Genomic DNA, 57,671 nt, shown 5'->3' on the forward strand with positions numbered 1-57,671 from the left:
CTTGATCTTAAATGCCTTCGTATATTTGACCATAAAAAACACCCCATAAAAGTTGGATTTTTATGTCCAACTTTTATGGGGCAGTTCATTGGCATCGGTTCTTTTTCATCGTATTTATACTGTCATCGAAGCAGGCACCGTAATCTTTCCTCCTGCCGGAACTTCTACAGTCGTTCCATGAACGTTTAAGCTGAATGCTTCGCCTTCCGTCTGAGTGATTTCGACGGCGTTTGGCTGAACATGGACATGGATATGATGACCGCGCCACTGCATCCGGAACGCATAGCTCGTCCAGCCTTTTGGCAACATCGGCTTAAAGGACAACGTATCGTTCGCTACCCGTAATCCGGCGAACCCGTGGACGATCGACATCCAAGATCCAACCATCGACGTGATGTGTAATCCGTCTTCTGTATCATTGTTGTAGTTATCAAGGTCAAGTCGTGCCGAACGTTGGTACAGTTCGACCGCTTTTTCCTCATAGCCGACTTCCGCTGCAATGATCGAGTAGATACACGGAGATAATGATGATTCGTGAACCGTACGTGGTTCATAGAAATCGAAGTTCGCTTTCTTCTCTTCTAGACTGAAGCGATCCGTCAAGAAGTAGAGACCTTGCAGGACATCTGCCTGTTTGATGAATACAGAGCGAAGGATCCGGTCCCAAGACCAATTCTGGTTCAGCGGAAGATGTTTTGGATCGAGTTCAGCGACCAGGATTTGTTCCTTATCCATGAAGCCATCCTGTTGCATGAAGATACCAGGAGCTGCTTCATCTTTTGGATAATACATCTTCGCGTCGATATCTGCCCACTTCGCCAGTTCCTCATCCGTCAACGCTAATTGATGCATGAGTTCTTGCAAACGTTCTGGTTCTTCTTGTGCCAAATGACGGTGAACGGTCTGCGTATATTCGAGACACCATGCTGCGATCAAATTCGTATACCAGTTGTTGTTGACGTTGTTCTCGTATTCATTTGGTCCCGTCACCCCAAGAATCATATAGACATCCTTATGCGCCACATAATTGACACGGCTTGCCCAATAACGAGCAATCTCGACTAACACTTCAAATCCGTATTGTCCGAGATACGATGTGTCACCCGTGTAGTTCGTGTAATTATAAATCGCATGCGCAATTGCACCGTTCCGGTGAATTTCTTCATGTGTGATTTCCCACTCGTTGTGGCACTCTTCTCCGTTCATCGTCACCATCGGATAAAGCGCACCCTTCATCCCAACATTCTTATCCGCATTTTCTTTTGCTTGCGGTAATTGATTGTGGCGATACTTGAGTAAATTCCAAGCCACTTCCGGTTTCGACGTCGCAAGGTAGAAGTTCAAGCAGTACGCTTCTGTATCCCAATACGTCGCACCACCATACTTCTCGCCCGTGAAGCCTTTTGGTCCGATGTTGAGGCGTGAGTCTTCACCTGTGTAGGTCTGGAACATATGGAAGATGTTGAAACGAATCCCTTGCTGTGCCTCGACATCACCTTCAATCTTCACATCCGCTTCTTCCCAGTGGTGCAACCAAGCTGCTTCATGTGTCGCAAGCAATGGTTCAAAGCCTGATTCGAATGCGACGTGAACCCGTTTCATCGCTTGCTCCAGTAACGCATCGATTTCATGATCGCGATTCGTTACGAGCGCAACGAATTTCTCGACAGTGACACCCTCACCTACTGCGGCTTGTTTCGTGAAACGATTCGCGACGTACTGCGTATTGCCATCGACGACCTCACACCGTGCGCCTTCGACGTCCGTGATCATAGCTGCCGTCACATGCCAATCGAGCTTTTTCGTTTTTGATGTGACATAACCAAACCGTTCTTCAATTCCGTGTTCAACGGGAAGCCAGAACTTCTCATCATAGTTTGAGTCTTCATTCTCAACATCCGCATCGAGATATGATTCAATGATGACCTCTGCTTCGAAATTGACAGGTGTTACCGTATATTGCAAGGCAGCAATTTCTTTATCGACGATCGAGAAGAAACGCTTGGATTCGACTTTTATCTCTTCTTCTCCATGCTTCAACAACATCGCCCGCGTCAACACACCATGTTGCATATCAAGTTCACGTTTGAAGTCGATGACTTCCCACGTATTCAAATCAACAGTTTTTCCGTTGACAGATACTTTCAAACCCATGATGTTGACAGCATTGAGTACTTTCGCGAAGTACTCCGGATAACCGTTTTTCCACCAGCCGACACGTGTCTTATCCGGATAATAAACACCTGCGACATACATGCCTTGATGCGTGTCCCCTGTGTACTCTTCTTCAAACGTTCCGCGCATTCCCATATGACCGTTTCCGATCGATGTCATCGATTCTGCCAATCGATTATCTTCTGGATGAAAACCAAGCTCTGTAATTTTCCACTCATTGACCTCAAAAAGTCGTTTCATCGTCAAGTCGCTCCTTTTTTATGCTACGCATGTCAGTCAATCTGATCATGTAAGCGTTTCATCTATACCCTACATTCTTTATTGTACACATAAAAAGCATCAATGCAATCGTTTGCACGAAAATAAATTTCTTTTTCTGCAACCGCTTCCTTTTACTAGAAATCGACATCCATTTGAATCAAAAAAAGTCTATTTTCAAACCAATCGGTTTAAAAATAGACTTCTGTTTCACGCTTCAGATTTTCCGCCACAAGACTGACGGATGACGAGATAATGTGGAACGATGACGCGCTTCCCATAAGGGGTCGCATCTTCATTGATTTGTTCAATCAAACAATTCGTCGCTTCAAAACCAAGTCCAAAGATATTGATTTCAACAGAAGTCAACGGCGGGCTTGAGAATTCTGCGATGAACAAGTTATTGAAACTGACGACGGCCATTTGATCCGGCACACCGATCCCCATCTCATTCAGGGTACTCATGACACCAAGTGCCATCATGTCGTCACTGACGACGACAGCCGTCGGCGGATGTTCAAGCGACATCAGTCGTTTGACTGCCTCAGCGCCTCCTGTCGTCATGAATGGTGCACTGACGATGTAGGATTCTTGAATCGGGATGCCCTCTTCCATGAGAGCCGTCTTGTAACCCCCGACACGTTCTTGCGTCACAGCTAAGTCCTGTGCGCCTCCGACGAATGCGATACACTCATGCCCAAGTTGATGCAAGTACTTCGTCACTTCGCGACCGGCTAGATAATTATCCGTATCGACATACGTGACATGTGATGAATCACTGAATGGTTTTCCGACGACGACGAACGGAAACTTCGAATCTTGCAGAAATTGAACGACTTTGTCATCCGTACGGGAATACAGTACGACGACACCATCGACACGACGGCCCTGAACCATCGACACGACACCTTCATATACTTCTTCTTCCGAGACACCTGTCGTCATATATAACGAATATCCATTTTGATGCGCTTTTGTACTGATTCCTCGAATGACCTCCGAAAAGAACGGGTTTTGTAGCGTTTTTGTTGCAGCACTTGGCATGACGAGACCGATCGCTTGTGTCGTTCGATTCGCGAGACTGCGCGCATGAACGTTCGGATAATACCCGAGCTCATCCATCGCCTGCCGCACCCGTTCCTTCGTCTTTTGACTGATGCGTGAACTATTCGCAATGACGCGTGATACCGTCGAGGGTGCGACATTCGCTTCCCGTGCTACATCCTTGATTGTTACCTGCATCCCCTTCACCTCACATTTCCCCTAGTTAAGTATTTTATTTTGTTTGACGTTGCATGCGTTTACGGTGAACGAGAAGAAGTATGAGCGCTAAAATCGGAGCAATCGCACCAATTGCGATGATCGACCACCAGTTGACTTGTGACTTTTCGATGACATAGCTGTTCGCACTATTTGCATCAAGCGTGATCTCATAGGCGTCACCATCTTGACGCACCAAGTCTGAGAATAAAAGTCCTCTTAGACGCTGATCATCACCGACTTCTTTCGCAGACACGCGTAAGCTCGTCTTTTTTTCTCCAAGATTAATCGCGTAAATGACTTTTTGTTGTTTCGTCTCCCGTGAGTAGACTGCCATATGATCGGTTTTTGCGATCAAGCGTTGCTTCCCTGTTGCAAACGCTGGGTAGTCCTGACGCATCTCGTTCAACGTTTTTACGTACTGTTGCATCTTCTTATTTTGATCAAATGTCATCATCATCCGGTTTCCAGGATCCTCACCACCTGGCATCGCCACCTCTGTTCCTTGGTAGACGATCGGCATCCCTGGTGCAGCATAGAGTGCGAACAGCGCTAATCGAAGCTGCCGCTCCTCTTCATCTGCTCCACCAATCTTTGCTTCCGTGATGAAGCGCTTGACATCATGATTATCAATGAAGGTTGCAAGTCCCTTGGCATTCGGATTAAACGTAGTATCTCGATTATAAACTGAATCGAGCTCTTCCGCGGAACCATTTTTGCGAGCAAACTGATCCTTGACTCCATAATAAAACGGGAAGTTCGTCACAGAATCAAAACCTAATTTCGAATAGGACGCGATTTTTCGCGGATCTCCATCGAACACTTCAGCCAACAAGAATAAGTCTGGATGCTTTTCTTTTACTGCTGGGATAAACGTTTTCCAAAATGACGCTGGCACATGGCGAACCGTATCGAGCCGGTATCCGTCTATACCCGTTTCATCGACCCAGTAGTTCGCGACATCAACTAAATAATCCACGACTTTCGGATTTTCTGTATTGAAGTCCGGTAAATCGAACAGCCAGTTATTCTCGACTTCCGACGGGTTATTCCAGTTCATGATCGGTTGATTTTTATGAAACCACTCCGGTTTTTCTTTCACCATTGGATGATTTGGTCCTAAATGATTGACGACAAGATCAAGGACGACCTTGATATCCCGTTTATGCGCTTCTTTGACGAGACGTTTAAACTCTTCCTTTGTTCCGAAGTGCGGATCAATCTCGTAATAATCATCCGTCCAGTATCCATGATAACCATTCGGACGGTTCTTAAAGATCGGCGTCAACCAAATCGAAGTGAATCCCTTTTCCTTGATGTAATCGAGACGTTTCGTCACACCTGCTAAATCGCCACCTTGGAACGCTTTTGGATTTTCGGGATCCGCCTCTCGATCATTACTCGGATCGCCATTCTCGAACCGGTCCACCATGATGAAATACATTCGTTCTTTTTCCCAACCTGCTGCTTCACCCGTCATCGGTTGAAGCCCGATAGACAAGAGAAGCGGCAAGAGGAGAAGCATTATGCCTCGTCTCATGCCGCTGATTTCCCCCTTATGATTATCCTTTCGTTCCACCTGCTGTCAATCCAGACACGAAGAAGCGCTGGAATGCGAAGAAGAGAAGAACGATTGGAACTGCTGATAATACGGCACCTGCCGCAAATAACGTGAAGTTATTGTCGAACTGCTCCGACACCATGTTGTACAACCCGACCGCAAGTGTCTGTTTCTCAGGAGAACGCAGGACGAGCGATGCTAAAATGAAGTCGTTGAATGGTGCCATGAAGTTGAACAATGCGATGACGGCGACCATCGGTTTTGCTAGCGGTAAGATGATTTGCCAGAAGATTCGTAAGTGACCGGCACCATCCATCCGTGCCGCCTCATCGAGTTCTTTTGGAATCGTATCGAAATATCCTTTTGCAAGATACGTATTCATTGGAATCGCGCCACCCGAGTAGAGTAGGATGAGCGCCAGATGCGTATCAAACAATTCTAACATATTAAGCAAGACATAAATCGCAATGATTGCAACGAATTGCGGTACCATCTGCAACACGAGGAACAAGATGAGTGAATTTTTCCGACCGACGAAGCGATAGCGTGAAAAAATGTATCCTGTTAAAGTGATTAGCGCGACGGAGACGACCATCGTGATGACGGCAATCTTGATTGTGTTTAAATACCACATGCCATAATCCGTTTTTGACGGATCAAACAAATCAAAGTAGTGAATCAAAGTCGGATTACTTGGGAAGATATCCGATGTAATACTTTTCCCTGGGTTAAGTGAAGTACCAACGACCCAAAGGAGTGGATAGACGATAATGATGGAGGCGACCGTCAAAATGAGATATGACAACGCCATGTTGATTCGGTTTTGTTTTCTCATATTAGATCATATCCTCATCTTTGAATGATTTTGAACGCTTGAACTGAATAACGGCAATCGTCATGATGAAGAACGACAACACAAGCGTGATCGCTGCTGCGAATCCATACTGCGGGTTCGCGCCAAGCGACAATTTGTAAATCCACGAAATCAAGATATCCGTTCCACCAGCCGATTGACCCGGTACTGCCGGTCCACCGTTGTTGAAGAGATAGATGATATTGAAGTTATTGAAGTTGAACGTATACTGCGTGATCAAGATCGGTGCTGTTGCGAAAAGAATCATCGGTAACGTGATTAAGCGGAATTTCTCTCCTGCTGTCGCTCCATCAATTGTTGCTGCCTCATAGAGATCCTCTGGTATCGACTGCAAGATCCCTGTCGTCAGCGTCATGATGTACGGAAAACCTAACCACCACTGAATCCCGATCAATGCAAGCTTCGTATACGTTGGATCCGTCATCCAGTCGAGACCGTTATCGAGACCAATCGCTGGTAACAATGTCGTATTGAAGACACCGAATGTCTCATTGAACATCGAGCGGAAGATCAAAATCGTGATGAACGCTGGTACTGCCCATGACAGGATCAAGATGGAACGGAAGAACCGTTTTCCTTTGAGTCCCTTTTGGTTCAGTAAGACTGCCAGTCCGATACCGATCGCGATGACACCTGTCGTCGAAGCGACGGTCCAGACAAGCGTCCAACCAAGAACGCTGACGAATGTGTCGCGGAAAATATCAACCGTGAAGATATTCAAGAAGTTTTGAATCCCGATCCAGTCAACCAGCTTTGCTGGCGGCGAGTTGTTGAACTTATAGTTTGTAAAAGCAATCAAGAAAGTAAAAATCAACGGTAAGACGACCGTGAACACTAAAAGTACTAATGAAGGAATCAACATCGCATACGGGAATCCATTATCACGGAAATTCCGAAGTTGCATCTTCAAGGAAGGTACTTCGAGGTTCATGTCGCGCAACTTACCGATTCGATACGCATCGATAAAGTTCCAGACGTAAATGGTGATACCAAAGACAAGTAAAATCAAGGCAATGATGCCCTCGACCATTAGAAAGATCGAGTGATCCCCTCTTACGCCTGGTACCTCACCGAGTGTAATCAAGCCCCAAATCGCTCCGCGATCGCCAGGACCATTTCCGGCTCCTTTGAAGAACAGTTCAAAGTTGACGAGAAAATATGATAGTACGACGACAAAAAATGTCGCGCCTTTAAGGAATTGTTTATTGTATAGTTGTCCTACTCCTGGAATGATCGACATCAGCGCCGCAATCGTGCGGTGGTTCGTCTTTTTTTCAGGCGTTGGATTCGTCGGGTGTGGTGTTGCAATCGCAGCCATCGTCCGTTCTCCTTTCCAAAGGTCATGTCTGACCTCAGGCTTCTCTTCCAACCATAAAGATGAGGGGGAATTCAAGATCCCCCTCTCTTTATCTCTTTTTCATGGATTCACGCGTTCCATTTACGCTTATTGATTGTTAGCTTCGATTTGTTGCTTGATTTGTTTGACAGCATCATCAGCTGATTTTTGTGCATCTTGCTTGTTTGTTGCAACAAGCTGGAGTGCTGCTGCCATTGGTTCCCAAACTTGACCCATCTCAGCGATGTTCGGCATTGGCACACCGTTTTGTGATTGTGCGAAGACTGCTGCTGCGACTTCATTATCCTTGATTGCTGCATCTTCTTGAAGCGCAGTGACTGGTGGGATCTCATTGTATTTTTCGAACATTGCTTTCGCGTTCTCTTCACCAGTGAGTGATGCCAAGAACTTCTCAGCCCATTCTGCATTTTCCGAGTATGCTGAAATCGCGTATGTTTTTACACCAACGAATGTTTTAATCGGCTCACCGTTTGGAAGTTTCGGAAGTGCTGAAGCTCCGAGGTTGATGCCTTTTTCTTTATAGCTCGCAACTGCCCATGGACCGTTCATGACAGCAACAGCTTTTTTATCGCCGAAGAGTTGGTCAAGTGCTTGACCACCGCCACCACCGATAAGACCTTTCGGGAAGAGACCTTCTTTGTACCACTTGCCGATGTAATCCATACCTTCGACAGCACCTTTGTTGTTCAAGCCAATATCTGCTGGATCCAATTTGCCACCGTTGTCTTTGAAGACATATCCGCCGTAGCCACCGATTGGACCGTGCGCGAAGTAGAAGTTATCCCAAAGCGCGAGGAATCCGTATTTACCGTCTTTCTTTTGCTCTGTTGAGATCTTGTACAGATCATCCATTGAAGCTGGTGCTTCTTTTAATTCATCTTTATTGAAAAGGAGGATTGGTGTTTCAACTGCTTTCGGATATCCGTAGACTTTACCGTCAAACGTTACTGCTGATTTCGCTGTATCGATGAATGGCTCAAGTGCTTTTTCGCCATCTTTGAGTTCTGCGATCAAGCCTTGGTCAACGACTGTACCGATTTGGTCGTGTGGAAGAAGCATGATGTCCGGTCCTTTACCTGCTGGTCCGTCAAGTGCTACTTTCTTCTGCTGATCTGTCATCTTAACTTCTTTGACTTCAACTTTGACGCCTTCTTTTTCTTCGAACGCTTTAGCTGCCGCTTTAGTCGTTTCAGCTTTTTCAGTGTCTTCCCAGATGACGATCTTGCTTGGTTTTTTACTGCCTGAATCTGAAGATGATGATTCAGAATCTGATCCACCGCCACATGCTGCAAGTGCACCGATTGCCATGACAGATACAGAGAGACCTGCTACGAATTTTTTCATTTCCATGATTAAAATTTCCTCCCCAAGTTAACTTATGAATGATAAGTTTTAATGCACAACGTTTGCATAAAGGCACAACCATTTTCTCATGATAACAACCGAGCAATTGTAAGCGTTTTATGAAAACGTTTGCATCACCTTTACATTTTTATTATACAATCTAAAATCCTTTTGACAAGTCCTTTTATTCAATTATTTTCTTACATTTCAAAACTTTTTATTTTTGATTTCATTATTTGAATCAAATGCTGTAGAGAATAAGTACATAAAAAAGAAAACGTTTTCATTTTTATCGTTTGCACAACATGATGCAAACGATTGCATCATACTCTCGACTTTTATCAGGAATCCTTGATTTCACGGGATTGGAATTGACTTTAAGAAAGCGCTTTACTATTCTTAGGTCGAAGACATAATCAATATGATGCAAGCGATTGCGTTAAGGAGTGACTGCCATGTTTAAAGAAGCTGTGTTTCACCGCGCGATGTCTCCGTTCGTCTATAAATATGATGAGCGAACAATCCACATCCGTTTACAAACGAAAAAAAATGACGTTGATCACGTCGATTTGATTTGGGGCGATCCGTATGATTGGCATACCGAAAACCCAGATGCTGCCGATTGGAACTTCGATCCCTCAAAATCCAACTACTGGAATACATTTGAAACACCGATGAAGCGAAGTGGATCAGATGAACTATATGATTATTGGTTCATCGATGTCGTTCCACCCTTCCGTCGTCTACGATATGGTTTCCGTCTCCATGACAGTGCAACAAGCCAAGTCTTTACAGAGCGTGGATGGTTCGATGAAAAACCGCTCGATGATACAGGCTACTATTTCTGTGTTCCTTTCCTTAATGCAGTCGACGTATTCACTGCACCGGATTGGGTCCAGGATACAGTTTGGTATCAAATCTTCCCAGATCGCTTTGCAAATGGCGATGCGACGAATGATCCAGTTGGTACACTTCCATGGAATAGTACGGCACCGACAACGACGAATCTCTTCGGTGGAGATTTCCAAGGTGTCATCGATCATATTGACTACCTTGTTGAACTCGGCATCACTGGTATTTACTTCTGTCCGATCTTCTTAGCAAAATCGAACCATAAATACGATACGATCGATTACTTAGAAATTGATCCACAGTTTGGCACAAAAGAAAAGTTCAAGGAAATGGTTGATTTGTTACATGCACATGGTATTCGCATCATGCTAGATGCCGTCTTTAATCACGCTGGCTTCCACCATAAAGCCTTTGCTGATATCCGTGAACATGGTAGTCATTCGACATATAAGGAATGGTTCCACTTGCGCGATTTCCCACTCGTGACCGAACCGCTACCGAACTACGATACATTTGCTTTCGTACCTGAGATGCCGAAATTCAATACCGAGAACGATGAAGTAAAGTCATACTTACTCCATGTCGCCCGCTACTGGGTCGAGGAATTCGGTATCGATGGTTGGCGACTCGACGTCGCCAACGAGGTTGATCACGCATTCTGGCGTGATTTCCGTCAAGTCGTCAAATCGGTCAACCCTGACACGTATATCCTTGGTGAAATTTGGCATGATTCACAGGAATGGTTGCTCGGTGACCAGTTTGACGCTGTCATGAACTATCCATTTACGAATGCCGCTTTGAACTTCTTTGCCTTAGATAAAACTAAAGCAACTTCGTATGCGAACGATATGTCGCATGTATTGTTCTCAAACACGATGAATGTCAATGAAGTGACCTTTAATTTAATCGGTTCACACGATACACCACGTGCGTTGACGCGTGCTGGCAATAACAAACAGAAGCTTCGTCTTCTCTTGTTATCGATGTTGACGTTCTCGGGTAGTCCTGTCATCTATTATGGTGATGAAATCGGTCTCGATGGCGATCAAGATCCAGGCTGCCGAAAATGTATGCCATGGGATCCAGAGGAGCAGGATCGGAAGTTATTCGCCTATACGCGACACTTGTTACAGCTTCGAAAGCAGCATAAGACACTCGCGAACAAAGGACATATCTCTTTCGTTCATGCGAATGATGAGACGAATACGATCATCATGCGTCGCATGAGCCCGGAAGGATTGTATTATATCTACTTCAACAATTCAGATGTTCCTGTTTCATTGACCGCTCCACAAGCTGGTCGAGGGCTTGATTTATTGACGAACACGCACCAGCAGACACTTGATGTTTCTCTCCCCGCGTATTCTGGAACGATCGTTCAAGTCTTATAACCACCTAAAAGCCTGTATACTCACCTTCTAAAAAAGAAGTTTTGTGTACAGGCTTTTTCTGTATCCGTTCTCCAAGATAAAAACAAGTTAATGAATGCCATCGAATTAGGGTATAGGGTACAGAAAGGAGGACATCCTCCATGGAAATTTTCTTTTACGCTGGTCTCATCCTCATCGGCTTGTTTACGATCAGTTACTTGAGTGAACGATTCCACGTCCCGAGTATTCTGGCCTTCATCTTGATTGGAATCGTCCTTGGATTTTATTACGATCCTCCCGAAGAACTGAAACTCGGAGGAGAAGCGGGCATCATCGTCCTGTTCTTTTTACTCGGTCTAAAATTTTCAGTGGCGGACTTGCTGATTCAGCTCCGTTCCATTTGGAAAGCAGGAGTCATCGATATTCTACTTTCGTTTGGTGGAACAATCCTGTTGACTTTATCGTTCGGTTTTTCTATCGCCGAATCGTTTTTGATCGGCTGTGTCTTGTATGCGACGAGTTCTTCGATTTCAGCTCGACTGCTCGATCGGGAACCGGATAAACATCAGGATGTGAATCGCTTCGTGCTGTCCCTACTCGTCTTCGAAGATTTGATGGCACCGATCCTACTGACGACGGCACCGTTCGTTTTAGAGACTGAGACGTTCTCGGTAGCAAAAATTAGTATCATCTTTCTCGGATTTGGCTTCTTCTTCATTGCTTTAATCATCATGACGTTGTTCATCCGAAGACGGAAACGTCTCGTCGATTCACTCTACCGTCATCCTGATGCCGGCATCGGAATCATCGGGTTAATCTTGTTATTTTCCGGTATCGGTATTTTATTCGGCTTGTCAGAAGTACTTGGCGCCTTCATCATCGGTATTCTGTTAACCGAACTGGATGAGACGCGTTATCTTAAACGACTAGTCACGCCGTTTCAAGACTTATTATTACCATTGTTCTTTATCACGTTCGGAATGTCATTCGAGTTGACTGACGGATTACCGATTGATCTATTTTTCTTCGCTCTTGTCATTTGGGGAGTCGTCTCTAAATTCTTAGTCGGTTACCTCGGCGGAAGGTCCTTTGGTTTATCGAATTATCATGCGATCGAATCTGGCTTTTGTCTTGGTCCACGTGGTGAATTTTCGATACTTTTCATCACGCTCGCTAGTGGTGCATTCGTGACGTTGACCGGGATATACATTTTTGTTTCTGCTTTTCTTGGAATTTTACTATTCCGTATCTCTACAGGATTGACGAACCGTACACATGCGACCGCACGAAAAATCAAAAAGAAATTGAATTAAAAAGACGTCGGTGCCTCGTGCGTTTCCGACGTCTTTCTTCTATATATGTTCTTCGATTCATCGTCCGACAAAAACAGGGCGTTTTTTTTCGATGAAGGACTCAACCGCGTGACGGTGGTCTTCCGTTTTTCCAGCACGTGACTGATAGATGATTTCTTGAGCTAGCATTTCCTCCAAATTATTTTCATAACTCGCTGCTTGCAGCTGCTTAATGTACCCGATCACTTTCGTCGGACGATTCGCTAGCTGACGAGCAAAAGCTGTGACCTCTTCAGCAAATCGTTCCGCTTCAATGCTTCGCGTCGCAAGGTTGAGCGTAACGGCTTCTTCTGCTGAAATCGTATCACCGAGTAACGCAAGCTCCGTTGCTTTTGCCGCTCCGATCAGTCGAGGTAAGAAATACGGGGCACCCGCATCCGGAACAAGACCGATATTAATGAATCCGAGCGACAATTTCGCTTCAGAGTGGACGAGCCGGAAATCACAAGCAAGCGTCAATGATAAACCGGCACCTGCTGCAACACCATTGATGGCAGCAATCGTCGGTTTTTTCGTTTTAGCGAGTGCCCGAACGACAGGATGATAATACTGCTGTAGATATTCACCATGATCGAGCTCAGGCGAGACGTTTTTCAAATCTTGTCCTGCACAAAAACCGCGTCCTTCACCAGTCAAGACAATGACACGTACTTCCTCATCCTGATTCGCTTCTTCTAGAGCGTCTGCCAGCTCTTCTAATAAATTCGACGTTAATGCATTCAGTTGTTTGGGTCGAGCCAGCGTTAGCGTTGCGATTTGATCCTTGACGACATAATGCATTTCTCGTTTCATCAGATTCCCCTACCTTTTAAAAAATGAATGATTGTTCATTATGATGTATTCGTGATATTTTATGAAAATCCTTTTAAATCTCTTTTTTTTCGATGAAAGACAAAAAACCCTCTTTCATTATGAAAATCGAAGGCGTATAGTTTCAAAAAGATAAAGAAACACTATTCGTTTTATGAAACAAAGGGGATTTATTTATGAAAACAGTCAAGCAACCAAGCTTATTCCACATTACGTGGCCATTATTCATCGAGATTGCATTGCATATGAGCCTCGGGATCATTGCAACGTTGATTTTAAGTTATTACTCAGATAGCGCTGCTGCGGCAGTCGGTGTATCCAATCAAATTTTGAATATCTTCATTATTCTCTTTAACATCACCTCGGTCGGTGCAACGATCATCATTGGTCAGTACCTCGGTGCAAGAAAGACGCAAAACGCTCGTCAAACGGCTCGTTCTGCTTTTGCGATTAACTTGTATACCGGTCTAATCGTTTCTCTGACCGTCGTGTTGTTCGGAAGACAACTCCTTGGATTTTTCTCGTTAGAAGGAGAGACGCTCGTCTATGGCGAAACGTTCATTAAGATCGTTGGTCTGTTCCTTTTCTTAGAAGCCATCTCATTGACACTGGGTGCGATTCTTCGGAGTCATGGATTCACTAAAAATGCTATGTACGTCACGCTACTGATGAATTTCGTTAGTGCTTTTGGTAACGTCATCGCTGTTCTTGGACTCTTCGGCATTCCCGTTCTCGGTGTTGCTGGTGTCGCTTGGTCGATCGTCATCGCCCGGACAATCGCTGTCCTGGTCTTGTTCTTTGTCGTTTACCGCAAACTTTCTTTACGTTTTACAGTAAAAGACTTGATTCATTTCAATCGTGAGGATGTGAAACGAATCATGAACATCGGAATCCCATCTGCTGGTGAAGGGATCTCGTATCAATTCTCACAACTCATCATCACAGGATTCATCGCAACAATTGGTGAAGCAGCGTTGTCTGCTCGTGTTTATGTATCGAATATCACAATGCTTTGTTTCTTATTCACACTTGCGATCGCGCAAGGAACGCAATTACTCGTCGCACGCCAAGTTGGTGCGCAACAATTCGAACAAGCATACGGACGGGCTGTGAAAACATTGAAGATCGCTGTTTTCGCAAGCTTCATCTCAGCTGTTGCACTTGCTTCATTCGGTTCATCGATTCTATCAGCGTTCACATCGAGTCCTGAAATCATTGCAATCGGTATCCCACTACTTTGGGCAAGTGTCATTCTTGAACCAGGTCGCGCAATGAACATCGTACTGATGGGAACTCTTAAATCGGCAGGAGATGTTCGTTTCCCTGTCGCCATCGGTATTCTATCGATGTGGGGAATCGCGGTCGTCCTCAGTTATACACTTGGTCTTGGTTTCGGTCTTGGTTTACTTGGAATCTGGATTGCCTTCTCTGCTGACGAATGGTTCCGTGGCATTTTCGCCATGAAACGTTGGCACGGACGGAAATGGGTCCAATACTCACTCGTCAAAGGAGAAACACATGAGCAAAACGAACGTCGAGAGGCTTCTGAAGCAGTCTAAGATTGACTTTGAATCCCTCACTTATCCTGTTGATCTTGATGATTTATCTGCTGAAGCTGTCGCTAGAAAGATTAATTACCCCCTTTCGACCATTTTTAAAACCCTTGTTTTGAAAATGGTCGAAAATAAATATGTCTTCGTCGTCATTTCGGGGGAAGAAGAACTCTCTCTAAAGGCAGCGGCTAAAGCATTGCATTCGAAAAAAGTCGCGCTTGTTCCGATGAAGGAGTTAGAATTCCTGACTGGCTATATTCGAGGTGGTGTCTCTGCTATCGGTGCTAAGAAGAATTTTCCCGTTCTTTTATCGGATCGTGCTATCCATGAACCATTCATCATCATATCCGCTGGAAAACGTGGACATCAAGTTCGATTGAATCCTCATGATTTTTTATCTTTCACTCAAGGGATTCTCTTTACAAACGGCTGAATTCCATCTCCTAACTATGATATGATGAGTAGTATCGATGAAGTGGCAGGAGGAATCATTTTGTGGAAAGATCGTGTTCGTAATTCAATACCCAACCTATTTACGTTCGGAAATCTGTATTGTGGTTTTTTAGCCATCGTCATGGCAGCAAAAGGTGATTTTCAAAATGCCACCTTACTAATCGTCATCGCGATGATGCTTGATAGTCTGGACGGACGTCTTGCTCGGATGCTTGGTGTAGCAGGCGACTTCGGAAAAGAACTGGACTCATTAGCAGATATCGTGACATTCGGTGTCGCACCTGCAATGATGGCCTACTATACGTATTTCTATGAATTCGGAGAAGTTGGTTTGCTAATCTCTGCTCTGTTCCCGTTGTTCGGCGCATTCCGTCTTGCCCGGTTTAATTTATCGGCAACGAATGTGGCATCTGCTTATTTTTCAGGTGTACCGATTACAGCGGCAGGTGGTATTTTGGCCGTCGTCACGTTGTTTAGCGGACGAATGAATGATTTGATGGTTCCACTCGTCTTCACAGGTCTTGCCTTCTTGATGGTCAGTCGTGTCAAGATTCCAAGTTTCAAAGACATTCCCGTCCCGCGCCATACATTTGTCATCACCTTTACATTGCTGTACGTGACGTATGTCATGATTGCTCGTAGTAATGAATGGTCGACTTTTTGGTTCGTCGCTGTTCCGTTATACATCGCGTTTCTCCTTTTCTCATTTATCAAAAAGAAGAAGCAAAAGCAACATTCAAATGGCTGATGACCTCAAGTGGTCTAGTTTCTCGTACGAGAAACTAGACCACTTTTTTTATTGGACCGCTTCTCCCTCGCTCGTTTTCAAGATATATGGGTATACTTATGACAGAAGCTATCACGGAAATGGAGGAATGTCACGCATGGAACAGTTCCATAAACGTCTTTGGATTTTCTTTTCGATTTGGTTTACCATCGGCTTGATCTTAGTCGGATTTTCTATACTACCCCCTTGGCTCGAATGGGCCAACGCCGTTTTTTTATTCGCTTCCGGCTTATACGCTGCCCTCTACTTTTGGCATGTCTTACCGAAGGGACGCCTTGTCATCCCCTTCATCTTCTTTGGTTCGATCATCATCGAGTCGATTGGCGTTCATACCGGTTGGCCGTTTGGAACATATCGTTATGAATCCGACTTTGGTGTGCAATTATTAGGTGTGCCGATTACGATCGGGGCTGCATGGTTGTCGGTCATGGGTGCGAGTCTCGCTTTCTCCCGTTTGTTCTCGTTTCGCTATAGTACACTGATTCTCGTTCCATTGTTTGCCGTTTGGCTCGATTTAGCGATCGATCCTGTTGCTGCTAATGTGAAGTCTTATTGGCTTTGGCAAGACGGTGGCTGGTATTACGATATTCCGACACAGAACTTCTTCGGGTGGTATGGAACGGCGCTCGTCTTTTCCTTTTTTATCAGTTGCTATCAAGTTAAGGCGACGGATGCCTCACTCGAGCAAAACAACCAATATCTCTTTTTAATGTTGCACACCTTATTCGGCGTAACGGCAGGAGTTTCTAGTCTCTATGGCGTCACTTTGATCAGCTTAAGTGCATTCATCATCTACTTCATTGTGAAACGAGGGGTTATCGTTGAAAGAAGCAAACAAAAGCAAATTAGCTGAGACCGTATTTCATACGTATGTCGATCATGCTTTGATTCAGCGTCATTTTCATCGTGTTTTATACCGCGCAGACGATCTACCCGTCCCAGGGCTCATGCTTGCTACGCATAGTTCTTGGTGGGATGGCATGATTCTCTTTCATTTAGATCAAACCTGTTTCCGTCATGATCCGTATGTCATGATTGACCAGGCAGGACTCGCCCGTTTTCCATTCTTCTCCCGTCTCGGAGCTTTCTCTGTCGACCGGACATCGTTCTCTGATATCAAGACAAGCCTTCAATATGCAAAAGCACAACTCCAAAACGGAAGCAGCGTCTGGATGTTTCCTCAAGGTGAGGAACGGCATCAAGAAGAACGACCGATGCATTTAGCAAGTGGAGCAACGCAATTAATGCGTCATGCGGATACCGTGTCTCTCGTCGCCTTCTACTATTCGTACGGACATGAACAGCAACCGGATGTCTATGTAAGGACGCGTCGCTTTTATCCATTGTCTGACGAACGATCCAGTGTCCAAGTAAAACGTCTGACAGTAGAGCTAACAGCACTATATGACGACATACGAGCAGATGCGATGGCAGAGCGTGTTGATTTGTATCGCTGTATCTCAAAACGAAGGGAACCACTCCCTGCGCGAACGGAACGCTGGTTACGGGCACTTCGGTCATGAGTTGGTTCTTTTTTTTCTTCGCTCTAGCTGTCTGTCTCTACACATGGGTCAATTTAGCTTTTTTACCTCGATTAACGGATGCCGTTCAACCAGATAGTCTAGCAATCTGCATCCCGTTACGTAACGAGGAGCGCAATGTACGAAAATTATTAGACGCACTGGAACCAGCTTTGACATCAGGGATGCACGTCTACTTATATGAAGATCGTTCGACCGATCGGACGCGTGAGTTATTGCTCGATCGGATTGGTCAAGACAATCGTTTTACGGTGATTGATGGTCTTCCCTTACCAGTAGGCTGGGCAGGAAAGGTCCATGCGTGTCATCAACTCGCGAGACGAACGACAGAGGACTATCTATTATTTCTCGATGCTGATGTGACACTGACACCTGATGCAATCTGTCGCTTATACGGAACGTTACGAACAGAACGAGCCGTGTTTCTTTCCGGTTTTCCGTCATTTCCTGTACCGACGTTTCTCGGGAAGTGTTTGATTCCGATACAACATGTTCTTATCGCACAGCATCTTCCGATTCCGTTTCGCAAGGTGAAACATCCGGCTTTTGCCGCTGCGAACGGTATGGTCGTCCTCGTCGAACGACAGGCTTACGAACAAGTCGGTGGACATGACAGTATTCGAACGGCTCTTGTGGACGACCTAGAGCTTTGTCGTACATTTAAACGACATGGATGGACAACGACACTTGTCGAAGTCGCCCCAGTTGTTTCTTGCGACATGTACGCCACGAATGAAGAGGTCTGGCAAGGTTTTCTAAAGAATGTCTTTCGTGGGATGAACGATTCCTACACCGTCGGATCATACTTTCTACTCTTTTACTTGATTCAAGCAAGCATCCTTCCTTATCTCATCATCCATCCTTCTTGGCAGATGGGTGCCGCGTTATTCCTTCTCTATATGGCGCGGTTACGGATCGATGGTGCAGCGCGGATTCGACATGTTTGGTGGCTTCATCCACTGGCGGTACTCCTTTATGTCATCTTGCTAGCCAGTGCGATGATTCGAAGCTTTAGGAAACGGGAAATCACATGGAAGGGTCGAACCTATTCATAAGGAGGAATCAATAGTATGAAACATATAGCTGTCATCGGAGCCGGTCTTGGTGGACTCAGCGCCGCCATTTCATTAGCTGCAAAAGGGTTTCGTGTCACTGTCGTCGAGCGTAATGCACATATTGGCGGCAAGATGATGCCGATCGTCACAGAAGGACATCGCTTCGACTTCGGACCGAATACGATCACAATGCCGGAAGTCTTTCAGTCTGTCATTCTCGAATCCGGTGCGGATCCTGATGAATACTTTACATTTACGAAACTCGAGCGCCATACGATCAATCACTTTTCAGACGGACGCACGTTAACCTTTTCGTCTGGGCGCGAAGCGATGCGAACAGAAGTAGATCGTTTCACGAACGGTCAGTTGGCGAAGAACGATATTACCGGTTACCAAGAGGAAGTCGCGAAGTTGCATACGATCGCCAAACGACAATTTTTCACAAATATCGATTCATATGTCCGCCCTTCCCTTTGGCGTGACATGCTAAAAGTGCATCCCTTTCAAAGTCTCCATGGACTGCATAAACACTACTTTAAGGATAAAGAGTTAATTCAGGCACTTGATCGTTATGCGACATATATCGGGAGCAGTCCGTATCAAACACCTGCTACCTTCAGTTTAATCGCTCATTTAGAATTGAATGACGGCGTCTACTTCACGAATGGCGGCAATACAGCAATCGCAGAAGGATTCGCTCGACGTGCAAAAGAACTCGGTGTCGTCTTCCGGCTTGGAGATGAGGTGACCCAGATCGAAGTCGTCGATGGACAAGCAACGGAAATTGAATTGAATCACTTGGAATATCTCCCGGTTGACTTCGTCGTCATGAACGGTGATTTGTTGACACAATATCCACGCCTGATCTCAGAAACCGCACGACCTGATTTTAAAAATCCGACGCCTGCTCAAGTCGAACCGTCCATTTCGGCCTACGTCCGATGCATCGGTCTCTCACGTCGAATCGAAGGGCTGGCTCATCATAACGTCTTCTTCTCTTCGGATTACGAAGCTGAGTTCAAGGCACTCTTTGATGAAAAACGGTACGCTGAGGAACCGACGATTTATATCTCCAATTCTTCCGTCACAGCACCAGAAATGGGACAAGCGGGTGACAACTTATTCGTGCTCGTCAATGCACCTGCAACGGATACTGGACATGCGATTGATTTTGATACGTATGATCAACTGATCAATCAACGGTTGCAGTCGTTTGGAATTGATATTTCATCAGATGTCGTCTACGAACAACGGGTCACACCACAGGATATCGAACAAACCTTCTTTGCTTATCACGGCTCGTTGTATGGCTTGTCATCCAATGGCATCCGTTCGTCTTTCCTCCGTCCGAGTAACCGTTCAAAGAATGTTCACAATTTATTTTTTGCTGGCGGATCAACGCATCCCGGTGGTGGTAGTCCAATGGTGACGCTTTCAGGAAAATTAGCAAGTGAACGAATCGTCTCCGCTGTCGCCGCTACCCTGTGAACGTTATGTGAATTGCATATCAATCACTTGTACGGACAACTAAGATTTGATACGATTACTTCGAGTTCAAGAGGTAGTGATTGACCCCACATCCTCAATCAAGCGCAAGGTGACTTCCCCGAGTCAAGAGCGTTGAAGAACTTACTTTTTCTAACCAGCGAAATCAAATGGGACCCACCCATTTCATCACGCGACTCATCGTGTGTCCATTCGCATGACTTACGACGTTCCCCCTTAGATCGTCTCATCCGAATGGTCCACAGATAGCTCGATAAAGAAAAGACCATCCCCGTGGTCAAAATAGACCTATCTCGTAGTCCAGATGTTCGCTCTGGTGTAGAAGTAATCTGAGACTCCCCGGTCTCAGACCATAGAAAAAAGACCTTGGTCCCCGCCAAGGTCTTTTTTCTATAGTCTTGTATTAAATCGTTGCGAGCAACTTCATCTTTTGCCAACGGCTGACGTACGCACGCTTCGTAAAAACGTCGTAATGATTATCCCTTGCCGCATCGAGGATACCACGGTATAAGAAGGCAGCTGCCTTTAAAGCGCGTCTGCTCTCCCGCGGATACCGATCAAACGATGGAATCGCCGCATCATACAGATGCTCTGCTCGAAGTGCAACCTCTTCCCAGAGACCAATGAAGTCTCCTGAAGGGCAACCAGCGAGTAACGACTCCGCTGTGACACCGTATGTCTCCATCCATGAATGGGGCAAGTAGATGCGGCCGCGTTTTGCATCTTCTCCGACGTCTCGCAATATATTCGTTAGTTGCATCGCGATTCCAAGATCAATAGCAGATTTACGGAGATCAGGCTGTTGCGGTGCAAGGATTGGCAATAACATTAAACCGACAGTACTCGCTACGTAATAACTGTATTGCTCTGTCTCCTCAAGCGTCTGATAACGATTTTTCTCGATATCCCAACGCATTCCTTCCGCGAGCTCAAGAAATGGTGTCTCATCCATTTCGTAACGTTCAAATACGTCTGCTAACGCGATCCATAGCGGTTTATCCAGTACTTCGCCATCACGGAATCGTTTGAATTCATTCAAAAAAGCCATTAAACTTTCTTTTGGTGTATCTGATTCGTCGACGGTATCGTCAAGGAACCGGCAAAATGTATAAATCGCATAAACAGCTTGTCGATCTGCTTTTGGTAAGAGTGAAAAGGCTTTATAGAACGTCTTAGATCCGGACTGAATGACTTCCTCACATTTGATATACGCGTTTTGGATCGCCACTGAATTCATGTTTCCACCCCATCTCTTGTTCCATTCGGTTTACGAGTATCGTTGCGCCCATCATGACGACTGGTACTCCTCCACACGGATGCACCGATGCACCGACGGCATATAGTCGATCGATATCCGAATATGGTTTTGCCTGTGTCTTTAAGGCAGCTGATTGACGAATCGTCGGAGCAATTCCAAAACTGCCACCTTCGTATAGTCCAAATGCCTGTGCATCATTCGGTGTACGAATCTTCATTTCTTGTATCTTTTCCCGAAATCCCGGATGATGATGCTCGATTTTTTCGAGCACGGTCTCGACGAAGTCTACTTTTTCATAATCTTTCACACCATAGCCACGGGGAGAAGGAATTAATGAATAGACGACGCTATCGTCCGTTCCTGTTAAACTACGATCAATCTGACTCGGATGGAATAGATAGACTGCCGGATGTTCAGGTAATCGTCCTTTTTTAAAGATGTTCGTCATGAGTGGTTCCAAATCATTCGGCATCAAAAATCGATGCACTGGTAAGTCAACTTTCCCTTTCATCTTGAAATACAGCAATAGCGTCCCGCCTGAAGGAGTATATGCTTTAGGTTGTTTACCTTCCACAAGACGTTCCATTAATGGAAACTCTCCATTTAGTACGATTTGATCGAATGCTTCATGTGTTCCACCTTGTAAGACGATTTCCTTCGCCTGTCCTTGGTCAACGACGACTCGTTCAACGGGTGCCTTGAAGACGAATCGGACACCTCGTTCGACTAATGTGTCATACATGCGTTCAGCAAGTGAGAAATAACCGCCTTTTACATACCAGACACCTTCTGCTTGTTCCCGGTATGGAATCAAACCATAGATGGATGGTGTCGTATACGGATTTCCTCCGATATAAAATGTTGGGAAACTGTATGCCATGCGCAAATATTTACTCTTGAAGTATCGCTTCAAATGATCATGCGCTGTCTCTAAAGCGTGCATCTGTAATAATGGACGCATCATTTCTGGATGCAACAGCTCCGTTTTCCGACGATAACCACGTTCTAAAAATTTCGATACACTCGTCTTATAATCCTTTTCTTTTTGATGCATGAATTCATAAAATCCACGACCTTCGCCGAATTGGCGTTCGATCGCAATGGCTTGGTCCACGACATCAGATACTTTCGTAACGACGGTCCCGTCGTCGAAGTGAAGGTCATACAATGGATCCACCCGTTCGAGTTTTACTCCCGTCACGCCTGCTTCTGCCAACTGCTCTTTCAACTTACCTGGCATCAGGACGATTGTCGGACCTTCATCGATGCGTCCACCGGATTCAAAATCGACGGATCGTAATCGACCACCGACATGCGCTTCTTTTTCAAAAATCGTAATCTCGACTCCCGGATGTCTTGCTGTCAGCAAAAGTGCTGCATGCAGTGTTCCGACGCCTGCTCCTACGAATCCTATTTTCATATCCGCACCCCTTCTTTTTTGAGCACGAGTTCTGCCGTAATACGCGCAGATTCGAAGATTGTTGGTAAGCCGCTCCCTGGGTGTGTGCCTCCCCCTACAAGATACAAGTGATCCAGCTCTTCAAACTGGTTATGCGGTCGGAAATACATCATCTGTGTCAACTGATGCCCAAGGTTAAACGTCGCTCCTTGATGGATCCCCATCGCTTCCCAATCGTCCGGCGTGAACATCTCTTCGACTTCAATTGCCGCTTCAATCCCTTGATACGGTGAACGCGTTTCAAGCGTATCCAGAACACGTCGACGTAATTTTGGTCCTTCGATCGACCAATCGAGTTCCGAGTAATTGTTCGGAACCGGAACTAGCACATACATGGCGGACTTTCCTTCAGGTGCTAGTGTCGGATCAAGAACGGATGGATTTTGAACATAAAATGAAAAATCATCGGATAATTCTAAAGTCTGCGTCATCTCGCGAACGTTTTTCTCGTAGTCTTCCGCAAAATAAATCGTGTGATGTGGCGCATCGAATGTCCGATTGACGCCAAGATACAACATAAACGTCGAACACGAGAATTTTTTGCGATCAATTTTTGGTCGGGACCATTTTTTCAGTACTCCTTCCGGTACAAGGTGATTCATCGCATGTGCGAAATCAGCACCGACGATGACTTCATCAAATAACTCATGCTGACCTGACTCAAGGATGACCCCTTCGACGACTTTGCCGTTTAAGATCAATTGCTTGATGCCTGTACCTAACTGAACCGTTCCACCGAGTTCTTCGAGGGCACGTTGCATCGCAAGTGGCACCTGATGCATCCCACCAATCGGATGATGGACACCGTATGCATGTTCCATGTAAGACAAGATGGAGAAACCTCCTGGGCATTCCCAAGCCGACATCCCTAAGTACTTCGCTTGGAACGTAAAGGCATACTTCAGTTCTTCGCTCGTGAAATAGTCGGACAAGACATCATAAAGTGATCGCCCGAGTGAGAGACGCGGAAGTGCTGTTAAGACACGCGGTGACAAGTAGTCCGTTAATCGGTCATGACGTGTCTGTAGAATCGGCATCAACTTACCGAGCTTTAACGCTTGCTCTGCCATGAATCGATCGTACCCTTCCCCATTTCCCGGAAAGTGACGCTCGATCGTCTCTTTCATCCGGTCCCGATCCGTCGTCATCGTAAACTGTTCTGTTCCACCTTTGAAATAGAGTGTATACATCGGATCAAGTGCCTTTAGATCTAAATAATCTTCTAACCGTAGACCAGCTTCGTGAAAGACGTTTTCTAAAATATGCGGCATATTAAGAAAAGTCGGTCCTCGATCAAATGTGTATTCACCTAGCTTGACGGCAGAAGTTCGTCCACCGACTTGCGTCTGTTTTTCATAAACGGTGACGTCTACTCCTTTTCCTGCTAATAACAAGGCACATGCAAGTCCCCCTGGTCCGGCTCCTATCACTGCTACGCGTCGCTTCACCCAAATCTCTCCTTTTTATCTCTCATCGTTTCAACTATTATACTAAGCACATAGTAAGAGCGACAAATTTGAACTGTCTTCCAACTGTAAAAACGCCAGACTTCGCTTAGGAAGTGGCGTTTGCAGTCACGATATACCAAGCACCTTCTTTTAAGAATGGTGTGATCGAAATATTTCCAAACCCAGCTTTCGATAAATCTTCTTTCAATTCTTCCTGACTTGGTAATGGATACAAATTCTCATGCAACGTCATAAAGGCATTGAATGCTGCTGAGAACGGTGCACCATGTGAACTGTCACGAAGTGGAGTGACGAGAATGACTGTTCCATCATCTTTGACGAAACGGCGTACCCCTTTTAGTAAAGCAAGACGTTCCGGTTGTGGGAAGTAATACAAAATATTATTCATCATGACACCATCATACGTTTCTTTTACGTCAAACGTTTTGATGTCTCCGACGACGAAGTCAATCTCTCCACTCGTATCTCGTCGTCTCGCTTCGGCGATGACCGACTCTTCGATATCGATTCCAGCGAGCCGCAATTCAGGTAACGCTTCATGAATTTTGCGAAGATAACCGCCATAGGCACAGCCGATATCAAGCAGTGATGTCAGATTGCGACTCCGAATGATATGACGTACAGCTGAGAAAGCAACGGTCTCGACAAGTGCCGACGTTTCGGCAACGATGTCGCCATGTTCTTCTCCATTAAAGACTTTCTGTTGCCCCTCTTCTAGGAATTGTGGATAAGAGAACAAGGCGGGTAAATGTAGCTCCATCATCTCAGATAACATAAAACCGATACTACGATCGTCTGATTGAGAAAGTTCTGGCAATACATGACGCGTCGCCGTGTAACGTAAATCTTTTTTCTTTAAATGACCGACAGCTACGCCAACCTCAAACCAGCGGGATAACGCTTCCTGTGTCAGCGGACGTCGCATCCGTAGTTGCGCTTCCGCCTGCGTCGCTCCCGATTGAAGAGCATCGAATAATCCATATTTATAACCGATGTATCCATGCCAGAGTGGTAACACCGGTTCTGCGCGTTTCATCCATTTCCGTGCCCGGAAGACCTTCGTCCATTCCTTCAACTGTGCCACAAGCGTTCCCCTCTCTACTGTGTAATACATCCCTTTTCCCAAATAACAACCACTTGTAAACAAAAATTACTAGCAGACACGACAAAAAGAGTCCTTTCAACCCAAAAGGTCGAAAAGGACTCTTTGATTTCGCATGAAATTAGAAAAACTTCATACCGTATGGAAGAGAATAACCAAGGAATATTGTCACAAGGACAAGCACGATGAATCCGATGACGAAACCGGAATAGGCTTTTCCTTTTTTGACACGAACGAGTGTCAATTCTCCGAAGATGAGCGTCAAAAGACCTGCTGTGATCTTCGCATGGTAGAGAGGATCTGGATTTTCAGACACCCCCATGATTTTAATGTACAGGTAAAGACCTGTCGCGAACGTCAATAAAAGCAGAAGACGGAACGCCATATGAATGCCTTTTGCGGCTTTCTTATTGTTCTTGTACATCGAAAACGCGACGAAGAACGTAACCAATAAAAGTACCCAAAGTAAGACGTGTGTGTGAACGAATGCTGTGATTGGCATTTCATTTCCTCCTTTCTTTTCCTATTTCATCGTATCTGATTTCCGTACGAACACCTAGTGTTATTTTGTTGCTATATGATTTTTTCAGGAGATTGTCACATGTGTGGACTGAACGAGTGGGAATTTGACAGTGAAAAGACTCCCTTCCCTTACGACCGATTCCACATGAATTTCTCCCCCATGACCGGTGACGATTTCTTTACAGATGGCTAGACCAAGGCCCGTACCACCAATTTTCCGACTATCCGAGTTATCGACGCGGTAAAACTTTTCGAATAGACGACTGAGTGATTGTTTCGGAATCCCGATTCCCTCATCCCGAACTTGAAGAATGACTTGATCACGTGATGTCGTGAGTACGACATCAATCGCACCACCAGATGGTGAGTATTTCACCGCATTATTCAATAAATTATTGAGTAACTGTCTGATTTTTTCTTCATCTGCTTCAATGACAGGCAACTGATTTCCTTCGTGACGGAACGTAATCCGGTGGGCTTGTGTCGAAGCCGCATAAAAGTGTGTCGTTTCTTCAGCAATCGCATGAATGTTCACAGATGTCTTTTTGTACGATTGTGTACCTGACTCCATGCGCTGGACGTCTAAGAAATCGTTGACGAGATTCGCAAGACGTTCCGTTTCGGAATGGATCGTCCGTAAGTATCGATCTTGGCGCGATTCTTCAATATCTCGATTGAGCATGAGCTCTGTAAAACCATAAATCGAAGAAAGCGGTGTTCGAAGTTCATGAGATACAGTCGAAACGAGTTCTGATTTCAAACGATCCATTTCGGTTTCTTTCGTCACATCCCGCATGACAAGCATCGTTCCTTTATGCACCTGATGAATGTGAATCACCTCGACATAAAATTGAATGAATACCGTTTCGTTTCTAATCGAGAACTGTAGACTCTCTGTCGGTAACTCTCCACGAAGAACTGAATCAACATATCGACTGAAGTTTTCCGGTTCATCGACGACGGATTGAATGACTTCTAAGCATGTTTGAAGTGTTTCTTGTTCCGCCTGGACACCATATCGTAATTCCGGGAATAGATCGTACAGCGGTCGATTGACGAAAACCTCTTCTTTCCCTGGCTCAAGATAGATGACCGCTTCACGAATCGAATCGAGAATCCGTTCCGTTTTCGTTTTTTCTCTCGTCATCTCGTCAAACAAACGCATCCGGAGAAGGGATAACGACAATTGACGAGAGAAGGACATGACATCCCGCATCTGTTCATTCGTAAACTGATCGCGGTAACGGACCAGATAGATATACGCGATGATATCATCTGCGGTTGGATCGAGAATCGGCACAGCCGTTTCATACATATAGTACGGGTACGGTAACGGATGATTGCTCGCGACTTGTTTAGAAGAGTGAACTGGTGTCTTGAGTGATTCTGCTCGTTTTAACAGTGACGCATCGTTTTGAAGTAACCGCTCTGCCAGTTCATCCGTCATACCATAGGTGACGACGGAATAACTCTCTTCCTCATCGACGAATACTAATGCACCAATTTCAGAATCCGTGATCGTGACGAGCTTCTCGATGATTTCCGGATAAGCGGTCAACGATTCACGTGCCGCGAGCGTCTCTGTCAGATCATTCCGGTACTGAAGGTGTTGTTCATTGCGCATCGTCAGTTCCAATGCTTCTTCAAGTTCCTGTTGTTGTGCTTGCAATTCTTCTTGCTGCGCTTGTAATTCTTCCTGCTGGGCTTGCAACTCTTCATTTTTTGCCAATAGATGCTGTTTATTCTCAGAAATCGAACTTGCCATCTGATTAAACGATAGTGCTAAAATACCAATCTCATCTTTACGATTCGGTACTTTGACGCTTAAAACATCTTCACCATTCGCAAGCCGTTGACTGTTCTTAACGAGAGACAGTAATTCAATCGTGATGCGACGAATGAATGGATAGATGAAGAAGATCAAAACAGCGATCAAAACGACGATATTCGCTAACCAAATCAGTTGCGTCGTTCGGATTTCCTGCTCCAATTGATCACTTGTCCGTTGTGCCCAATCTTCCAAAAATTCACGATAACCGCCGAGTGCCAGTTCACTTTTATTAATCTCTGATAATACATCGATGTTTCCTTGACTATCTAACTGAATCTTTCCTTCAGTTATCAACTTCTGACCGAGTGGCAATTCAGCTAGCGTCGTTCCTTTCAAGAAGGATTCTGTAATATCTCCTGACTCTTTCGTTTTGACATAGGATTGAACAAGCGGCAAGATTGCATCGAAATAGTATTGATATAGTTCTCTCGAGGACTGGGCGAATGCCTTTCCTTGATCGTAGATTGCATTTTTTTCGAACCAATCCGTTTGCTGAGCAATCTTATCTTGTTGAGCCATGACTTGGGTATACAATTCTTCATTTCCCATCAAGGCATAGCCACGCATGTTGAATTGAACATCCTGCCATTCTTCCCATAGAGCCCCTGCGCGTGCACTACGATCTCGGATGTCTTCTAATTTCGCCCGTGTCGCTTGCAATTTCGTGTCCGTGTAGTTGTAGACGATCAATGATGAAATCATCAATGTAGCTAATACGACATAAAAGGATGCCATAAGTTGGCGTCCGATTTTTCGATTAATCCACTTGGTGATCACTCAATATTCCTCCTACTACATCAATCAACTCAAGAGGACTAAAGGGTTTCGAAAAGAAGTAGTTTGCACCGATTTCTTCCGCGCGCTCTCGATCAGATTGTTGACTTTTAGCGGTCAACATCATAATTTTCAAGTGTTGCTTATCTGGATGTTGTCGAACTTTTTCGATGACTTCGATTCCTGTCATCCCAGGCATCATGTAATCCAACAGAACGAGGTCATATTCCGTGTTCATGATTTTTTGATATGCTTCGTCTCCGTCCGTCGCTTCATCAATCGTATATCCTTCATCTTCTAGTGTATCAAGTACCAACATACGTAAGACATCTTCATCTTCTGCTAATAAAATACGTGCCATCTATTAAAACCTCCCAAAATTATCCATCGTTAAAGTGACATATCTTCTTTATTTTACACAGTTTTTTCACAATAAGAAACGGAAATCACTCCATACCTTGATTTTATTCCTTTATTCCTCATCCCTCTTTTGACCTATACTAAAACCTCCCTCGCCTCTACCTGAAGTAGGAGGACAAGAGAGGTCTCAGTCGTAAAATTAAACTAAATCAATCGTTTCTCCTAAAGCAAAAGCATAAATGACTTTCCGCGAGATTCGAATATGAAGAATAGCTTCTAATGCTTCTTGGTATAGATTCAATTGAGTCGCATACCGTTCACGTAAAACATCAGCAGGTGTCTGTCCGACTTCCGTCGTAACGATTTGATCCGATTTATAGTCGAGTAAGATATATGACTCCCCATCCTGAATCAAGCAGTCGACGATTCCCTGCATGACTGCGTCATCCACTGGACCCGTCCAGTCTTTCCGAAAACGTGATGCTCCGATTTTATACGTAAACGGTAACTCTCGATAGACGTGGTTTGTCCGTAGTCGTTCGCTGAACAATTGTCCGATCTCGGAGTCTAGGAACTCTTGCAACTGTGGTGTTGCTTCCCGCATCGTCGTTGCTTCGATAGGTGTGATTCGTTCCATTGTTTCCCATTGATTGATCTGTTCTGAAATCGCTGCATCCGGTTTGTATAATTGCATCGCTAGGTGTAGGACCGTTCCTCGTTCCGCTCCACTAAGTACAGGTCCAAGGAATTGTGGCGTTCGGTAATACGTCGTCTGGCGATACGTCGTTTCAAATGCTGCGCGTTCCAACTGTTCCGCGCGCTTCAGTTCCGTGACGGTCTGTTTCGCTGCCGTTTCTGTCGCGAGTAGATGCGGATACTGATATGAAAATGCCGCTTCAACGATTTCTTTGACGTGCGTATTGACGGGCACATCAATTTTTTCAAGCTTTTGGACGTGTTCGAGTTGCTCCACGAGTGTTGAGATTTCTTGATACGGTGCTAACTCCTCTAAAGACATCACGCGAATCGACCAGTTCGTCTCATCCGGACGTAGTAAACTACTGCGTAAGACTGCCGGAACGACCCATTCCGCATAACTCTTCGCTTGGCGCCGGTCATTTTCAGGTAGTAAGACTTCATCGAGTGGCGTCATCTGCCAGGCCACCATCTGATCTTCTAAATCCTTGACTGTCCCGACGAGAATCAACTTTTCCTTCGCTCGAGTCATCGCAACATACAAGACGCGCATCTCTTCTGCCTTCATCTCGCGATCCATTTCCCGACGGATGACTTCCTTCAATAGCGTTCCAGATCGCAAACGACGAATCGGATCAATGGCGTCTAGAGCAATGCCATACGTCTTATGCAACTGGATGGCCTGCATTTGATCCTGTTTGTTGAATTGTTTCGTCAATTGGCTGATAATCGTCACGGGGAACTCGAGTCCTTTTGATTGGTGGATCGTCATGATTCGAACGACGTCCTCGTCTTCTCCAAGCGAACGGGCTTCTGCGAAGTCTTCTCCTCGTTCGATCAACCGATTGATCAGGCGTAGAAAACGATATAGCCCTCGATAACCGGACGTCTCGTATTGCTTTGCCCGCTCATATAAGGCATTTAAGTTAGCTTGACGACTTCTGCCTCCAGCGAGACAGCCGACATACTCAAAATAGCCAGTCTGATCAAACAATGATCGAATGAAGGCAGGAAGCGCACTCCCACGTGCTTCGGTTCGCCATGCTTGAATCTGACGGATGATCTCGTCTATTCGAATACCAAGTGCTGATTCCTCTGTCGCCATCGCGAGTGCCGCCTCATAAAAGCTTCCTTCTTTTTGTTTTGCTCGAATCCGCCCTAGATCACGATCCGCCACACCGAAAATCGGCGATCGTAACAGACTGGCGAACGGGATATCTTGAAGTGGATTATCGATTGTCTTGAGTAACGCCATCATGATTTGAATTTCCGTCGCTTGGAAATATCCGCCCGTCGTATCTGCATAGACCGGAATCTCATACTGTTCGAGTACTTCAACGAGTGCCTGAACACGCTTGCCGCGCGAACGGGCCAAGACGACGATGTCACGGTATTCGCATGTCCGGAATCGGTTCGATTTCACATCGTAAATCAGATGTGGATGTTTAGAGTCGACGAGTTCTAGAATTCGTGTTGCAATCGCTCGTGCTTCAACCTCTTCCTTTTCACTATCAAGTGGATCTATCAAGAGTAATTCAGGCGCCACTTGCTCCGATTCGAGATAACTCAGATTCCCGAGTCGAAGGTGCGCGGCTTCATCGTAATCAATCTCCCCGACCGTCTCATCCATCACTTGGCGGAAGATTTGATTCGTTCCATCCAGCACCTCAAGACGACTGCGGAAGTTTTTTGTTAAATCGATCCGTGTTCCAACGTCGGTCTGTTGGAATCGTTTGAATTTCTCCAGGAACAATCCTGGCTCTGCATGACGAAATTTGTAAATGGATTGTTTGACATCACCGACCATGAATAGATTTCCTGTCGCCTCATCCGTTTTCGAGACCAATTGGATGATGCGTTCCTGAACCTCGTTCGTATCTTGATATTCGTCGACGAGTACTTCAACGAAGCGTTCCTTTAGAAGTTTTGCCACGTCTGACGGTTGTCCTTCGTCCGTCAAAATCTCTAATGCAAAATGTTCAAGATCCGAAAAATCGACGATACCACGTTGTTGTTTCGCTTCGAGATAATCGCTTGCAAATTGACGTACGAGTGTCACGATCGTCTCCACGTGTCGAAGCTGCGACCGCAAGTCCTCCAAGTAATCAACACCTGTTTTTTGGACAAACAGTTCTTTCATTTTCTTGAATTCTGCAACGAGTCGTGTCCGCTCTGTCTGGAACGGTTTGATGCCTTCATCCCCGCGCGGACTTTTCCAACGACCGAATTCTACTGCTTGAAACGCAAGAGCAACCATCGACCATTGCCGTACTGACGTTTCAAGTACTCCAAAAGGAGCGATATCCTGTCGCATCATCTGTCCCATTTCCGTATATCCGGACTGTTCCAATTCAAAAGCAAGTTCTCGATAACGTCCCAATAAATTCGAGAGACTTTCCCACTCTAATTCGACTAGTCGTTGCATAAGTGGAGAATCATCCGGGTCAATCGGTTGATCGTACTGATTGATTAAATGCGCATAAAACGCTTCCGGATCCGGTAAGGATCGAGAAAAACGGTAGAGATTTGAAATCAGCGAAAGCATCGCTTGATCGTCCCGGTCTGATGTATAACTATCGATCAAATCATAGAATCCCGGATCCTCAGAGGCATAGAACGACTCAAAGACCGCTTCTAAGACATCATCTTGCAGTAATAACAGTTCAGATTCGTCAGCAATCCGAAACGCCGGATCCAAACCGATCCGGTAATAATTCTCGCGTAGAATCGATAGACAGAATGAATGGATCGTCGTAATTTGTGCCCGGTTCATTAATTGACGTTGCTTTTTTAGATACAGATCATCCGGTGCCTCTTTGATACGTTGATCCATGACCTCAATGACTCGCGTTTTCATCTCACGCGCTGCTGCATTCGTAAAGGTAGCAACAAGAATCCGATCCGCCGACAACTCATCTTTGGGATCGATCAATCGTTGCGTCAGCCGTTCGACGAGGACAGCTGTTTTCCCTGATCCAGCAGCTGCTGAGACTAAGATATGTCCTCCCCTTGCTGAAATGGCTTGTTGTTGTTCTTCCGTCCAACGCACGCTCATTCTTCATCCTCCTTCAATCGTTCCAGTACCTCTTTTTCAGACATCGGTTTTAATGGACGATATTGATTTCCGAGTGATTCATCGAATTGACAGACTGAACGATATTCGCAGAAACTACACGGTGTCCGTTCCTGATAATCGAATGGATTGATTGCAATATCCCCATCATAGATATCTTGACTACTGTCTTTTAATGCCTCCCACGCATGATCCATCAGTGCCGATAAATCTGCCTCTTGTACAACACCCTTCGTCTGTGATTTATGCAGTCCATTTTTCGTGAAGGTCACTTTGACGAGTGGGGATTTTTTTCGTTCATCGTATGCAATATGATCCATCGCTCGCAGTACCTCATCATTCTCGAGAATGACGCCTTGCATCTGATAGGACTCGAGTAATAGTCGATTACGTTCTGCTTCATCAGCAGATAAATCGCCTCGTAACATCGGATTCTTAACATGGAAATACAGCGCACCAGCAGGTTTTGCCTGCTGTTGATACAGCAACTCTGACTGTTCCACGACTGTTTTCAAATACAGCAACATCTGTATGGCGAGTCCGTAATAGATTTCCGCAAAATCCAGTCCTCGTGCACTCGACTTATAATCTATGATGCGGACGTATAACTGGTCACCGATCATCGCCTGATCAATACGGTCAATGCGTCCTGTGAATTCAATTTCCGTTCCGTCTGGTAGCGTAAAGCGTAAAGGTGGAAACGTCGCATTCCCAAAACTGATTTCAAATAGATCTGGTTCAAAATCCGTTCGCTTCGCCTGCTCGACGAGCATCTTAGCGGTCTGTTCGACGACATCCGTCAACTTTTTCTTGATATAACCAAATCGACTTGAGCTCATCAAAATTGCATTCTGGATTTCTGGTGTCACCTTTTCAACAGCTTCCTTCGCAAGTGTTCCACATGTCTCACTATCGAGCTCGCGCCAGTGCCGTCCGGAAGCTTTGATACTGAGCGACAAATCATTTAATGCGCCGTGGAACAGATTTCCGATGTCCGGCGCTTCGAATTTATAGAGCTTTCGCTCGCGTAAACGAAGTCCATACCGAGCAAAATGTTTATACGAGCAAGCATTATACGTTTCAAAACGCGAAACGCTCGCTTGCAGAGACTCGCCATATAAGCGATGCGCCAACCCTTCCGGTAACGCTTCCGCTTGATTTTGATAGAACAAGGCACTTGAGAATAGACCCATTCGTTCGCGCCCTTGTCCGTTTTCAAGAAGTGAATTATATACTTGAAACCAAATTGGCTGAATCGGATAACGTCGTTGTAAACGGCGGAGTTCAATCGCCGTCGCTGCTGCCGCGCGATCGGGACTCGTCACGAAATCGAATTGTTCTTGCGGTGCATGTTCGCCAGCCTCCGCAAACTGTGTTTTGATCGGACGATCAAGCAACAGTTGCCGCTTCAATTGTTTCGTGATTGCCGCCGGTTGCAACGCCTTTCCTTCTTCATCGACAAGCGCATAACTGACATACAATGCTTCACTTGGAGCCATCATCCCTTGATACAGATAAAATAGTTCATCATCAAACACATCGAGGGACGCTTTTCCAACCGGAATACCATGTTCATGTAAAAAGTCATGATCATTTTCGGACAGTAACTTCGATTGATCTTGGACGAACGGAATCAGACCATCATTCGCTCCCAGTAAAAAGACGACTTTCACTCGTTGTAATCGTCCACGCACATAATCCGTCGCAATGACTTGATCCAGCGATGGGGGGACAAGTGCAAAACGCAGACTCTCAAGTCCTGTCTCGACCATTTGGACGAACAAGTCCGTCGATAAAGTATGCTCAGGCGCAGCAGCCTCTAGCTGTTCGAATAGGTGAAGAATCGCTTCATACACTTGATCATGTTCCCGAGCAGCAAGTAACTGATCTTGCTCTAATGCTTGCTTGCGCCATTCCATTAAATGTTCTGCAATTTTTTGTTCTTCAAGGAATTGATAAAGACCTTTCGTATACGCGCTCATCGTCTTTGCCTGCTTTAACCGACGGTGTAACGGTTCAATCAAGTCGACGACGAACGTACGGAGATGATTCAATTCCTCTTCTTGCGCGATTTCCTCTTCCGTTAAGCGAACTTCCTCTGCTAAGCGTCGCTTTAATTGCCACGGTTGTTGCCACATTGACCCTTTAATGCCGCGTTCGAGCACGAACGTCTCGAAACGATCGAGCGCTAGACGCGCATCTTCTGCCGGAATCGGTAAGAGCTCCGTCTTCAGTAAACGAAAGACCGTTTCTTCCCGATAACCCGATGTCACGATGTCTAAAGCAGATTGAATCAAGTCAACGAGCGGATGATGGATCATCGACTCACGTTGATCCAAGAAATACGGAACATCATACATGCGGAAGGCTCGTTCCAAGTGATCCGCATACGGCTCTAGATGTCGCACGACGAATGCCATTTCATGAAATCGATACCCTTTTTGGCGAACAAGTTGAATCGCTTTCCGCACGGCTGATTCTGCTTCAACTTGCCGGTTGACTGCAGCTGTCATCTGAAAGCCGTCAATATCATGATCGACAGGAGGATATCCCGGCTTCAACAAGGCCTGCTCCAAATGTCGTAGCCCTTCTGATTGAAACTTGATTGGTTGATCATACAAGATTTCTTCGTATGGAATCGACAGCTCCTGCATTTGCCCGATCAATTGCATGTAGCAACGCTGGGACACACCAAAAGACGTTTGTTTTGCATAAGGATCCGCCGCGTCCATTGTAAAACTAATATGCATTTCAGCCACTTGTTGCATCAAGGCAAGCAGTACTTGTTGTTCCTGAAGCGAAAACTCATAAAATCCGTCGAGGATGATCGTCGCTTGATCCAGTCGCGCTTTTGGAAGCAACTCAAGTAACGTCGTATAATAATCATCCGCATGGAGTGCCTTATCGACGATTCGTTCCGCAAAGCGCTCATAAATCAACGCAAGGTCGTTCAATTTTGGTGACCGTTCGAGAGACCGATCACTCACTTGACGCAACATATCCGGCTCGATCAATGAGCGTTTAAATGACGCGATGAGTTCATCAAGTCCTTGGAAAAATCCTGGCATATTTTTCGTACGCTTAAAAATCTTTAACTCGTCTTCTGATTCCTCGACGACCTGTCGGAGTAATAATTGTGTTCCTGTCTCATCGAGAAATGGAATTGCTTGATTTCCGTAATCGCGTAAAATATGAAACGCAAAGCGCCGTAAACTCATGACTTCGAGACGAACAAGACCTGCTATCCGTTCATCTGTCGCAATCCGACGCTCCATTTCAAATGACATCTGATCCGGAACGATGAAATACATCTTCTCGCCTAGTGGTCGTTGCTCGAGTTCTTGTACGACGCGCTCAATCAATTGTGTCGTTTTCCCACTACCCGCACGACCAATGTGCATCTGGTTCATCAAGAAAACCTCCTCTACCTTTTTATGTATCATTATTATCGCACAAATAAGAACAAATGTACTGTTTTCGACGCATGTCTTTTCGATATGGATTTGCTATAATCAGAACACATCCTAATGTAAGGCAGGTGATGATTTTTGTCGCTCTATGAAATGCTTGGAGGCGAGCAAGTACTCACCTCTTTGATTCATTCGTTCTATCATCAAGTCTACCATGATTCCTTATTGCGTCCGTTATTCCCTGATGATCGACACCGTGTCGAACAGGCACAATTCGCCTTCTTGACCCAAATGACAGGAGGTCCACGCGATCCGAATCAACCGCCGACGAGTTTAGCGATGATTCACCGGTTATTGCCGATTCAAAAAGAGCATGCCATCCGTTGGTTGGAACTGATGGAAATAGCTTCTCTTGATACGATTCCAAATGAAGAAGCGCGACTCCAACTCCTCGAGCGATTACGGATTGGCGCAACGAATGTCTTACGTGTTTGCGAAGCACACCAGATGGACTGAGGGATTTTTCTTTCTCATCTGTCCATTTCCATGTAAAATAATAAATGGAGGCGATATAACATGACGGAAGAACAAGAACAACGACCGGAACTCGTAAAGAATGCGATTGAGCAAGCAGAAGCATCGACGAACGAGGACGATACACTCGAAGAAGAACAAACCGAAGAACAAAAAAAATTGGACCATATCAAAGGTCTCGTCACCCTTGAACGCGGTTCTGATTACTACCGTGTCGTTTTTTATGACGATCATAAACACTTGATTTTCAAGGAACTCGATTACGACCGTGTCGACTTTGTAGGTCGGTTCTACAATGATAGCTTTGATCCGACGAACTTGACGGAACTAGAAGAAATCGCAGACAAAGCACTTTCGACTTCTTTACGGAAACGATTCCTTTAAGACATAAAAAGAAGCCGTCCTCCAACTGGAGAACTGGCTTCTTTTTTATTGATCGGATTGTTTTTTCTTCCGACGAAGGACATAGGCAAGAACGCCACCTGCGACAGCGATTCCTGTTGCCGCCAAGATTGGAAGTAAGACTTTTTTATTAGATGCTAGTTTTTGTTTGACTTGTTCGAGTCGCGATTCATTCGTCTCTTTTAAGGCGATCGATGTTCGACGATTCATCGTGACATGCTTCGCAGCATCCGTCACAACGATTCGTTTCGTGACCCAACGGCGATTTCCGGCATCATCGACGACTAGTTGTCGCGCGCGTTTGATTCCTTTGATTCGTTTACCCGGTGTATTTTCCGGACGTACGATGCGAGAACTGATAAAGCGTCTGCCACCTGTCGCACCAAATCCAGGCTGCAATTTTCGGCGATTTAACCATTCATATGATTCATTCATCGTGTCGCGGTAAAAGTTACCGCTTCACCTCCCTATGATTTCTCTCTCTACTTCTTTCTCCTTACATAAGTAAGATTCCTGTTATGTGTTTCCACTTTTCATCGATTCTTAAACTCCGGCAATTGGAAGCGCCGTTGCATTTCATACGCCAGTTCCAACGTTTTGATTCGTTGCCGTTCGATGCTGTATGCGGATGCGTCCGTATCAATACATTGACCTGTCTGAAACTCTACCTGTACTTTTCCAGACTTTTTTTGAACAGTCTTCATTTGCTTGAAATTGATCCAAATGCATTCCGCCTTTTCTTTTGCGGTCGTCGGAAAAAATATCGTTTGTGCCTGCCAATCTACTAAAACAGGTGTCTTTCGGTTCGGACCAAGAATATGTCGCGCTGCTTCGATCCGTCCACGCATCGATGAACCAAAATATAAACAAGATTCTTCAATCAACTTAATCGGATGACCCTCTAAAATACTTTCCGAATGCTCCTTGATGACAAGTGTCTGTGGTTCACCATATTGACCATATCTTGGAATCAAAGCTAACGTTTCTTCCGTAACTGGGTATGACATCTCCTTCACTCCCTTCCTGAATTATATTGGTTATATCAAACTTCCTTCTACTCTGCATGAGTATACCGATTATTTCCTAATGAAAAAAACGAGATCCTAGGATCCCGTTTTTAAAATTCTTCTGGCTTTTTTTCCTCTTGTTCAATAAAGTGACGTGGGAAATTAAAAATCACACAAACTTTCCCGACTCCATTTCCCGCAGGGCGATTCTCAATTGCTACCGTACCATCATGACGCTCAACGATCCTTTTGACAATATAAAGACCAAGCCCGAACTTCCCTTCTTTGCCCCGTGAAAATTGATGAAACAAGGGCGAAGAGTCATCAAGTGGCGGTCCATCATTTTCAATTTCGATATGAACCTGATCCGCTGTCCCAGACAGTCGGATGTCAATTTGTGTTTCAGCATAACGAATCGCGTTGTCCATGACGTTTTCGAGTGCAACTCGTAATTGTTCCCCTTCACCAAGGACGATCCCCGCTTCTCCACTAACATGCCATTCGAGTGACTTCGTTCCAGAAAAACGATTTTTCAGCAGGTGTATCATCCGATCGATATCGACATTATCCCACGTCGAACGATCGAGCTCGAAATAGTCGAGCTTCGTGACGTAAAGAAGAGCCGCCACTTTTTTCTCTAATCGTTCCGCTTCCTCATCAATGACCGATACGGAGCCGGTTAAATCACCATCTGGATAGATCCCATCTGAAATGGACTGAGCATAACTTCGAATAACCATGATTGGCGTCTTCAAATCATGTGAAATATTTTGAAGCAACGATTTTTGTGCCTTATCCTGCTTTTCAAGATCCATCCGCATCGCATCGACGGACCGTGCCAGTCGACCGATTTCATCCCCACGATCGAGCGGAAGTGGTGTATCCCACTTTTGAGCCGCGATTTTCCCGACTGCTCTTTCGATTTCGACGAGCGGATGTGTCAGACGACGCGCCAACCAGAAGGCAATGAATAACGTAAAGATACTACCGATGATGACGACGAAGCCGATTTTTGAAAACAGTTGTGTAATCAGTTCTTGTCGATAAGCATCCCAGACGTAAGAGACACGATAGTAGGTTTCGCCGCTCTCTTCCATTTTACGAATACTATAATAAACGTCTTCTTTATCAAGACGCGTCGTATACTTTGCCGTAACTGTTTTTTGATCAATTGCATCACGGTACATCTGATTGATCAGTTGTTGCGGTGCCCCACCGTAATAAAGTTTTCCGTTCTTAGATAGCAATAGGATATTAACTGATCGAGATTCTTGTTTTCGACGATCGAATTCAATCGGATTATCTTGTAGCATCTCGATGACAGAGGCATCCTTCGAGAAGAAGACCTCACTATTCTCAAGCGTCGAATAGACCTGTTCATCGATGAAATTTCCGATCGATGAGCGGATGACAAGGAGAATGACTGCAGATAATGTGACGATGACGAGCAGAAACATCGCCCAAATCTGAAATCCGAGACTGCGATTTTTCATGCAGACACCAAGCGATAGCCAATACCATAGATCGTTTCGAGTTCCAGTTTCGTTAATTTCTTACGGACACGACGGACAAGATCATCGACGACGCGATCCGATCCGAAATAATCGTCACCCCAGACACTGACGAGAATCTGCTCGCGAGACATCGGCGTCCCGATTTGTGTCGCAAATAAAATCAGTAGATCGTACTCTTTTGAGGTTAGATCAATTTCTTGACCGTTCTCCTCGATGATTCGTTTCTCAGGATAAATCATATAATCGCCGTATTGAATGACGCCACTTTTCGGTGTCGCATACGTACGTGCTAAGATTTTTTTGACACGAATGACCAGTTCGCGCGGAAGGAACGGCTTCGCAATATAATCGTCCGATCCCATCTCAAGACCAATGATCTTATCGATATCCTCATCACGCGCCGAGATGAAAATGACGGGTGTCGTTTCATCATGTGCCTTGATTCGCTTAATCAATTGAAAACCATCCATATCCGGTAGCATGATATCTAAAACCCACAAATCTGGCTTCTCTACGATCGCAGAAGCAGCTGCCTCACCAGATGTAAACGATTTAACCTGCCAACCTTCTTGTTCCAAGTACTTTACGAGTACACGATTCAAGTTCACTTCATCGTCAACCAAATAGATTGTATGCATGGCTCTCACTCCTCGACTAATGTGCTTTGTTTCAGTGTATCAAAGGAATTCCGCAAAATTATGGGAGAGTGGATAATAATTCAAAAAAACCTTTCTTTTCAAAAGAAAAGAAAGGCGAAGTCATAAATTTTCTATTATTTGACGAGACGGAGCGCTGGATACGCTACTTGCTCGTTCTTTGAAGTCGCAGGTGCCACCTGTTGACGTCGTTCCATTTTCACGACGTGCGTCAAAAATCCAACGCCGCCTCCTAGCAATACTGTTACACCCGTCATTAATAGAATCTCCATTTTCTTCGCCACCTTTTCCATCGCAATTGATAATCAGTATCATCCTCAAACTGACTATAGCATGCTTAAACGAAAATGAGAAGCGTTCTCACAAAATTAATCATCCAAAAACTTTTTTTGTTCTAGTTCATGACGTTTTCGAATGATTTCCTTCCAATCGAATTGTCCTTGTTCGAGTCCATTGATTAAAATTTCGGCAGTTCCGACATTCGTCGCAAGCGGCAAATCGTATACGTCACATAATCGAATGAGTGCCGAGACGTCCGGCTCATGCGGTTGGGCCGTCAGTGGATCGCGTAAAAAAATCACGATATCGATTTTTCCTTGTGCTACCAGCGCTCCGATTTCCTGATCCCCGCCGAGTGGACCTGACTTACAGCGATGGACGTGCAGATCGGTTGCTTCCATGATCCGTTGCCCGGTCGTTCCTGTCGCGTATAATGTATTTTTCTTAAAGAATGCGGCGTAAGCCCGTGTAAAGCCCATCATCTCATCCTTTTTCTCATCATGTGCAATCAATGCGATATTCATTCGTATCCCCTCCTTCTTGTCTATGCACAGAAAAAGAACTTCAGAAACCTGAAGTTCTTGAGACAGTCATGAATTCGTCGGTTGCTTCTTCAACACGGTCCGTAAAATCTTTCCGGTCGTATTACGAGGTAATCGATCGATGAACTCAATCTGTGTCGGACATTTGTATTTCGCGAGTGATGTGCCACAGAATGTCCGCGCCTCCTCTTCTGTCATCGTCTCACGGACAACGACGAATGCTTTGACAGCTTCGCCCATCTCCTCGTCCGGTATGCCGATAACAGCGGCTTCAATGATATTTGGATGCTGATAGAGCACTTCTTCGACTTCACGCGGGTAGACGTTGTACCCACCGACGATGATCATATCTTTTTTGCGATCGACGATATAGAAATACCCATCTTCATCTCGACGAGCCAAATCACCCGTATATAACCAGCCATCGCGTAACGTCGCTTGTGACTCTTCCGGCATCTTGTAATAACCGGTCATGACGTTTGGTCCCCGAACGATCAATTCTCCGACTTGACCATCTGGTAATTCTTGTCCGAGTTCATCGACGACTTTGTTTTCGACATCGACGATCGATGTTCCAATCGAGCCTGGTTTTTGAACACCATTGACCGGATTGAAACAAGTGACGGGTGATGCTTCCGATAAACCATATCCTTCGAGGATATGACATTGGAATGTTCGATCAAATGCTTCAAGGAGCGGCACTGGAAGACTCGCTCCTCCTGAGACGAACAAACGTGTTGATTCAAAATAGGTCGCATATTCCGGATGAGCCTTCACGGTTTGCAGTAAGAAATTATACATCGTTGGCACGCCTGCAAAAATCGTCACCTGTTCTTTTTTCGCTAACTCAAACGTCTCTTGTGGTGAAAAACGTGAAGCAATGATGATTGACGCTCCATGTGCGAGTGACGCATTGACGACGACCGTCAAACAAAAGACATGGAACATCGGTAATACGGCAAGTGTCCGATCGTTACTGGATACATGTAGATAATCCCCAATCGAGCGCGCATTCGACGTCAGATTACGGTGGGATAACATCGCACCTTTTGGTTTTCCTGTCGTTCCACTCGTATAGAGAATGACAGCGATGTCGTCCAGTTCATTCGTCACTTCGGTCAAGGGATGTTCGATTTCGAGCCAGCGATCGAGCGTGATGAACGTCACTTGTTGATGTGTTTCGTTTGGTCCTTCTTGATCCGCGTAAGGAACAGAGACGACAATCTTAAGATTCGGTAAATGCACGAGACGATCTTTTGCAGCTTCGACGAGCGGTGCAATCCCTAAAATCCCCTTCACATCACCGTTCATCAGGATATACCCGATTTCATCCGGTGTGTATGTAGGGTTGATCGGAATCGCGATTGCCCCTTGTTTCATGATGGCGTAATATGCCACTAGGAATGCTGGGCTATTCCCTAAAATCAGCGCGACATGATCGCCTTTTCGGATCCCGTTCGCTTCAAGCGCACCGGCTGCCCGGTGAAACTTCTCGACAAACTCACGATAGCTGACTTGCGTGTCCTCAAACACATACGCCGTTGTGTCTGGATGTGTTCGAGCAGTTTCTTCGACGGATTGAATCAATCCAAGCATGAGCAAAATTCCCCTTTCGAATGAATGACTATTCATTTTTTACGTAAAAAAATCCATACGTAGTCAAAAGCGACCGTATGGATAGTGTAACACTTTTTGGAAACGTTTTCACAGAGTTTCTTTTTAACCGTTGACGATGACGCCACCGTTTAAGTGAAGGACTTGTCCTGTCATATAACTTGAATCGTTACACGCGAGGAAAACATATGCTGATGCCATCTCAGCCGGCTGCCCTGGGCGATCCATCGGTGTATTTTTCCCGAATGTCTTGACTGATTCATGCGGGAACGTTTCCGTGATGAGCGGCGTCCAGATCGGACCCGGCGCGACGGCGTTGACACGAATGCCCTCTTTTGCCAGATTCATTGAAAGACTCCGCGTGAAGCTAACGATTGCTCCTTTAGTAGCGGAGTAGTCGATCAATAATGCGTTCCCCTCGTATGCTGTCGAAGATGTCGTATTGATGATGGCAGAACCAAGTGAAAGGTGCGGTAAAGCAGCACGGGCAAGACGCATCATTCCGAAGATATTTGTCTTGAACGTCTTCTCCATCGACTCATCCGTGATATCCTTCAGACTATCTTCTGGTTTTTGCATACTTGCATTGTTGACGACGATATCTAAGCGACCGAAACGGTCGATCGTTTTTTGAACAAGTGTTTCACAGTAGTCTGCGTCCCCAATATCTCCTTTAGAAAGTAGGACTTCGCCTCCTAATTCTTCAAGACGCGCCTTCGTTTCTTCTGCTCCTTCTTGATCGCCATAGAAAGCAATGACGACCTTTGCCCCTTCACGGACATAAGCAATCGAGACAGCACGACCGATTCCAGAATTGCCGCCTGTGACGATTGCGACCTTTCCTTCAAGCTTACCTGCTGCCTTATAATCATCACGCTCATAATAAGGTAACGGTTGTTCGTCCTCCGTCTTCGGTAATTGTTTTGAAATCTGTTCAAAATCGATAAAGTCCGTCAACGAACCTTCTAAAAAGTTATCTTTATTATAGCCCATGAAAAAAACTCCCCCTATGCTGTTGATAGAAGGAGTTTTCCCATAAAGACTTACGCTAAAACGTCTAGCACCTCATCAAGTTCGACGGCGCCGAAATATTTTTTCAATTCGTACCGACCGAGCACTTCGCGAAGAGACGCGCGATCATAACGTGTACCTTCAAGCGCCCGTGCGATTTCTTCCGCGTCCTCGACGCCAAAGAAGTCACCGTAAATCTTCGCTTCTTCAATGATGCCTTTTTTGACATTCAATCGGAAGTCAATCGTTCCGATCGGGAAACGTTTTTTTTGAATAACATCGAATTTCGGTGATTTTCCGAAATTCCATTCCCAGTTGCCATAACGTTCTGCCGAGATGGCACGTACTTTATCCCAGTCTTCTTCAGTTAAGATATACCGTTCAATCTCTTTCCCTTCATAGATCGAGGCAAGGAGATGATCGACGAATTGTTCCATCGTCAACGGTTCTGTCAGGAATTCCGAGATGTTCGCGACACGGCTCCGAACCGATTTAATGCCTTTGGAACGCATCTTCTCTTCACTGACGACAAGCGCATTGACGACTTCTTCGATGTTCGAATCGAGCATCAGCGTACCATGACTAAACATCCGTCCTTTTGTCGTGAACTGGGCATTCCCGCTGATTTTCCGGCTTCCGACATGAATATCGTTTCGTCCAGATAACTCCGCTTCGACACCGAGTTTATGCAGCGCTTGCACGACCGGCTCCGTGAACTTTTTATAGTTGTTGAACGAATCACCGTCATCTTTCGTCAAGAAACTGAAGTTCAAGTTTCCTTCATCATGATAAACAGCGCCACCGCCGGAAAGACGACGGACGACGTGGATGCCGTTTTCCTCGACATACTTCAAATTAACTTCTTCATTCGTGTTCTGGTTTTTTCCGACGATGATGGATGGACCGTTGATATAAAACAAGAAATAGTCTTCTTCATTGACGTTCAGGTTGTTCAAGATGAATTCTTCGACAGCGAGATTGATTCGCGCATCGCGAATCTCAGGATGGAAGATGAATTTCATAAGGGTTTCGTGCTCCTTTGTGATGGAATCATAATGTGATCAGTTACAGCCGTCGACACCACACGCATCACCTTCAGCGATGATTTCAAGTGTTTGTTCTTGGCGGATCTTCGCGAAGACTTGTTCGAATGCTTCTACTGGTTGTGCGCCGGAAATAGCATATTTTCGGTCGAAGACGAAGAACGGTACACCACGAACACCAAGTTGTTGTGCCATCGCCTCTTCTTCTCGAACATCTGTCGCCAGTTCTTTTGATGCGAGAAACGCTGTGACATCTGCTTCAGCAAGTCCTGCTTCTACTGCGATCCGCGTCAGAATGGTTGGGTCATTCAAATCTTCTCCATTCATGAAATAAGCTGTGAACAAAGCTTCCGATACTGCATTCATCTTACCATGTTTTTTTGCAAATTGAGTCAGGCGATGAGCCTCGAATGTATTGGCTGGGATGACACGATCCATCTCGTAGTGCAAGCCTTCCTGACGTGCCGTATCAACGACACCTTGCGACATATTCCGTGCTTGTTCGAGAGTCGTCCCATATTTCGAAGCAAGAATTTCGTATAACCCTTGCGTCGGCACTGCTGGTGCATCTGGGTCAAGTTCAAAGCTTTTGAATTCGACCTCAACATCCAACTTTTCGTTCGCAATTGCTTGTTCTAAACGACGCTTCCCAATATAACAAAACGGACATGCATAATCCGACCATACTTCTACTTTCATCTGTGTTCTCTCCTTTTGTGCAGTTTCATACATTAAGCATAGTCGCCTCTAGACAGAGTTGCAATCTTTCCGCCCAGGTCGATTCAAATATGTTCAAAAAAAGAACCAAGATCGTTTTGATCTTGGTTCTTTAGTGCGTTCATCGCTTATTCTGTTACAAGCGCGTGTGCTGCATCTTCGATCTCAATATCGAGTTCTTTCGTGTAAGCAGCTGTTTGTTCTGCTGTCCAGTTCAAGACAGTTTTCATTTCTTCGATGACCGCGTCTTTGTGAGCACGAGCCCAAGCAATGTCGAAGAAGACAGCACCTGTACGACGGATGAAGAAGTCAATCGGACGAGCGACCATTTCATGTTCGATACCATAGTGAAGTTGTGCGTAGACAGAACGAGGAAGATCTGTCGTAGCAGCATCATATGCTGCTGCATATTCAAGTACTTTCGGTAAGTTCGAACCGTAGCGTTTTGCTAAGAATTGAACTTCCTCTGTTGTTAGACCATTCGTTGCTGTTTGAGCTTTTAGGAATTCAGCAAATCCTTTTGCTCCGCCGACATGTCCACCCGACATTGGCATGTTTTTCGTCGAGCAACGTGCATACGCAACGTTTTCTTCTTTTTTCAAGAGTTTAGCAACGAGATCAACGACGTGCTCACCCATTTTACGGTATCCAGTCAATTTCCCACCCGCAATCGTGATGAGACCTGACTCAGACTGCCATACTTCATCTTTACGAGAGATTTCAGAAGGATCTTTTCCTTCTTCATAAATCAATGGACGTACACCAGCCCAGCTTGATTCCACGTCTTCCGCTGTCACTTTAACATCTGGGAACATATAGTGGATCGCGTCTAAAACGTAGTCCTGGTCTTCGACTGTGAACTTCGGATGTGCTGTATCTTTATCGAAGAACGTATCTGTCGTACCAACGTATGCTTTTCCATCACGTGGAATCGCAAAAATCATCCGACCGTCTGGTGTATCGAAGTAGACCGCTTGTTTGAGTGGGAATTTCGATTGATCGATGACAACGTGGACACCTTTTGTCAAACGAAGTTGTTTCCCGACTTTCGAGCCATCTTTTTCACGTAATTCATCAACCCATGGACCTGTCGCGTTGACGACTTTTTTCGCACGGATTTCATGCACGTCACCTGTCAAGAGGTCTGTCACACGCATCCCGACGACTTTTCCAGCATCGTAGATGATTTCTTCTGCTTTTGTATAGTTGACGACACGTGCGCCATGTTCGACTGCTTCTTTCATGACTTCAATCGTTAGACGAGCATCATCTGTGCGGTACTCGACGTAGTAACCGCCACCTTTTAGACCTTTTTGTTTAACGAGTGGTTCTTTTGCTAATGTTTCTTTTGCAGATAACATCGTACGCCATTCAGAACGTTTAACACCTGCTAAGAAGTCATAGACACGAAGACCGATTGACGTACTGAACGGTCCGAATGTACCGCCCTTATGCATCGGAAGTAACATCCATTCTGGTGTCGTAACGTGTGGGCCGTTTTCGTAAACAATCGCACGTTCTTTACCGACTTCAGCGACCATTTGAACTTCAAATTGTTTTAAATAACGTAGACCACCATGGACTAATTTCGTTGAACGACTAGATGTACCAGATGCGAAATCCTGCATTTCGACGAGGCCAATCTTCATACCGCGTGACGCCGCATCGAGGGCGATTCCCGCACCTGTGATCCCGCCACCTACGACAAGTAGATCGAGTTCTTCACGTGTTAATCGATTATAGACATCTGCACGGTTTTTGCTTGAGAATGGTTGGTTAGCCATGAATAGTTCCTCCTGTTTAGGTTCGAAAAAAAAGAGACCACAACAAACACGCTGACTATGTCAACTGTTGCTGTGGTCTCTCCATATTCTCCGACCGGTTTATTAACTTGACCTTACTATAACATAGATCACATCATTTAAACAACATCGTAGCTTGAATAGCTTTTTGCCATCCGCCATAAAGCGCATCCGTCTCTTCTTTTGCCATACTCGGCTCGAAACGGCGTTCTTTTTTCCATTGCGTAGCAATTTGTTCACGGTTTTCAAAGAATCCGACAGCAAGACCTGCCAAGTAGGCTGCACCTAATGCCGTCGTCTCATTGATTTCCGGACGCTCAACTGGCGCTTGGATGATGTCACCTTGGAACTGCATCAAGAAGTCGTTTTTAACCGCTCCACCATCGACACGGAGCGTTTTCATCTCGATGCCTGAATCTTGCTCCATCGCAGATAGGACGTCGCGTGTCTGATAAGCGAGTGATTCAAGTGTCGCGCGGATGAAGTGTTCTTTTTCCGTACCACGTGTCAAACCGAAGACGGCACCACGAACGTCTGAATCCCAGTAAGGTGTACCAAGACCAACGAATGCTGGTACAACGTAGACACCGTCTGAAGACGTGACGCGTGTTGCGTATCCTTCTGATTCTTTGGCATCATCAATGAGACGTAAGCCGTCACGTAACCATTGAATCGCAGATCCTGCGACGAAGATACTTCCTTCTAGAGCATACTCCACTTTTCCATCGACGCCCCATGCGATCGTCGTCAGCAATCCGTGATCTGATTTCACAGCCTCTTCCCCTGTGTTCATCAACATGAAGCAGCCTGTACCGTATGTGTTCTTCGCCATTCCTGTATCAAAACACGCTTGACCAAACAATGCGGCTTGCTGATCGCCCGCTGCTCCAGCAATCGGAACTGCTTCTCCGAAGAAGTGATACCCTGCTGTCTCTGCGTACACTTCAGAAGATGGTCGTACTTCTGGAAGCATCGCTTTCGGGACATCTAAGATGCCGAGTAACTCGTCATCCCATTTCAATTCATGAATGTTATACATCAACGTACGACTTGCATTCGAATAGTCGGTCACATGTGCTTTTCCGCCGGATAATTTCCAGATGAGCCACGTATCGATCGTACCAAACAGTAGTTCACCACGTTCAGCACGTTCCCGTGCTCCTTCGACATGATCTAAAATCCATTTGACTTTCGTACCAGAGAAATAAGCGTCAATCAATAGACCTGTCTTCTCACGGAAGAGCTCGGCATGACCGGCTGCTCGAAGCGCTTCACAGATTTCAGCCGTTTGTCTCGATTGCCACACGACTGCATTGTGAATCGGTTTCCCTGTTTCTTTTTCCCAGACGACAGCTGTTTCACGTTGGTTCGTGATTCCAATACCAGCAATCTGCGATGGCTTTACGTTCGCCTCCGTCAGACAAGTCGCCACGACAGCAAGGACACTTCCCCAAATCTCGTTTGCGTTGTGTTCGACCCAACCTGGTTTCGGAAAATACTGCGTGAATTCCTGTTGTGCTGAATGGACGATCTCGCCGGCACGATTAAACAGGATCGCACGTGTACTCGTCGTTCCCTGATCCAATGACAAAATGTAGTTCTCCATCTCTTCCCCATCCTTTTGTATCTAAATAAGTTAAGCTGACTTTGACTCCACTGACGTTGTTTTGTTCGGACGAACACCGAATCTATAGCATAAGCCTAATATGACGATTGTCACAAGTCCTACAACCCAAAAAGCCGGTGTATCTTTTCCTGTGAAGACCGAACGATAAAACAATCCGCCAAGACTTCCACCGAGAACTGGTCCGAGAACCGGAATCCAAGAGTACCCCCAGTTCGATGATCCTTTTCCATGAATCGGTAAGATGAAGTGAGCGATACGTGGACCAAGGTCCCGCGCCGGATTCATCGCATATCCTGTCGTGCCTCCGAATGACATACCGAGGCTGACGATCAAGAAACCGACGATTAATGGATTCAGACCATCGGAGAACTTATTCGCTCCGATCGATAACAACCCGATGACAAGTAAGAATGTCGCAATCATTTCACTCATTAGATTGGCAAATGTATATGGAATCGCTGGTGACGTCGCAAAGACGCCGAGTTTCGTTGCTGGATCTTTCGTCTCCGCCCAGTGTGGTAAGTAATGAACGAAAACAAGACTTGCACCAAGTATCCCGCCGGCAATTTGAGCGACGATATAGCCTGGTACGTCCGCCCATGCAAATGAACCGTCAAAGGCTAAACCAAGCGTTACTGCTGGATTAAGGTGTGCTCCACTGAATTGACCGACGGCATACGCTGCAATCGCCACAGCAAAACCCCACGCAAACGTGATGACGATCCAACCTGCATCCTTCGCAAACGATTTCGTCAAACTAACGCCTGCACCAACACCATTCCCAAGCGCGACAAGCAAGGCTGTACCTAAAAATTCCGCTAGTAAGGGTGACATATGTGTTCCTCCTTTTTGTTATGTGAAAAAAGCAACATAAAAAGGAGATCCACGTCAGCTCCTACTTGAATTTACTTCAAGCAGAACTCACACGTGAATCTCCCTTTTCTCCGTCACTTTGTATCAACTTGATATCACTATAACAACCAGTGAAAACGCTGTCAAACAATCTGAATGATTTTCCTCACAATCCAGTTAAGAGCGTGGTTCAAAATGCCGCCATAAATCCTTGTTCGATGTCGTGATACTCGAAGCACCCGCTTCAATCGCTTGTTCCACTTCCTCGACCGTATCGATAAGTCCACCAGCGAATACGAGACGCCCTGTCTTTTCTTTCACTTCTTGAATGTACTTTGGCATTAACCCTGGTAATACTTCGATGTAATCAGGTTGCGTCCGTTCCATAAGTTGATAACTTTTTTCAAGTGAACTTGAATCGAGTAAAAACATGCGTTGCATCGTCTTGACCTTTTTTTGACGTGCTTTCAAGATGACGCTTGCCTTCGTCGAAATGACACCATACGGTTTCAATTCTTGGCAGACGTATTCCGTTGCGTATTCATCATTTTTTAATCCTTGTACGAGATCCATGTGCAAAAACATTTTTTTGTCGTAACGATGCGCCATCTCGTAGACTGCTTTTAAACGCGATACGTGCATTTCGAGTAAGACCCCATATTCATATGGACTCTTCAGCATCTTTTCAAAGTCTTCTAATTTTCTAACGGAAGGTAGGATCTTCTGTCCAAAATATGTCATACGTTCTCCCCCTGATTCGTAATGTGTCCTAAGTATGTCGTGAAACATAAGGAATAGGCAATGCTCTTTTCATGAAAATAAGTGAAAAGAGCGCTACGATTAGGGTATAGCTTAACGAAACGATTTCTTTTCAGGAGGTGAACGCGCAGTCCTACCGTCTGTGCACGTCAATGAGTCAGCAAAAACGGATTGTCATCTATTTATTCTCTATTTTAATTAACGCTTTAGGAAATAGCTTCATGGTGACCGCCTCAATCGGCAGTGCACCTTGGACATCAGCGAGTGAAGCCGTCGCGGCGATTTCACCTTTAACTGTCGGACTAGCGATCATCGTCTTACATGTGCTCGCTTTAATAGCAGCACTTTCTCTTGGGAGTCGATTTAGTTGGTGGACGATCGTCCTCAGTTTCGCACTCGTCGTCCTGTTCGGCGCTGCGATTGATTTCTTCTTATCCATCCATCAATTGATTTACACTCCACAAGGACTGTGGATGCGTGCCTTGTATATGTTAATCGGCATGCCATTGATTTCACTTGGACTCGCCCTCTATCTCCAAATCGGATTCGTATTGATGCCTCCGGATTACTTGATGAAGTCACTGATCAGCCGCTTCAAAAGTACATCGCTCGGAGCAACGATCAGCCTCGGTATTCCTTTTTTGATCGCTTGCCTCTTTTCACTGATTGAACGCGAACTGATCGGCATCGGAGTCGGAACTTTCATTTTCCTCTTATTGAACGGTCCACTGATCGAATGGTTTCAGCGATTGTTCCCGATTACGGCACGTCCACCTAAACGGACAAGTTCTTGAATACTGTAAAAGAGCTGCTACTGATAGACAAATTCATCTATCAGTAGCAGCTCTTTCATTTACGTATATGATTTTCTTTGGAAGACAAGAATCGATGCACCTAACAAGACGATGATATGAGCCAATACGAACAAGGCGGAGAACGTCAAAGTTGTTCCCATCGCTTCACTCGTACCATAGGTCATAGAATCCTTGAAATACATTGACCAGTCTAAATGCATGAATACGATCCACTTAGCGATTGCTGGTTTGAAACCAACCAATAAGTTACCCGCAATGCTCGTAAAGAACTGTGCTAATACGGTAAAGCCAATGATCATACCGACCGAGCGGAATAATAATGAGAAGAACAACGTCATAAATATCGTAAAAATCGGACTGACGACCTCAACGATCGTGTCGCGGAACAGGATCGGATCTCCTACCTCTGAAAACACAAATGAGCCTGCGTAGACGATCGCAGCGATGAACACGAATTGGAATAACATGATCAAGATCGAGAAGATCAGCTTCGAGAAATAAATCGTCATTCGTGAATATGGACTCATTAATAGATGTTTCATCGTATCATATCGTACTTCATTCCCGATAGCTTCTGCCGTGAAGACGATCGTGATGATCCCTAATAAGGAGGTCAACAACACAAACGTTAAGGAATAGTAATCATAGCGTGTGAACTCAAAATCATTTGTCTTCGCCACAATGATAATACCAACCGCAATGACGACATATAGCGCTAAGACGATTTTCGCTTTTTTAGTCGTCCACCATTTCATCCATTCATTTTGTATGAGCGAAAGCATGTGAATCCCCCTCTTTTTTCGTTACTTGCAGGAATTGTTCTTCGAGCGTCAAGCGTTTGACGGTCAATTCATGTAAGTCAGCAATCGGCACGACAAGTCGGGCAATCGCCGGACACTCACTTTCTGGTGCTGTGATGATGATTTGTTCATCAAGTACTTCTGATGGATAGTTCGCGATGCGAAGGGCTTCAAGTACGTCAGTCATCGCTTCCTTATTGACGCGAAGTGCCACCTTTGCTCCGGTTTCGTTACGAACCGATTCGACTGACTTGATGACACCTTGATCAATGATGGCATATCGATCACTGATTTGTTCCATTTCACTCAGCATATGACTTGAGATCAAAATTGCGATATCCTGCTCACGCGCCATTTGTCGTAAATACTCACGAAGTTCTGCGATCCCGGACGGATCTAGACCATTTGTCGGTTCATCTAAAATCAAGACGCGCGGATTATGTAACAACGCACGAGCAATTCCAAGACGTTGCTTCATTCCGAGTGAATACTCTCCAACTTTCTTCGAAAGCTTTCCTTCTAAACCAACGAGACGAGCAAGTGCGTCATAGTCGACTTGTCCGAGTCCTGGAATCAGGTTTTTTGCATGTATCAAGTTTTGTTTGCCTGTTAAATAAGGATAAAAAGCTGGATTTTCAACGATTGCTCCGATTTGCGTTAATGCCTTCGAACGCTCTTCTACGACATCATAGCCATTGACCGTGACTCGCCCAGCATCCTGCTCAAGCAGACCCGTGATGATACGAATCGTTGTCGTCTTCCCTGCCCCATTTGGTCCGAGGAAGCCGAACACTTCTCCTGGGAATACCTCAAAACTGACGTCTTTTAGAATTTGCTCTTTTCCGAGACGCTTTGAGATATTTTCAATCTTTAACATCTGCTCTTCCTCCTCATTCATATTTTGTTTATGCTATATAGTGTACGTGAATTCCCTGCGAAAGTTTCTTTTCTTACAAATATGTAATCTGATTCCAAATAAAAATCCGCTAACGCAGAAATTTGAGACTAAATAAGGAATGGAGTCTTCAGATGATTCTTTTTGAAGAAATGACACGTGAACATTTTCCGATCGTTCAATCACTGTACGCAAGCGTTCCAGAGTATGCATGTCTAGAAGAACGGGCGCTACCACTCTCTGATTCGATCTTACAGGAGGAATTCTTGAATCCCGATACTGTATCGCTGATCGGGTATATCGATGGAGAACCTGTCTTACTGATTGACTACCTCCCAAAGCATCCGCAAGACGGTACAACGTGGATTGGTTTATTTTTACTTGATGCTTCTCATCATGGTACCGGAACGGGTAGTCGGTTACTGTCCGCCTTTTTCAATCAATTCTTAAGTCGAGAGTCACAGATTCACCTCGCCGTATTACCTGATAACGCAAAAGCCCGACGGTTTTGGGAAAAACAGGGATTCCGCTACGTGCGAACGAGCATCTCGAACCGTGAACATCAAGTAGACGTCTATGTATATGAGTCAAACAAAAACAAATGAGAAACATATGAATGGAGTATCACACAATGTCCAGACCCTCACTTCGCTTTGACATCCTGTTAGCGGGATTGATTTCCCTATTATTTTTTAGCATGACGCTGTTGTTGACCTTCTTCATCAGTCAACACGCGACAAGCCGACTCCAATCGGAAGTCAGAATGAATCTGTCAACGACTGCTCATCAACTATCCGACAAGCTCGATCATTACATGTGGTCACGCTATGCAGAAGTGAAGTTGCTCGGCTCTTTATCAACGATTCAACAAACAGATCAAAAAGTAGAAACACGTCGGACACTAGAGGAGTTACAACGACAGATTCCCGACTTTTCTTGGATTGGTCGTTTAGATGCGAACGGTAAAGTCATTGCGTCAACGAACCAAATTCTTGAAGGAACATCGATCAAAGAACGACCTGTTTTTCAAGAAGCATTATCGCAACCATTCATCGGTGATGTTCATGAAGCCGTCCTACTCGCAAAATTATTGCCGAATCCAAGTGGTGAGCCACTCCAATTTGTCGATATAAGTACACCTTTATATGATAAGGGACGATTTTCCGGCGTCCTCGCGACACACCTCAGTTTCGAATGGGCTAAAGCGATTGAACAAAGTTTCCAGAGCGCTACCTCTTCTCTCCAAAAAGTCGATGTCTTCATCGTTAGTCAAGATCGAAAGACTATTTTGCTTGGACCAAACGGATGGAGTGGTAAGACATTGCCTACTAGTGTAACGCTCACTTCGAATGCTCCTGCGACCGCTTTTTGGAAAGAGAAAGAATTCGTCTCTGGTCAAAGTACGAGCCGTGGTTACAAAGACTATGATGGACTAGGTTGGACGGTTCTCGTGCGTCAACCGACATCGATTGCCTTCGCTGATGCCGACGCTTTACGCCAAACGATTTTCATCGCTGGGTTAATTGCCTCTCTCATTACAGCCGTGCTTGGGTGGATGTTAGCGAAACTGCTGACTCGACCACTCTTAAAAATCACGCATGCCGCACAACAAATGCAAGGTGATCCTTCAAAATCACTTCCGAACCATCGTGGAATCCGAGAAATCGAGACATTGACAGATGCCCTACAGCAACTGATTCGTCGATTGCTGCATACCGAAAAAGAAAAACTGACGTTTGAACGATTATCGCAACGTGACAGTCTCACGGGTCTTGCGAATCGAAATGGTCTTGCTCAATACATCGAACAATTACCTATAGGAACGCATTCCATCTACCTTTGTCTCGATTTAGACGGTTTTAAAGCAGTTAACGACACATATGGGCACGCACTTGGTGATCTCCTCCTGATCGAGGTCGGTCAACGTCTCAAACAGTTACTTCCACCTGGTGGCTTCGTCGCTCGTCTTGGTGGCGATGAGTTCATCATCGTCTTAACGAATCAGTCTGTAGTAGAAGCACAACACTTAGGTGAACAATGGATTGCCCATGTCTCGATGCCTTATCATTTAGAAGAACAGACCGTCCATATCGGAATGAGCATCGGACTCGCTGAACAGATAGCAGGTGAATCGCTCGAGCAAGTCATGCACCATGCGGATTTAGCGCTCTATCGTTCGAAGCAAGATGGTAAAGGATGTATTTCCGTTCATTGACCTTTTGGAACGGAGGATTGACAAGCGCGTTTCTCCTCCGTAAGGTGAACGAGAAGCGTATAAATTTTCAACAAGGAGCTGTCAGCATGAATCAATGGACACGTGAAGCACGATATCGTCCCCTCTCGGATGTCGATCCGACCGTATACCAAGTGATGAAGGAAGAAGTAAGAACATCTCCTTGGCGATTTTCTTACCATATCCAACCTCCAACCGGACTTTTGAATGATCCGAACGGCTTCGTCTACCACGACGGTCTTTATCATTTATTTTATCAATGGTTCCCACTCGGTCCTGTTCATGGTCTAAAGTACTGGTATCACATGACATCAAAAGACCTCGTACATTGGTTCGATGAAGGGGCCGCCTTGATTCCAAATGACGATCCTGATTCGCACGGCGCTTATTCCGGTAGTGGCTTCATCAAAGATGATCAAGTGCACATCATGTACACCGGTAACAAACGGGACGCAGAGTGGAATCGCCATACGAGTCAAATCGTTGGGCACCTTCGTTCGGATGGACGGATTGAAAAACACTTACCACCTGCTATTCCAACCGTTCCTGAAGGCTATACAGAACATTTTCGTGATCCGAAAGTCTTTCAAGATGCATCGGGCATCTGGTACTGCATACTTGGAGCACAGCGCACTGACTTGACAGGTTGTACTGTCATTTATCAGTCTCAAGATGCAGAGCACTGGACGTTGGTCGGTGAGTTACGGACGAACTACCCGACATTCGGTTATATGTGGGAATGTCCTGATTATTTCGAGCTTAATGGAAAAGGCGTCTTTCTCTTTAGTCCTCAAGGGATTGAGCCAGATGGTACGAACTATCAAAATATTTTCCAGTCCGGTTACTTCATCGGGGAACCGTTAGCTTTACCCAACTTAACATTCACACATGAACCTTTCCAAGAACTCGATTTCGGATTCGACTTCTATGCGCCACAAACAACTGAGGCGGCAGATGGTCGACGGATTCTTGTTGGTTGGATGGGTTTACCGGACATTAGTTATCCTTCTGACATTTATAACTGGGCACATGCTTTGACATTGCCGCGTGAATTAACGATCGAACAGGGACAACTTCGTCAACGACCTGTCCATGAACTGACACAGCTACGAAAAGAAACCTTATTTGACGAAACGATTCTTTTCGAGCAAGATGTGACGGTTGCGGAAGCCGAGATTTTCGAACTCGTGATGACAGACTTGAAGCTGTCGTCGGATTCGTTCCGCTTCTCAATTCGTCAAGACGCTACAGAAGAAACCCTATTTAAATATGATGTCGTTTCGCGTCAATTTACGATTGACCGGAGTCGTTCGGGTGTGGAGGTTCCTGCTGAATCATTTGGTACATCACGATCGACTGTCCTTTCGAAAGACTTGCAGACATTACGTTTGTTTGTGGACCGGTCCTCGTTCGAACTTTTCCTCAATGATGGAGAAGCCGTCGCAAGCGGACGTATTTTCCCAAAAGCAACGAGTCGAGGTGTCGGATTCTCTGGTGAGGCGACTGCCCACCTCTCTATTTACGATTTATCTTAAATAGCAAAAAGCATTTTCCTGAATAGAATCAGGAAAATGCTTTTTTACTTCACTGCTTCAATCGTGATTCCTTTTCTAAATCGAAGGCGAGAATATGTTGCTCTCCGATTGGACCCATGACCGATTGTAACGTATCGACATATCCCGTCTTGAAATACAGTGATTTTGCAGCGATATTCTTTTTATTGACCGCAAGTGTAATCGATGTGACTTCCGGGAAATGATGATGGACGAACTCCGGTAACTGCATCATCGCTTCCTTCGCGTATCCTTGATGTTGATGCCGTTCATCAATCGAAAAGGCACGTAACAGGACACTTTGTTCATCCGTCCGGTGTGTTTTAGGGGGATTGAGATGGAGAATAAAAAATCCGACGACGAGCTCGTCTTTTTTAATAACAACCGGAAACTTATCGGGATGTGCAACCGCATCCGTAACGACATCTGTTGGAAAAGAAGTAAACTGAACTTGTTCTTCCGGAAGAATGAACGCCTCACATTGTTCATAATGTTCATTTGTATACATGTGTAATTTCACTACAGACATTCTCATTCCGCCTTCCCTCTTTGTACAGGACAAGAGAGTACTCTCTTACATCTATTCCCATTTTAATATTTTTGAGTCCATTTGCCTAGTCTTTTAAAGTCACTCCTCTTACATTGCTTCCAATAGTCTTTTGTCTCTTTATTCCACGGTTCGTCTTTCAGTAATCCAATCCGATCATCAAAAATGCTACACTAGGGAGAGTTCGATTTAATGGACACGAAATTAAACGCTCGAGGTGAACTGTATCATGCATGAAGATTTTTTCAAACAGATGGAGCGATTGACCGGCATTCAATTGAATCCTGTCCAACAACAGGCAATTGAACATGACCATGGTCCGTTGCTGTTACTCGCCTCACCCGGCTCTGGAAAAACAACGACCCTTAATTTTAAGATTGCCTATTTGATTTTACAAAAAAAAATTG

The 57,671-nt window shown here is 45.2% G+C and carries 49 protein-coding genes (1 of these 49 running past the window's edge); 16 read left to right on the forward strand and 33 right to left on the reverse strand.

Features of this window, described 5'->3' with window-relative positions; translation table 11 throughout:
* Positions 1–114: 114 nt before the first annotated feature.
* From HZS85_RS14905 to HZS85_RS14930, 6 genes are all read right to left on the reverse strand, one after another.
* Entirely contained in the window at positions 115–2,415 is a 2,301-nt protein-coding gene (locus HZS85_RS14905; RefSeq protein ID WP_214856709.1) for a glycoside hydrolase family 65 protein, read from the reverse strand.
* Between the two features lie 228 nt (positions 2,416–2,643).
* Complete coding sequence (locus HZS85_RS14910; protein ID WP_214856710.1) at positions 2,644–3,675, reverse strand: LacI family DNA-binding transcriptional regulator; 1,032 nt, start codon at positions 3,673–3,675, stop codon at positions 2,644–2,646.
* Between the two features lie 34 nt (positions 3,676–3,709).
* Entirely contained in the window at positions 3,710–5,233 is a 1,524-nt protein-coding gene (locus HZS85_RS14915) for an alpha-amylase family glycosyl hydrolase (RefSeq protein WP_214856711.1), read from the reverse strand.
* Between the two features lie 22 nt (positions 5,234–5,255).
* Positions 5,256–6,089 carry a sugar ABC transporter permease gene (locus HZS85_RS14920; protein ID WP_023467409.1) on the reverse strand — a complete coding sequence of 278 codons (834 nt, stop codon included), beginning with the start codon at positions 6,087–6,089 and terminating at the stop codon, positions 5,256–5,258.
* A 1-nt stretch (position 6,090) separates the two neighbouring features.
* Complete coding sequence (locus HZS85_RS14925; protein WP_214856712.1) at positions 6,091–7,446, reverse strand: carbohydrate ABC transporter permease; 1,356 nt, start codon at positions 7,444–7,446, stop codon at positions 6,091–6,093.
* Between the two features lie 126 nt (positions 7,447–7,572).
* Complete coding sequence (locus tag HZS85_RS14930; protein WP_174316741.1) at positions 7,573–8,829, reverse strand: extracellular solute-binding protein; 1,257 nt, start codon at positions 8,827–8,829, stop codon at positions 7,573–7,575.
* 455 nt (positions 8,830–9,284) lie between these two features.
* On the opposite strand from HZS85_RS14930, the gene HZS85_RS14935 reads away from it, so the two are divergent.
* Positions 9,285–11,072, forward strand: coding sequence for a glycoside hydrolase family 13 protein (locus HZS85_RS14935; protein WP_214856713.1), 1,788 nt, complete (start codon positions 9,285–9,287; stop codon positions 11,070–11,072).
* Between the two features lie 140 nt (positions 11,073–11,212).
* A complete protein-coding gene (locus HZS85_RS14940; protein WP_214856715.1) occupies positions 11,213–12,364 on the forward strand; it encodes a cation:proton antiporter in 1,152 nt (383 codons plus the stop codon).
* A 57-nt stretch (positions 12,365–12,421) separates the two neighbouring features.
* Here HZS85_RS14940 and HZS85_RS14945 read toward each other — a convergent pair whose 3' ends face one another.
* Positions 12,422–13,195 carry an enoyl-CoA hydratase/isomerase family protein gene (locus HZS85_RS14945; protein ID WP_214856716.1) on the reverse strand — a complete coding sequence of 258 codons (774 nt, stop codon included), beginning with the start codon at positions 13,193–13,195 and terminating at the stop codon, positions 12,422–12,424.
* Between the two features lie 194 nt (positions 13,196–13,389).
* Here HZS85_RS14945 and HZS85_RS14950 point away from each other — a divergent pair, with 194 nt between their 5' ends.
* From HZS85_RS14950 to HZS85_RS14980, 7 genes are all read left to right on the forward strand, one after another.
* A complete protein-coding gene (locus HZS85_RS14950) occupies positions 13,390–14,772 on the forward strand; it encodes an MATE family efflux transporter (RefSeq protein WP_035398439.1) in 1,383 nt (460 codons plus the stop codon).
* Entirely contained in the window at positions 14,732–15,199 is a 468-nt protein-coding gene (locus HZS85_RS14955; protein WP_035409337.1) for an aminoacyl-tRNA deacylase, read from the forward strand. Before HZS85_RS14950 ends, HZS85_RS14955 begins: the two co-directional genes overlap by 41 nt.
* A gap of 21 nt (positions 15,200–15,220) precedes the next feature.
* Positions 15,221–15,967 (forward strand): CDP-diacylglycerol--serine O-phosphatidyltransferase, encoded by a 747-nt coding sequence (gene pssA, locus HZS85_RS14960; RefSeq protein ID WP_174316042.1) that lies wholly within the window; start codon positions 15,221–15,223, stop codon positions 15,965–15,967.
* A gap of 136 nt (positions 15,968–16,103) precedes the next feature.
* Positions 16,104–16,859: a carotenoid biosynthesis protein gene (locus tag HZS85_RS14965; protein WP_214856717.1), complete on the forward strand. Its 756-nt coding sequence runs from the start codon at positions 16,104–16,106 to the stop codon at positions 16,857–16,859.
* Positions 16,828–17,529, forward strand: coding sequence for a lysophospholipid acyltransferase family protein (locus HZS85_RS14970; RefSeq protein ID WP_251138018.1), 702 nt, complete (start codon positions 16,828–16,830; stop codon positions 17,527–17,529). The genes HZS85_RS14965 and HZS85_RS14970 overlap by 32 nt, the downstream gene beginning before the upstream one ends.
* Positions 17,526–18,602: a glycosyltransferase family 2 protein gene (locus HZS85_RS14975; RefSeq protein ID WP_214856718.1), complete on the forward strand. Its 1,077-nt coding sequence runs from the start codon at positions 17,526–17,528 to the stop codon at positions 18,600–18,602. Before HZS85_RS14970 ends, HZS85_RS14975 begins: the two co-directional genes overlap by 4 nt.
* A 15-nt stretch (positions 18,603–18,617) precedes the next feature.
* On the forward strand, positions 18,618–20,090 hold the full coding sequence (locus tag HZS85_RS14980) for a phytoene desaturase family protein (protein WP_035409346.1): 1,473 nt from the start codon (positions 18,618–18,620) through the stop codon (positions 20,088–20,090).
* A 421-nt stretch (positions 20,091–20,511) separates the two neighbouring features.
* Here the strand turns inward: HZS85_RS14980 and HZS85_RS14985 are convergent, their stop codons facing one another.
* From HZS85_RS14985 to addB, 9 genes are all read right to left on the reverse strand, one after another.
* Positions 20,512–21,345 (reverse strand): phytoene/squalene synthase family protein, encoded by an 834-nt coding sequence (locus tag HZS85_RS14985; protein WP_214856719.1) that lies wholly within the window; start codon positions 21,343–21,345, stop codon positions 20,512–20,514.
* Positions 21,305–22,786, reverse strand: a complete 1,482-nt coding sequence (locus tag HZS85_RS14990) for a phytoene desaturase family protein (RefSeq protein ID WP_214856720.1) — start codon at positions 22,784–22,786, stop codon at positions 21,305–21,307. The genes HZS85_RS14985 and HZS85_RS14990 overlap by 41 nt, the downstream gene beginning before the upstream one ends.
* Complete coding sequence (locus HZS85_RS14995; RefSeq protein ID WP_214856722.1) at positions 22,783–24,273, reverse strand: phytoene desaturase family protein; 1,491 nt, start codon at positions 24,271–24,273, stop codon at positions 22,783–22,785. The genes HZS85_RS14990 and HZS85_RS14995 overlap by 4 nt, the downstream gene beginning before the upstream one ends.
* Before the next feature lie 106 nt (positions 24,274–24,379).
* A complete protein-coding gene (locus HZS85_RS15000; protein ID WP_214856723.1) occupies positions 24,380–25,378 on the reverse strand; it encodes a class I SAM-dependent methyltransferase in 999 nt (332 codons plus the stop codon).
* A gap of 139 nt (positions 25,379–25,517) precedes the next feature.
* A complete protein-coding gene (locus HZS85_RS15005) occupies positions 25,518–25,898 on the reverse strand; it encodes a DUF1516 family protein (RefSeq protein ID WP_214856724.1) in 381 nt (126 codons plus the stop codon).
* A gap of 84 nt (positions 25,899–25,982) precedes the next feature.
* The gene (locus tag HZS85_RS15010; RefSeq protein WP_214856725.1) at positions 25,983–28,526 is read right to left on the reverse strand and encodes a sensor histidine kinase; all 2,544 of its coding nucleotides are present in this window, start codon (positions 28,524–28,526) and stop codon (positions 25,983–25,985) included.
* Entirely contained in the window at positions 28,507–28,884 is a 378-nt protein-coding gene (locus HZS85_RS15015) for a response regulator (RefSeq protein ID WP_035409361.1), read from the reverse strand. Before HZS85_RS15015 ends, HZS85_RS15010 begins: the two co-directional genes overlap by 20 nt.
* A 198-nt stretch (positions 28,885–29,082) precedes the next feature.
* A complete protein-coding gene (gene addA / locus HZS85_RS15020; protein WP_214856726.1) occupies positions 29,083–32,634 on the reverse strand; it encodes a helicase-exonuclease AddAB subunit AddA in 3,552 nt (1,183 codons plus the stop codon).
* On the reverse strand, positions 32,631–36,062 hold the full coding sequence (addB, locus tag HZS85_RS15025; RefSeq protein WP_214856727.1) for a helicase-exonuclease AddAB subunit AddB: 3,432 nt from the start codon (positions 36,060–36,062) through the stop codon (positions 32,631–32,633). The genes addA and addB overlap by 4 nt, the downstream gene beginning before the upstream one ends.
* Positions 36,063–36,200: 138 nt before the next feature.
* Here addB and HZS85_RS15030 point away from each other — a divergent pair, with 138 nt between their 5' ends.
* Both HZS85_RS15030 and HZS85_RS15035 read left to right on the forward strand, forming a co-directional pair.
* On the forward strand, positions 36,201–36,578 hold the full coding sequence (locus HZS85_RS15030; protein ID WP_231496881.1) for a truncated hemoglobin: 378 nt from the start codon (positions 36,201–36,203) through the stop codon (positions 36,576–36,578).
* 60 nt (positions 36,579–36,638) lie between these two features.
* On the forward strand, positions 36,639–36,980 hold the full coding sequence (locus HZS85_RS15035; RefSeq protein WP_029340963.1) for a hypothetical protein: 342 nt from the start codon (positions 36,639–36,641) through the stop codon (positions 36,978–36,980).
* Positions 36,981–37,025: 45 nt separating this feature from the next.
* Here HZS85_RS15035 and HZS85_RS15040 read toward each other — a convergent pair whose 3' ends face one another.
* The 14 genes from HZS85_RS15040 to HZS85_RS15105 all read right to left on the reverse strand — a co-directional run bounded on the left by HZS85_RS15040 (position 37,026) and on the right by HZS85_RS15105 (position 50,403).
* The gene (locus tag HZS85_RS15040; RefSeq protein ID WP_023467385.1) at positions 37,026–37,433 is read right to left on the reverse strand and encodes a hypothetical protein; all 408 of its coding nucleotides are present in this window, start codon (positions 37,431–37,433) and stop codon (positions 37,026–37,028) included.
* Between the two features lie 98 nt (positions 37,434–37,531).
* On the reverse strand, positions 37,532–38,005 hold the full coding sequence (locus HZS85_RS15045) for a competence protein ComK (protein WP_035409368.1): 474 nt from the start codon (positions 38,003–38,005) through the stop codon (positions 37,532–37,534).
* Positions 38,006–38,115: 110 nt separating this feature from the next.
* The gene (locus tag HZS85_RS15050; protein ID WP_035409370.1) at positions 38,116–39,498 is read right to left on the reverse strand and encodes a sensor histidine kinase; all 1,383 of its coding nucleotides are present in this window, start codon (positions 39,496–39,498) and stop codon (positions 38,116–38,118) included.
* Positions 39,495–40,157 carry a response regulator transcription factor gene (locus HZS85_RS15055; protein WP_214856729.1) on the reverse strand — a complete coding sequence of 221 codons (663 nt, stop codon included), beginning with the start codon at positions 40,155–40,157 and terminating at the stop codon, positions 39,495–39,497. Before HZS85_RS15055 ends, HZS85_RS15050 begins: the two co-directional genes overlap by 4 nt.
* A gap of 134 nt (positions 40,158–40,291) precedes the next feature.
* The gene (locus tag HZS85_RS15060) at positions 40,292–40,447 is read right to left on the reverse strand and encodes a hypothetical protein (protein ID WP_197026224.1); all 156 of its coding nucleotides are present in this window, start codon (positions 40,445–40,447) and stop codon (positions 40,292–40,294) included.
* A gap of 96 nt (positions 40,448–40,543) precedes the next feature.
* The gene (mgsA, locus tag HZS85_RS15065) at positions 40,544–40,978 is read right to left on the reverse strand and encodes a methylglyoxal synthase (protein ID WP_029340960.1); all 435 of its coding nucleotides are present in this window, start codon (positions 40,976–40,978) and stop codon (positions 40,544–40,546) included.
* 66 nt (positions 40,979–41,044) lie between these two features.
* Positions 41,045–42,592, reverse strand: coding sequence for a fatty acid--CoA ligase family protein (locus HZS85_RS15070; protein ID WP_214856730.1), 1,548 nt, complete (start codon positions 42,590–42,592; stop codon positions 41,045–41,047).
* A gap of 123 nt (positions 42,593–42,715) precedes the next feature.
* On the reverse strand, positions 42,716–43,603 hold the full coding sequence (locus HZS85_RS15075) for an SDR family oxidoreductase (protein ID WP_214856731.1): 888 nt from the start codon (positions 43,601–43,603) through the stop codon (positions 42,716–42,718).
* A gap of 50 nt (positions 43,604–43,653) precedes the next feature.
* Positions 43,654–44,643, reverse strand: a complete 990-nt coding sequence (gene lplA, locus HZS85_RS15080; protein WP_214856732.1) for a lipoate--protein ligase — start codon at positions 44,641–44,643, stop codon at positions 43,654–43,656.
* A gap of 39 nt (positions 44,644–44,682) precedes the next feature.
* The gene (locus HZS85_RS15085) at positions 44,683–45,363 is read right to left on the reverse strand and encodes a DsbA family oxidoreductase (RefSeq protein ID WP_214856733.1); all 681 of its coding nucleotides are present in this window, start codon (positions 45,361–45,363) and stop codon (positions 44,683–44,685) included.
* A 146-nt stretch (positions 45,364–45,509) separates the two neighbouring features.
* Entirely contained in the window at positions 45,510–47,165 is a 1,656-nt protein-coding gene (locus HZS85_RS15090) for a glycerol-3-phosphate dehydrogenase/oxidase (RefSeq protein ID WP_214856734.1), read from the reverse strand.
* Between the two features lie 133 nt (positions 47,166–47,298).
* Entirely contained in the window at positions 47,299–48,789 is a 1,491-nt protein-coding gene (gene glpK / locus HZS85_RS15095) for a glycerol kinase GlpK (protein WP_214856735.1), read from the reverse strand.
* A 30-nt stretch (positions 48,790–48,819) separates the two neighbouring features.
* Positions 48,820–49,644, reverse strand: coding sequence for an MIP/aquaporin family protein (locus tag HZS85_RS15100; protein ID WP_214856736.1), 825 nt, complete (start codon positions 49,642–49,644; stop codon positions 48,820–48,822).
* Between the two features lie 195 nt (positions 49,645–49,839).
* Positions 49,840–50,403, reverse strand: coding sequence for a glycerol-3-phosphate responsive antiterminator (locus tag HZS85_RS15105; protein WP_023467370.1), 564 nt, complete (start codon positions 50,401–50,403; stop codon positions 49,840–49,842).
* Positions 50,404–50,573: 170 nt separating this feature from the next.
* Between HZS85_RS15105 and HZS85_RS15110 the strand changes: the two genes are divergently transcribed.
* The gene (locus HZS85_RS15110) at positions 50,574–51,215 is read left to right on the forward strand and encodes a DUF6198 family protein (protein ID WP_214856737.1); all 642 of its coding nucleotides are present in this window, start codon (positions 50,574–50,576) and stop codon (positions 51,213–51,215) included.
* A gap of 59 nt (positions 51,216–51,274) precedes the next feature.
* Here HZS85_RS15110 and HZS85_RS15115 read toward each other — a convergent pair whose 3' ends face one another.
* Together HZS85_RS15115 and HZS85_RS15120 are read right to left on the reverse strand one after the other, a co-directional pair.
* Positions 51,275–52,018 (reverse strand): ABC transporter permease, encoded by a 744-nt coding sequence (locus HZS85_RS15115; protein WP_214856738.1) that lies wholly within the window; start codon positions 52,016–52,018, stop codon positions 51,275–51,277.
* Entirely contained in the window at positions 51,996–52,913 is a 918-nt protein-coding gene (locus tag HZS85_RS15120) for an ABC transporter ATP-binding protein (RefSeq protein ID WP_214856739.1), read from the reverse strand. Before HZS85_RS15120 ends, HZS85_RS15115 begins: the two co-directional genes overlap by 23 nt.
* Positions 52,914–53,065: 152 nt before the next feature.
* On the opposite strand from HZS85_RS15120, the gene HZS85_RS15125 reads away from it, so the two are divergent.
* The 3 genes from HZS85_RS15125 (at position 53,066) to HZS85_RS15135 (ending at position 56,699) form a co-directional block, all read left to right on the forward strand.
* Positions 53,066–53,536 (forward strand): GNAT family N-acetyltransferase, encoded by a 471-nt coding sequence (locus HZS85_RS15125; RefSeq protein WP_214856741.1) that lies wholly within the window; start codon positions 53,066–53,068, stop codon positions 53,534–53,536.
* A gap of 26 nt (positions 53,537–53,562) precedes the next feature.
* Entirely contained in the window at positions 53,563–55,146 is a 1,584-nt protein-coding gene (locus HZS85_RS15130; RefSeq protein WP_214856742.1) for a diguanylate cyclase domain-containing protein, read from the forward strand.
* Between the two features lie 86 nt (positions 55,147–55,232).
* Entirely contained in the window at positions 55,233–56,699 is a 1,467-nt protein-coding gene (locus tag HZS85_RS15135; protein WP_214856743.1) for a glycoside hydrolase family 32 protein, read from the forward strand.
* 49 nt (positions 56,700–56,748) lie between these two features.
* Here the strand turns inward: HZS85_RS15135 and HZS85_RS15140 are convergent, their stop codons facing one another.
* Complete coding sequence (locus tag HZS85_RS15140; protein ID WP_035409789.1) at positions 56,749–57,246, reverse strand: GNAT family N-acetyltransferase; 498 nt, start codon at positions 57,244–57,246, stop codon at positions 56,749–56,751.
* A 247-nt stretch (positions 57,247–57,493) separates the two neighbouring features.
* Between HZS85_RS15140 and HZS85_RS15145 the strand changes: the two genes are divergently transcribed.
* Positions 57,494–57,671: the start of an ATP-dependent helicase gene (locus HZS85_RS15145; RefSeq protein ID WP_214856744.1), read on the forward strand. The gene runs 1,985 nt beyond the window's last position; the window shows 178 of its 2,163 coding nt (coding positions 1–178); the start codon lies at positions 57,494–57,496; the stop codon falls past the right edge of the window.

Origin of the sequence: Exiguobacterium sp. s130, assembly GCF_018619055.1 — a bacterium.
GTDB lineage: Bacteria > Bacillota > Bacilli > Exiguobacteriales > Exiguobacteriaceae > Exiguobacterium_A.

What these genes read in the sequence shown, in the direction of transcription:
- HZS85_RS14910 (WP_214856710.1), bottom strand. Translation starts at nt 3,675, where the DNA reads ATGCAGGTAACAATCAAGGATGTAGCACGGGAAGCGAATGTCGCACCC.
- HZS85_RS15060 (WP_197026224.1), bottom strand. Translation starts at nt 40,447, where the DNA reads ATGGAGATTCTATTAATGACGGGTGTAACAGTATTGCTAGGAGGCGGC.
- mgsA (WP_029340960.1), bottom strand. Translation starts at nt 40,978, where the DNA reads ATGAATATCGCATTGATTGCACATGATGAGAAAAAGGATGAGATGATG.
- HZS85_RS15040 (WP_023467385.1), bottom strand. Translation starts at nt 37,433, where the DNA reads ATGAATGAATCATATGAATGGTTAAATCGCCGAAAATTGCAGCCTGGA.
- HZS85_RS15135 (WP_214856743.1), top strand. Translation starts at nt 55,233, where the DNA reads ATGAATCAATGGACACGTGAAGCACGATATCGTCCCCTCTCGGATGTC.
- lplA (WP_214856732.1), bottom strand. Translation starts at nt 44,643, where the DNA reads ATGAAATTCATCTTCCATCCTGAGATTCGCGATGCGCGAATCAATCTC.
- HZS85_RS15045 (WP_035409368.1), bottom strand. Translation starts at nt 38,005, where the DNA reads ATGTCATACCCAGTTACGGAAGAAACGTTAGCTTTGATTCCAAGATAT.
- HZS85_RS14950 (WP_035398439.1), top strand. Translation starts at nt 13,390, where the DNA reads ATGAAAACAGTCAAGCAACCAAGCTTATTCCACATTACGTGGCCATTA.
- HZS85_RS14930 (WP_174316741.1), bottom strand. Translation starts at nt 8,829, where the DNA reads ATGAAAAAATTCGTAGCAGGTCTCTCTGTATCTGTCATGGCAATCGGT.
- HZS85_RS14915 (WP_214856711.1), bottom strand. Translation starts at nt 5,233, where the DNA reads ATGAGACGAGGCATAATGCTTCTCCTCTTGCCGCTTCTCTTGTCTATC.
- HZS85_RS15085 (WP_214856733.1), bottom strand. Translation starts at nt 45,363, where the DNA reads ATGAAAGTAGAAGTATGGTCGGATTATGCATGTCCGTTTTGTTATATT.
- HZS85_RS14925 (WP_214856712.1), bottom strand. Translation starts at nt 7,446, where the DNA reads ATGGCTGCGATTGCAACACCACACCCGACGAATCCAACGCCTGAAAAA.
- HZS85_RS15050 (WP_035409370.1), bottom strand. Translation starts at nt 39,498, where the DNA reads ATGAAAAATCGCAGTCTCGGATTTCAGATTTGGGCGATGTTTCTGCTC.
- HZS85_RS15105 (WP_023467370.1), bottom strand. Translation starts at nt 50,403, where the DNA reads ATGACATATTTTGGACAGAAGATCCTACCTTCCGTTAGAAAATTAGAA.
- HZS85_RS15130 (WP_214856742.1), top strand. Translation starts at nt 53,563, where the DNA reads ATGTCCAGACCCTCACTTCGCTTTGACATCCTGTTAGCGGGATTGATT.
- HZS85_RS14920 (WP_023467409.1), bottom strand. Translation starts at nt 6,089, where the DNA reads ATGAGAAAACAAAACCGAATCAACATGGCGTTGTCATATCTCATTTTG.
- glpK (WP_214856735.1), bottom strand. Translation starts at nt 48,789, where the DNA reads ATGGAGAACTACATTTTGTCATTGGATCAGGGAACGACGAGTACACGT.
- HZS85_RS14985 (WP_214856719.1), bottom strand. Translation starts at nt 21,345, where the DNA reads ATGAATTCAGTGGCGATCCAAAACGCGTATATCAAATGTGAGGAAGTC.
- addA (WP_214856726.1), bottom strand. Translation starts at nt 32,634, where the DNA reads ATGAGCGTGCGTTGGACGGAAGAACAACAACAAGCCATTTCAGCAAGG.
- HZS85_RS14965 (WP_214856717.1), top strand. Translation starts at nt 16,104, where the DNA reads ATGGAACAGTTCCATAAACGTCTTTGGATTTTCTTTTCGATTTGGTTT.
- HZS85_RS14905 (WP_214856709.1), bottom strand. Translation starts at nt 2,415, where the DNA reads ATGAAACGACTTTTTGAGGTCAATGAGTGGAAAATTACAGAGCTTGGT.
- HZS85_RS15140 (WP_035409789.1), bottom strand. Translation starts at nt 57,246, where the DNA reads ATGTCTGTAGTGAAATTACACATGTATACAAATGAACATTATGAACAA.
- HZS85_RS15115 (WP_214856738.1), bottom strand. Translation starts at nt 52,018, where the DNA reads ATGCTTTCGCTCATACAAAATGAATGGATGAAATGGTGGACGACTAAA.
- HZS85_RS14990 (WP_214856720.1), bottom strand. Translation starts at nt 22,786, where the DNA reads ATGAAAATAGGATTCGTAGGAGCAGGCGTCGGAACACTGCATGCAGCA.
- HZS85_RS14975 (WP_214856718.1), top strand. Translation starts at nt 17,526, where the DNA reads ATGAGTTGGTTCTTTTTTTTCTTCGCTCTAGCTGTCTGTCTCTACACA.
- HZS85_RS15100 (WP_214856736.1), bottom strand. Translation starts at nt 49,644, where the DNA reads ATGTCACCCTTACTAGCGGAATTTTTAGGTACAGCCTTGCTTGTCGCG.
- HZS85_RS15120 (WP_214856739.1), bottom strand. Translation starts at nt 52,913, where the DNA reads ATGTTAAAGATTGAAAATATCTCAAAGCGTCTCGGAAAAGAGCAAATT.
- HZS85_RS15015 (WP_035409361.1), bottom strand. Translation starts at nt 28,884, where the DNA reads ATGGCACGTATTTTATTAGCAGAAGATGAAGATGTCTTACGTATGTTG.
- pssA (WP_174316042.1), top strand. Translation starts at nt 15,221, where the DNA reads ATGATGAGTAGTATCGATGAAGTGGCAGGAGGAATCATTTTGTGGAAA.
- HZS85_RS15055 (WP_214856729.1), bottom strand. Translation starts at nt 40,157, where the DNA reads ATGCATACAATCTATTTGGTTGACGATGAAGTGAACTTGAATCGTGTA.
- HZS85_RS14980 (WP_035409346.1), top strand. Translation starts at nt 18,618, where the DNA reads ATGAAACATATAGCTGTCATCGGAGCCGGTCTTGGTGGACTCAGCGCC.
- HZS85_RS14945 (WP_214856716.1), bottom strand. Translation starts at nt 13,195, where the DNA reads ATGAAACGAGAAATGCATTATGTCGTCAAGGATCAAATCGCAACGCTA.
- HZS85_RS15090 (WP_214856734.1), bottom strand. Translation starts at nt 47,165, where the DNA reads ATGGCTAACCAACCATTCTCAAGCAAAAACCGTGCAGATGTCTATAAT.
- HZS85_RS14955 (WP_035409337.1), top strand. Translation starts at nt 14,732, where the DNA reads ATGAGCAAAACGAACGTCGAGAGGCTTCTGAAGCAGTCTAAGATTGAC.
- HZS85_RS15070 (WP_214856730.1), bottom strand. Translation starts at nt 42,592, where the DNA reads ATGCTTGGATTGATTCAATCCGTCGAAGAAACTGCTCGAACACATCCA.
- HZS85_RS14935 (WP_214856713.1), top strand. Translation starts at nt 9,285, where the DNA reads ATGTTTAAAGAAGCTGTGTTTCACCGCGCGATGTCTCCGTTCGTCTAT.
- addB (WP_214856727.1), bottom strand. Translation starts at nt 36,062, where the DNA reads ATGAACCAGATGCACATTGGTCGTGCGGGTAGTGGGAAAACGACACAA.
- HZS85_RS15110 (WP_214856737.1), top strand. Translation starts at nt 50,574, where the DNA reads ATGAGTCAGCAAAAACGGATTGTCATCTATTTATTCTCTATTTTAATT.
- HZS85_RS15005 (WP_214856724.1), bottom strand. Translation starts at nt 25,898, where the DNA reads ATGCCAATCACAGCATTCGTTCACACACACGTCTTACTTTGGGTACTT.
- HZS85_RS15125 (WP_214856741.1), top strand. Translation starts at nt 53,066, where the DNA reads ATGATTCTTTTTGAAGAAATGACACGTGAACATTTTCCGATCGTTCAA.
- HZS85_RS14940 (WP_214856715.1), top strand. Translation starts at nt 11,213, where the DNA reads ATGGAAATTTTCTTTTACGCTGGTCTCATCCTCATCGGCTTGTTTACG.
- HZS85_RS15075 (WP_214856731.1), bottom strand. Translation starts at nt 43,603, where the DNA reads ATGGGCTATAATAAAGATAACTTTTTAGAAGGTTCGTTGACGGACTTT.
- HZS85_RS15035 (WP_029340963.1), top strand. Translation starts at nt 36,639, where the DNA reads ATGACGGAAGAACAAGAACAACGACCGGAACTCGTAAAGAATGCGATT.